Origin of the sequence: Bradyrhizobium sp. SZCCHNPS1003 (assembly GCF_032381555.1) — a bacterium.
In the GTDB taxonomy this organism is placed as follows: Bacteria; Pseudomonadota; Alphaproteobacteria; order Rhizobiales; family Xanthobacteraceae; genus Bradyrhizobium.
Genome location: NZ_JAUHIU010000031.1, coordinates 1 through 43,783 on the forward strand (window position 1 = coordinate 1; position 43,783 = coordinate 43,783).

47 protein-coding genes and 1 pseudogene are annotated in these 43,783 nt (G+C 64.9%); 18 read left to right on the top strand and 30 right to left on the bottom strand.

What is annotated here, in order from left to right:
• Positions 1-585: 585 nt before the first annotated feature.
• The 3 genes from QX126_RS31980 to QX126_RS31990 form a co-directional block, all read right to left on the bottom strand.
• On the bottom strand, positions 586-1,266 hold the full coding sequence (locus QX126_RS31980; protein WP_315786406.1) for a DUF429 domain-containing protein: 681 nt from the start codon (positions 1,264-1,266) through the stop codon (positions 586-588).
• A gap of 201 nt (positions 1,267-1,467) precedes the next feature.
• Entirely contained in the window at positions 1,468-3,177 is a 1,710-nt protein-coding gene (locus QX126_RS31985) for an AIPR family protein (RefSeq protein ID WP_315786409.1), read from the bottom strand.
• A 260-nt stretch (positions 3,178-3,437) separates the two neighbouring features.
• Complete coding sequence (locus tag QX126_RS31990; RefSeq protein ID WP_315786412.1) at positions 3,438-5,093, bottom strand: fumarate hydratase; 1,656 nt, start codon at positions 5,091-5,093, stop codon at positions 3,438-3,440.
• Positions 5,094-5,328: 235 nt separating this feature from the next.
• Here QX126_RS31990 and QX126_RS31995 point away from each other — a divergent pair, with 235 nt between their 5' ends.
• The 4 genes from QX126_RS31995 (at position 5,329) to QX126_RS32010 (ending at position 7,445) form a co-directional block, all read left to right on the top strand.
• Entirely contained in the window at positions 5,329-6,006 is a 678-nt protein-coding gene (locus tag QX126_RS31995; protein ID WP_315786415.1) for an alpha/beta hydrolase, read from the top strand.
• A 160-nt stretch (positions 6,007-6,166) separates the two neighbouring features.
• Complete coding sequence (locus QX126_RS32000; protein WP_315739121.1) at positions 6,167-6,439, top strand: Kazal-type serine protease inhibitor domain-containing protein; 273 nt, start codon at positions 6,167-6,169, stop codon at positions 6,437-6,439.
• A 139-nt stretch (positions 6,440-6,578) separates the two neighbouring features.
• Positions 6,579-7,058, top strand: a complete 480-nt coding sequence (locus tag QX126_RS32005) for a hypothetical protein (RefSeq protein ID WP_315786418.1) — start codon at positions 6,579-6,581, stop codon at positions 7,056-7,058.
• A gap of 162 nt (positions 7,059-7,220) precedes the next feature.
• Positions 7,221-7,445, top strand: a complete 225-nt coding sequence (locus QX126_RS32010; protein WP_315738755.1) for a hypothetical protein — start codon at positions 7,221-7,223, stop codon at positions 7,443-7,445.
• A 42-nt stretch (positions 7,446-7,487) separates the two neighbouring features.
• On the opposite strand, the gene QX126_RS32015 is transcribed toward QX126_RS32010, so the two are convergent.
• The 12 genes and pseudogenes from QX126_RS32015 to flgB all read right to left on the bottom strand — a co-directional run bounded on the left by QX126_RS32015 (position 7,488) and on the right by flgB (position 16,769).
• Positions 7,488-7,928: an SRPBCC domain-containing protein gene (locus QX126_RS32015; protein ID WP_315786419.1), complete on the bottom strand. Its 441-nt coding sequence runs from the start codon at positions 7,926-7,928 to the stop codon at positions 7,488-7,490.
• Positions 7,928-8,254: a metalloregulator ArsR/SmtB family transcription factor gene (locus QX126_RS32020; RefSeq protein WP_315756586.1), complete on the bottom strand. Its 327-nt coding sequence runs from the start codon at positions 8,252-8,254 to the stop codon at positions 7,928-7,930. The genes QX126_RS32015 and QX126_RS32020 overlap by 1 nt, the downstream gene beginning before the upstream one ends.
• A 59-nt stretch (positions 8,255-8,313) precedes the next feature.
• A complete protein-coding gene (locus QX126_RS32025; RefSeq protein WP_315778484.1) occupies positions 8,314-9,018 on the bottom strand; it encodes a glutathione S-transferase in 705 nt (234 codons plus the stop codon).
• A 60-nt stretch (positions 9,019-9,078) separates the two neighbouring features.
• Positions 9,079-9,181 (bottom strand): annotated as a pseudogene (locus tag QX126_RS32030) (lectin); the annotation flags it as partial.
• 56 nt (positions 9,182-9,237) lie between these two features.
• Positions 9,238-10,209, bottom strand: coding sequence for a Tim44 domain-containing protein (locus QX126_RS32035; RefSeq protein ID WP_315786421.1), 972 nt, complete (start codon positions 10,207-10,209; stop codon positions 9,238-9,240).
• Between the two features lie 167 nt (positions 10,210-10,376).
• Positions 10,377-12,944 carry a cell cycle histidine kinase CckA gene (gene cckA / locus QX126_RS32040; RefSeq protein WP_315786422.1) on the bottom strand — a complete coding sequence of 856 codons (2,568 nt, stop codon included), beginning with the start codon at positions 12,942-12,944 and terminating at the stop codon, positions 10,377-10,379.
• A gap of 155 nt (positions 12,945-13,099) precedes the next feature.
• Entirely contained in the window at positions 13,100-14,179 is a 1,080-nt protein-coding gene (gene flhB / locus QX126_RS32045) for a flagellar biosynthesis protein FlhB (RefSeq protein ID WP_315738759.1), read from the bottom strand.
• A gap of 12 nt (positions 14,180-14,191) precedes the next feature.
• Complete coding sequence (gene fliR, locus QX126_RS32050) at positions 14,192-14,959, bottom strand: flagellar biosynthetic protein FliR (RefSeq protein ID WP_315738760.1); 768 nt, start codon at positions 14,957-14,959, stop codon at positions 14,192-14,194.
• A 203-nt stretch (positions 14,960-15,162) separates the two neighbouring features.
• Positions 15,163-15,426: a flagellar biosynthesis protein FliQ gene (gene fliQ / locus QX126_RS32055; RefSeq protein ID WP_008965881.1), complete on the bottom strand. Its 264-nt coding sequence runs from the start codon at positions 15,424-15,426 to the stop codon at positions 15,163-15,165.
• Positions 15,427-15,533: 107 nt separating this feature from the next.
• A complete protein-coding gene (gene fliE / locus QX126_RS32060) occupies positions 15,534-15,890 on the bottom strand; it encodes a flagellar hook-basal body complex protein FliE (RefSeq protein ID WP_315738761.1) in 357 nt (118 codons plus the stop codon).
• Between the two features lie 16 nt (positions 15,891-15,906).
• The gene (gene flgC, locus QX126_RS32065) at positions 15,907-16,332 is read right to left on the bottom strand and encodes a flagellar basal body rod protein FlgC (protein WP_315716023.1); all 426 of its coding nucleotides are present in this window, start codon (positions 16,330-16,332) and stop codon (positions 15,907-15,909) included.
• 29 nt (positions 16,333-16,361) lie between these two features.
• The gene (flgB, locus tag QX126_RS32070) at positions 16,362-16,769 is read right to left on the bottom strand and encodes a flagellar basal body rod protein FlgB (RefSeq protein ID WP_315756551.1); all 408 of its coding nucleotides are present in this window, start codon (positions 16,767-16,769) and stop codon (positions 16,362-16,364) included.
• 356 nt (positions 16,770-17,125) lie between these two features.
• On the opposite strand from flgB, the gene QX126_RS32075 reads away from it, so the two are divergent.
• Together QX126_RS32075 and fliP are read left to right on the top strand one after the other, a co-directional pair.
• A complete protein-coding gene (locus QX126_RS32075) occupies positions 17,126-18,190 on the top strand; it encodes a flagellar biosynthetic protein FliO (protein ID WP_315786424.1) in 1,065 nt (354 codons plus the stop codon).
• Entirely contained in the window at positions 18,187-18,939 is a 753-nt protein-coding gene (gene fliP / locus QX126_RS32080; protein WP_315738765.1) for a flagellar type III secretion system pore protein FliP, read from the top strand. Before QX126_RS32075 ends, fliP begins: the two co-directional genes overlap by 4 nt.
• A 64-nt stretch (positions 18,940-19,003) precedes the next feature.
• Here the strand turns inward: fliP and QX126_RS32085 are convergent, their stop codons facing one another.
• Positions 19,004-19,666 (bottom strand): cation transporter, encoded by a 663-nt coding sequence (locus QX126_RS32085; protein WP_315786440.1) that lies wholly within the window; start codon positions 19,664-19,666, stop codon positions 19,004-19,006.
• A 66-nt stretch (positions 19,667-19,732) separates the two neighbouring features.
• Here QX126_RS32085 and QX126_RS32090 point away from each other — a divergent pair, with 66 nt between their 5' ends.
• Positions 19,733-20,140 carry a helix-turn-helix domain-containing protein gene (locus tag QX126_RS32090; RefSeq protein ID WP_315786425.1) on the top strand — a complete coding sequence of 136 codons (408 nt, stop codon included), beginning with the start codon at positions 19,733-19,735 and terminating at the stop codon, positions 20,138-20,140.
• A gap of 86 nt (positions 20,141-20,226) precedes the next feature.
• Here the strand turns inward: QX126_RS32090 and QX126_RS32095 are convergent, their stop codons facing one another.
• The 6 genes from QX126_RS32095 to fliL form a co-directional block, all read right to left on the bottom strand.
• Positions 20,227-20,463, bottom strand: coding sequence for a hypothetical protein (locus QX126_RS32095; RefSeq protein WP_315786427.1), 237 nt, complete (start codon positions 20,461-20,463; stop codon positions 20,227-20,229).
• A 39-nt stretch (positions 20,464-20,502) separates the two neighbouring features.
• Positions 20,503-24,261: a tetratricopeptide repeat protein gene (locus tag QX126_RS32100; protein ID WP_315786429.1), complete on the bottom strand. Its 3,759-nt coding sequence runs from the start codon at positions 24,259-24,261 to the stop codon at positions 20,503-20,505.
• A 103-nt stretch (positions 24,262-24,364) separates the two neighbouring features.
• Positions 24,365-25,135, bottom strand: a complete 771-nt coding sequence (locus QX126_RS32105) for a flagellar protein FlbB (RefSeq protein ID WP_315716017.1) — start codon at positions 25,133-25,135, stop codon at positions 24,365-24,367.
• Entirely contained in the window at positions 25,132-25,611 is a 480-nt protein-coding gene (locus QX126_RS32110; RefSeq protein ID WP_315716016.1) for a DUF6468 domain-containing protein, read from the bottom strand. Before QX126_RS32110 ends, QX126_RS32105 begins: the two co-directional genes overlap by 4 nt.
• Complete coding sequence (gene fliM, locus QX126_RS32115; protein WP_315738772.1) at positions 25,608-26,810, bottom strand: flagellar motor switch protein FliM; 1,203 nt, start codon at positions 26,808-26,810, stop codon at positions 25,608-25,610. Before fliM ends, QX126_RS32110 begins: the two co-directional genes overlap by 4 nt.
• 20 nt (positions 26,811-26,830) lie before the next feature.
• On the bottom strand, positions 26,831-27,325 hold the full coding sequence (gene fliL / locus QX126_RS32120; RefSeq protein ID WP_315738773.1) for a flagellar basal body-associated protein FliL: 495 nt from the start codon (positions 27,323-27,325) through the stop codon (positions 26,831-26,833).
• Between the two features lie 378 nt (positions 27,326-27,703).
• Between fliL and flgF the strand changes: the two genes are divergently transcribed.
• From flgF to QX126_RS32150, 6 genes are all read left to right on the top strand, one after another.
• Positions 27,704-28,468, top strand: coding sequence for a flagellar basal-body rod protein FlgF (flgF, locus tag QX126_RS32125; RefSeq protein ID WP_315786431.1), 765 nt, complete (start codon positions 27,704-27,706; stop codon positions 28,466-28,468).
• Between the two features lie 22 nt (positions 28,469-28,490).
• Positions 28,491-29,279, top strand: coding sequence for a flagellar basal-body rod protein FlgG (gene flgG / locus QX126_RS32130; RefSeq protein WP_315756560.1), 789 nt, complete (start codon positions 28,491-28,493; stop codon positions 29,277-29,279).
• A 19-nt stretch (positions 29,280-29,298) separates the two neighbouring features.
• On the top strand, positions 29,299-30,366 hold the full coding sequence (gene flgA / locus QX126_RS32135) for a flagellar basal body P-ring formation chaperone FlgA (protein WP_315739125.1): 1,068 nt from the start codon (positions 29,299-29,301) through the stop codon (positions 30,364-30,366).
• Positions 30,367-30,371: 5 nt separating this feature from the next.
• Positions 30,372-31,151 carry a flagellar basal body L-ring protein FlgH gene (gene flgH, locus QX126_RS32140; protein WP_315786433.1) on the top strand — a complete coding sequence of 260 codons (780 nt, stop codon included), beginning with the start codon at positions 30,372-30,374 and terminating at the stop codon, positions 31,149-31,151.
• 386 nt (positions 31,152-31,537) lie between these two features.
• Entirely contained in the window at positions 31,538-31,873 is a 336-nt protein-coding gene (locus QX126_RS32145) for a type II toxin-antitoxin system RelE/ParE family toxin (protein WP_315738779.1), read from the top strand.
• Positions 31,873-32,166 carry a helix-turn-helix transcriptional regulator gene (locus QX126_RS32150; protein ID WP_315738781.1) on the top strand — a complete coding sequence of 98 codons (294 nt, stop codon included), beginning with the start codon at positions 31,873-31,875 and terminating at the stop codon, positions 32,164-32,166. The genes QX126_RS32145 and QX126_RS32150 overlap by 1 nt, the downstream gene beginning before the upstream one ends.
• 54 nt (positions 32,167-32,220) lie before the next feature.
• Here QX126_RS32150 and QX126_RS32155 read toward each other — a convergent pair whose 3' ends face one another.
• From QX126_RS32155 to QX126_RS32170, 4 genes are all read right to left on the bottom strand, one after another.
• Positions 32,221-33,012, bottom strand: coding sequence for a 2-keto-4-pentenoate hydratase (locus tag QX126_RS32155; RefSeq protein WP_315786435.1), 792 nt, complete (start codon positions 33,010-33,012; stop codon positions 32,221-32,223).
• A gap of 283 nt (positions 33,013-33,295) precedes the next feature.
• Positions 33,296-35,395, bottom strand: a complete 2,100-nt coding sequence (locus QX126_RS32160) for a sensor histidine kinase (RefSeq protein WP_315786437.1) — start codon at positions 35,393-35,395, stop codon at positions 33,296-33,298.
• 205 nt (positions 35,396-35,600) lie between these two features.
• Positions 35,601-35,966, bottom strand: coding sequence for an RNA polymerase-binding protein DksA (dksA, locus tag QX126_RS32165; protein ID WP_170323279.1), 366 nt, complete (start codon positions 35,964-35,966; stop codon positions 35,601-35,603).
• A gap of 228 nt (positions 35,967-36,194) precedes the next feature.
• Positions 36,195-36,806: an NAD(P)-dependent oxidoreductase gene (locus tag QX126_RS32170; RefSeq protein WP_315778475.1), complete on the bottom strand. Its 612-nt coding sequence runs from the start codon at positions 36,804-36,806 to the stop codon at positions 36,195-36,197.
• A gap of 144 nt (positions 36,807-36,950) precedes the next feature.
• Between QX126_RS32170 and QX126_RS32175 the strand changes: the two genes are divergently transcribed.
• Complete coding sequence (locus QX126_RS32175) at positions 36,951-37,325, top strand: helix-turn-helix domain-containing protein (protein WP_315716006.1); 375 nt, start codon at positions 36,951-36,953, stop codon at positions 37,323-37,325.
• Positions 37,326-37,339: 14 nt separating this feature from the next.
• On the opposite strand, the gene QX126_RS32180 is transcribed toward QX126_RS32175, so the two are convergent.
• Positions 37,340-37,753, bottom strand: coding sequence for a flagellar assembly protein FliX (locus QX126_RS32180; protein ID WP_315716005.1), 414 nt, complete (start codon positions 37,751-37,753; stop codon positions 37,340-37,342).
• 269 nt (positions 37,754-38,022) lie between these two features.
• Between QX126_RS32180 and QX126_RS32185 the strand changes: the two genes are divergently transcribed.
• The 4 genes from QX126_RS32185 (at position 38,023) to QX126_RS32200 (ending at position 40,674) form a co-directional block, all read left to right on the top strand.
• Positions 38,023-39,147: a flagellar basal body P-ring protein FlgI gene (locus QX126_RS32185; RefSeq protein WP_315738786.1), complete on the top strand. Its 1,125-nt coding sequence runs from the start codon at positions 38,023-38,025 to the stop codon at positions 39,145-39,147.
• Positions 39,147-39,533, top strand: a complete 387-nt coding sequence (gene flgJ, locus QX126_RS32190; protein ID WP_315756568.1) for a flagellar assembly peptidoglycan hydrolase FlgJ — start codon at positions 39,147-39,149, stop codon at positions 39,531-39,533. Before QX126_RS32185 ends, flgJ begins: the two co-directional genes overlap by 1 nt.
• A gap of 55 nt (positions 39,534-39,588) precedes the next feature.
• Positions 39,589-40,074, top strand: a complete 486-nt coding sequence (locus tag QX126_RS32195; protein ID WP_315756569.1) for a hypothetical protein — start codon at positions 39,589-39,591, stop codon at positions 40,072-40,074.
• A 213-nt stretch (positions 40,075-40,287) separates the two neighbouring features.
• The gene (locus tag QX126_RS32200) at positions 40,288-40,674 is read left to right on the top strand and encodes a hypothetical protein (RefSeq protein WP_315738790.1); all 387 of its coding nucleotides are present in this window, start codon (positions 40,288-40,290) and stop codon (positions 40,672-40,674) included.
• 92 nt (positions 40,675-40,766) lie between these two features.
• Here the strand turns inward: QX126_RS32200 and QX126_RS32205 are convergent, their stop codons facing one another.
• From QX126_RS32205 to QX126_RS32215, 3 genes are all read right to left on the bottom strand, one after another.
• Positions 40,767-41,135, bottom strand: coding sequence for a hypothetical protein (locus tag QX126_RS32205; protein ID WP_315786439.1), 369 nt, complete (start codon positions 41,133-41,135; stop codon positions 40,767-40,769).
• Positions 41,136-41,167: 32 nt separating this feature from the next.
• Positions 41,168-41,533, bottom strand: coding sequence for a flagellar biosynthesis regulator FlaF (gene flaF / locus QX126_RS32210; protein ID WP_315738793.1), 366 nt, complete (start codon positions 41,531-41,533; stop codon positions 41,168-41,170).
• A 365-nt stretch (positions 41,534-41,898) separates the two neighbouring features.
• Complete coding sequence (locus QX126_RS32215) at positions 41,899-43,470, bottom strand: flagellin (RefSeq protein WP_315738794.1); 1,572 nt, start codon at positions 43,468-43,470, stop codon at positions 41,899-41,901.
• Positions 43,471-43,783: the final 313 nt, after the last annotated feature.

Genomic DNA, 43,783 nt, shown 5'->3' on the forward strand with positions numbered 1-43,783 from the left:
ATTTGCCGGAAGGGACTTTCACCCTCTCAAGAACCGCGCCTTTCCACGGCGCACCTTATACGCAGTCTCCCTGGTGCACCGGCTTGTTGGCCACCATGATCCGCGCGGCGCGTTAGCGCCGTCGCGAACGTAACACCGGCAACGGGGTGTCAGGACGCTGCGACTTCACGTCCGCGACACATCGTTCGTCCGCGCGCCCGTAGACACGCTGCGACATGATCGCGGCCACCGCTCCCCGCCCCGCGTGTCGTGACGATCGCGCGCTACGCCCCTCGGCTTGGGACGGGATGGCGGGAGGAAAACATGATTTCGAAAAAATAGCAAGAGATTTATTTTTATCAGAATCACCCGCAAGCCTTGGCCCGGTGCGCTGGGGTGGCGCTCGCGCCAATTGCCCGAGGATCGTCATGCCCCGCGAAGGCAGGACATCCAGTACCCCGAGACGGCGTTGGTCAGCCGAGGTGCCAGTGTATACTGGATCGCCCGCGGACGGTGACGGCGGTGTGAAGGACTGGCCCCGAATTCGCCCCCCTGCCCCTTCAGGCAGAGGTTAGCTCGTCTCGATGGCCCAAGGGCAACGCCACATCAAAACCAGACCTGCATCGCCACGCCATGTGCATCCCGCGGCGCCTCGCCCTCCGGCACGCAGCCGGCGCAGTCGCGGGCAGCGAGCGCGACGGCGCAGGCGTCGAGGAGGTCGTCGGGCTTGGCGCCGGTGCCGAGACGGGCGCGGGTGACCCAGTCGTCGATCTCGACGAAGCCAGCCGCAACTAACAGGTCGCGCCGCAGCTTAGCGCCCTGCTCCGTCTTCTTCGACGGCAGCGGCGCACCGTTGAGGCGCAGGAACACCAGCTCCGGATGGGCCTCGCGGATGTCGCAGTCGCGATGCGCGCGCACGAAGGCGTCGACCTCCATGATCTTGCGGCCGAGGTGCCAGAGCTGGCGCGAGGCGCGTGTCTGGCCGCGCCGCGACGCCTCCGCATTGGCCTCGTCCGGATCGGTGAAGTCCTCCCACAGCCAGCGCCGCGCCCCGGTGAAGACGCGCGAGCGATGCCGCGCGAGTTTGTCGCGCGCGAGCCTGTCGCAGGCGCGCTCGCCGTCGTCGGTCATGCCGATGGGGATGTCGATGGCGGCGCGGGCGAAGGGGGAAGCGAGCGCGGTGGAGATATCGGCCGGGAAGCTGATCGTGCGGTGCTCGCCGTCGATCGAGACGGCGACCCAGCCGCGCGAGAAGCCATCGAGGCCGAGGATGCACCGGCTGCACATGCAACTGATCCCTGCGGCCCTCGTTTGAGCCCAGATCTTCGGAAGTTCGAGTTAATCTCTCAGCGCGATGGCGTGGCGCTCACCTCGCCCTTGCGGAAACGCGACGAGCGGCCCTGCATAAAAACCGCATGGTTCATGCGCCATCGCATTCATAGCAGCCCCTTCGGGCAGGCAGCCGTCAAAGCTCGGATCTTTCGCTACCTATGATTCCTTTTTGAATTTTTTGAGTAACTTTATGATCGAATCCGTTGTGGATATTGTTCTCACGTTGTCGCGCGAAAGATCGCCTCCCGACACCTTATCAATAACTCCTTTGGCTTTCTGAATAAGTGCATTGGCTTTTACATCATCAGACAACGTGGCAATCATTGTCACGCATCTCTTCTCCATTTCCTTTGAGTTCATATGCGGCAACGGGAGCGGGTCCATCAACAATCGCATGGCGAGTAGCATGTGATAACGCGCCGACTTATACACCCTGAGTGGCTTGGTTCGCAGTTGGACTTCAAGTCTGTACGCCGCCAAGGCGGCCAGAAAATAGGGATCGCGTTTGTCGGCTTCAAGGAAAAACTCCTTGCCGACTCGAAGCCTAAGGGCCTTGTAGCTTTTTGCAGCAACATGCGGCTCCTCCAATATCATTGCGGCGAATACCTTGATTAGATTTTGCGGTGAAACAATCCTGCCTTTTTCTCCTACCGCCACCCGATCGTACTGACCATCGCGCCGTTCGTAATGAAGGCGAACAGGTTCTGGGTATGATTCGAAGTGCTTCTCAAGCCTCTTCGCAAATTCAGTACGCGCATAGATTTGCTCTGGCGTTAGTTCAGTCTGCTGATTTGTCCCAGTAACGACCGAATCAAATACATTGTCATCGTTCGTCCAGATCAAACGAAGAGGGACCTGAATGGCAGAGTCCTTTATTTTATCCCTATGATCGAAGAGCACATTGCTAGTTTGGCATCCATTGACGATCTGAAAATTTTCAATAGTAAGCGTATCGCCAACCTGCTTGAATCCTCTGGCAATAATCGTGACCCCGTTGTTCATCAAAACAAACCGAGCTTTCTTTTCGGAGAGGACCGTGTCGCGAATCCCGGAATTGACCTCGTTGTAGTCCTGCCAGTCGCGGACATTGTCGTAGAAAATCCCCCCAACAATTCCGTCATGGGCGTCATCGCTAATGATCTCGACGAAATCCTTCGCTGGCAGGTACCCCAAGTAGGCAAGGTGGACACCAGAAATACTCGGGATTTTAACCTTCTGATCCCAAGTGAAGGTTCGAACGACGGCGTTCTTTGCCGACGTATGAAGCCGCATGATGTCGTCGGCGCCGTAAGTGGTAAAGCTAACATCGAACATCTCTGGTGCCGCCAGCTTTGCTGTTTCGATATTTCTACGAGCCACCAAATCTGCTGCGTCTGTCCATTTTCCCGTCGTGACGTAATAGATATGACAGTTTGGCAACCGCCTGAAACTTGGTGCACGCGCATAGATGGCAGCCTTAATTTCTGCTGCCTCCTGCACATCGTCATTGCGGGTCATTTGAGGAACATCGCGGAAGAAATCTTCGACGCCGTTTCCGATGGTTCCAATCTTTGCGCCATCGAACGAGCTGGAGCGCTCGGCCTGAACAAAGATGAATGTCGCCTCAATGTATCCATTCTGTTCAAGCATCTCTTGGACTTGATCAACGTCAGTCATTAGAGCGCCATTCACAATAATGGCGATAGCGTCCAAGCCGGTGTCTCCGCCTTTTCCTACTACAATATCTTTCAAATTCAGCGCCCGGCTGAAATGTCGCCGGATTGTGAGATACGAAGTCAGGTATTCAAATCGATCCTCTTCCGGCAAGGCTTCGATTCCGTTGTCCTTTGAAAATTCAGCAAGAATGGCTCCAACGATCTTATTCATTAATTTCCCTCGTCGACACCGGCGCCTCGATCGCCGCTCTCATAGTACTACAGGAATCGTTATACCTTTAGTTGTACGTGTAATCAAAGTGATGAAATCTCCCCGCAAGGGGAAGGAAACGCACTGCCTGGGATGCGCGAGTTCGAATCCAACGCCCGGATCTTATTGGAGTCACGCAGGTCGTCCGATTCCCTGCCCTGCATACACCAACGGCCGGGATCGCTCCCGGCCGCCGCAACAAACATCACGCCCGCCTGACCTCAGCCGAGGTTCAGCTCCTTGAAGAAGTCGTTGCCCTTGTCGTCGATGATGATGAAGGCGGGGAAGTCCACCACCTCGATGCGCCAGATGGCTTCCATGCCGAGCTCGGGATATTCGACGACCTCGACCTTCTTGATGCAGTGCTCGGCGAGGTTGGCCGCGGCGCCGCCGATCGAGCCGAGATAGAAGCCGCCGTGCTTCTTGCAGGCCTCGCGCACGGCCGGCGCGCGGTTGCCCTTGGCGACCATCACCATCGAGCCGCCGGCCGCCTGGAACTGGTCAACGAAGGAATCCATGCGGCCTGCGGTGGTCGGGCCGAACGCGCCGGAGGCGTAGCCGTCCGGAGTCTTGGCCGGACCGGCGTAATACACCGGATGGTTCTTGAAGTAGTCCGGCAGCGGCTCGCCACGGTCGAGGCGCTCGCGCAGCTTGGCATGGGCGGCATCGCGCGCCACGATCATGGTGCCGGTCAGGGACAACCGCGTCTTGATCGGGTTCTTCGACAGAGTGGCGAGGATGTCCTTCATCGGCTGGTTGAGGTCGATCTTGACGACCTCGCCGCCGAGCGCCTGCTCGACCTCCGGCAAATACTGCGCCGGATGATGCTCGAGCTCCTCGAGATAGACGCCGTCCTTGGTGATCTTGCCGAGCACCTGGCGGTCGGCCGAGCAGGACACGCCGAGACCGATCGGCAAGCTCGCGCCGTGACGCGGCATGCGGATGACGCGGACGTCGTGGCAGAAATACTTGCCGCCGAACTGCGCGCCGACGCCGAGCGACTGCGTCATCTTGTGGATTTCCTGCTCCATCTCGAGATCGCGGAAGGCGTTGCCGTCCGGGGAGCCCTGCGTCGGCAGCGCGTCGAGATAACGGGCGGAGGCGAGCTTCACCGTCTTCATGCACAATTCAGCCGAGGTGCCGCCGATCACGATGGCGAGGTGATAGGGCGGGCATGCCGCGGTGCCGAGCGTCAGGATCTTCTCCTTCAGGAACGCCAGCAGCCGGTCCTTGGTCAGCACCGAGGGCGTCGCCTGGAACAGGAAACTCTTGTTGGCCGAGCCGCCGCCCTTGGCCATGAACATGAACTTGTAGGCGTCCTCGCCCTCGGCGTAGATCTCGGTCTGCGCCGGCATGTTGTTGGCGGTGTTCTTCTCTTCATACATCGACAGCGGCGCGACCTGCGAGTAGCGCAGGTTCCGGCGCAAGTATGCGTCGCGCGCGCCTTGGCTCAGCGCGGCCTCGTCGTCACCGTCGGTGATGACGTTGCAGCCCTTCTTGCCCATGATGATCGCGGTGCCAGTATCCTGGCACATCGGCAGCACGCCGCCGGCGGAGATGTTGGCATTCTTCAGGAAGTCGAGCGCGACGAACTTGTCGTTCGGGCTGGCCTCCGGATCCTCCAGGATGCTGCGCAGCTGCTTCAGATGGCCGGGGCGCAGGAAATGGTTGATCTCGCCGAACGCGGCCTCGGACAGCGTCCGCAACGCGTCGCGCGACACCACCAGCATGTCGCGGCCCAAGACATTCTCGACCCGCACGCCCTCGGCCGTGATCTTCTTGTAGGGCGTGGTGTCCGGCCCGAGCGGAAACAGCGGCGTGTGCTTGTAGGGCGGGACGGGCTTGGACTGGTCGGGGAAAGCGGTGGGCGCGTTCATGGAAGACTCGTGGGTTGAAGGGCCGGAAAACGCCTGTCCGAGGCACCCGGCGATAGAGCCGTTCTAAGCCCTTTTTGGGGAAAAGAAAGCGGCCGGACTGCGGATGGCGCCCATGCGGCTGGTCCGCAGCGGGGGGTGGTCCAGCGAGCCCAGGCGGGGGGCTTGACAAGGCTGATAGCCTGCAAGGCGAGAGCTGATCGAGACACGCTTCGACATCACATCGCGGAGGATCACCATGGCGACTTTTGTCCTCATTCCCGGCGGCTGGCGCGGCGGCTGCTGGTATGCCCCGCTCGCGGCGCGTCTCTGCCAGGCCGGTCATGCAGCCCATGCGATCACCCTGAGCGGGCTCGAGGAGACGCCTGCCCCGGGCGCGCACATCAACCTCGAGACGCATATCGCTGACGTGCTGGAGTTGTTGGCGGTCAAAGATCTCTCAGGTGTCATTCTCTGCGCGCACAGCTATGGCGGCATGGTGGCCTCGGGAGTCGCGGATCGCGCGCCGGAGCGGCTTGCCGCGCTGATCTACCTGGATGCGTTCGCGCCGGACGATGGTCAGGCCTGGTGGGACCTTGCCGGGGACGACTATCGACGGCTGGTGATCGCGCAGGCCGGACATGACGGGCTCACGGTGCTGCCGCGCGACGGTGTCGATCCCCGGTGCCGGCCGCATCCGCTCGGCACTTTCGTGCAGCGGCTTCGTCTGACGCGCCCTCATCCCGAGCTGCCGCGCGTCTTCGTCTACGCGACCGGATGGAGCGCGACACCGTTTACGGCGCAGTACGAGCGTCTGCGCAGTGATCCCGCCTGGACCGTGCGCACCGTCGCCTGCGCCCACGACGTGGTGAACTTGGCGCCTGATGAAACGTTCGAGGTGCTGATCGAGACAGCCCGGCAGATCGCCTCGGCGTAAAGCCGCCGCGGTTCGACGCCGTCACGAGCGAACGGCGAAATGAATTGAACCAGGGCAGCACCCTGCTAAACCTAAAGCTGTTGATCCATCCATTTGCGCCTGAGGTATCATGAAAAAGGGTCTGTTCTTTGCAATCACTTTCGCCCTAAGCCTCGCGACCATGCTCCCCGGCAGCGCCGGTGCGGTCGGTCCAGGTTATTTGTGCGGCGGCCTTAACGGCAACACCTGCAATTTCGGCCTGTTCTGCGACCTCCCGGTCGACCATTGTGGCCAGGGGTTCGTCCTAAGGGGCGTTTGCCGGGTGAAGCCGCGGGCCTGCCCTCGCATCTACAGGCCGGTCTGCGGCTGCAATTACCAAACCTATAATAGCGACTGTCAACGCCTGGCCGCCGGCGTAGAGCTGATGCGTCAGGGCCGCTGCTTATTCCAATAGACCGATCGCGCCGCTTTCGCCGACATCTGACTGCGTCTCCCGACTCGTGTCACACGCACGATGATCTTGTGCGGAGGCGGAGCATCGGCGCTTGCGTGATCTCCTCGCGCCGGGTTCAATGGCGCGGGGAGAATTCGAAATGCGTTCGTATCATTGCTCATTCGGCCGGGCGGCCCTGTTTGCCATCGTGTTTGCTCTGGGCGCGGCTCTGCTGCCGCAGCCCGCGCGCGCCGATCGCTGCGACGACATCGCCAAGGAATTGAGGAACGGCATCGACGGCGTCCGGATCGGACAGACCGCGGCGGGCACGGTCTATCTCGCCCACCCCAAAGCGCGCGAGTTCACGCTCGGCTGCTCGTCTAAGAACTTCAGCAATCAATTGTTCGGAAAAACCGACCGCAAGCCGCCGCCGGCCTTCATCGACCTGATGGCGAGCGCGGCGGCGATCGTGTTCACCTTGCCGAAGGACGACATGCAGCGCGGCGTCACACGCTGTTACCGCCGGCTCGGGATCTTCCGCGGCGACGACGTCGCCAGCCGCTACCGCCGGCTCGACATGCGCTGTGCCCGGACCAAGACCGAGTCCTCGATCACGATCAGCCGCAGCAAGGACCAATAGGCCGGGGTGACGCGACAGCCCTGTCGTTTCTGCGCCGGCGGCAGCGACCCGTTCACTATTCGCCGCGCCACCGACAGTTGCAGACAATTCGAGCGATCTGGTTGACGAAGTTTTCGTCAGGGATGGCCACGCTCATCGCAACACCAAGCGAGGAGCTGGACCATGTCCGTTTCGAGCGTTTCGTCGTCATCGCCGCCGCCCTCACCGCCGCCGGTCTCGACCGAGACGACCAAGCCGCAGACCCAAGACACGCAGACCCGGAATCAGACGCAGCAGAGCCAGGCCTTCAAGCCCGACAAGACCGGCGACGAAGCGGCCGCTGAAAAGCAGGCCTCCCGTCCGCCGCTGCCGCCCGGCCAGGGCACGCGCGTCGACATTCTCGCCTGACGATCCCACACCCTCAGGCCAACTTCGTATAGCGGCGGCGCCTCAGGCATCCGCCGCTATACGTGTGATGGCATCGCCGATCCGACTCCACCCCTGTCCCATGATGTCGAACTGAAACTTGTTGCCCGGGAAGACGAAGCCGTCATGGACCATCCGCAGATGCGTGCCGCCCTCGACCGGCGTCAACGTCCAGGTCACGACGCTGTCGAGCCGTAAGCCGTAGGCCGGGTTGGAGTCCGAACCGCCCTTCCAGGAATAGCTGAGCAGATGCGGCGGCTCACAGGCGAGCACCTCGCAGTGAACGACGCCATCCCAGTCGCCCACCGGCTTGGTGCGGAAGGTGAAGCGATGCCCGGTGGCCGCGACGAAGTCGTTCGGCATCAACCATTTCGCGATCAGGTCGCTCGTGGTCAGCGTGCGCCAGATCTTGCCGGGCGAATGGGGCAGATGCTTCTCCACCACGATCGCATGCGTCTCACCCATCACTCGGTCTCCTTCAACAGTGCCTCGAGGCCGGCAATACGCTCATGCCAGAATGCGCGGTAATGACCGAGCCAGTCGACCAGCGGCGCCAGCCCCTTTGGCGCGACGCTATAATAGTTGTGGCGGCCGTCGCGCCGTTCGCTGACCAGCCCGGCGTCGCGCAGCGCCTTGAGATGCTGTGAGATCGCCGGCTGCGACACGCGCGAGCCCTGCACCAGGCCGGTGGCCGCCACCTCCCCCTCTCGCGCGATGCGCTCGAACACGGCCCGCCGCGTCGGGTCGGCAAGCGTCTTCATGACGGATGTCAGCTGGGCTTCGACGATCATGCCAGATGTATAAGCCAATGCTTATACATCGTCAAGCGCGGCGCCGCAGGGCTTCGCCTTCACGCATCCAGCGCCTTGTAGTGGCGGAAGATGCCGTCCTCGTTGAAGGCGATGCGGCGCTCGCTGGCGAGATAGGCTGAGATGTTCGGTCTGCTGGCGACGCGGTCATGCAGCGCGACGAGGCTCGGGATGTTGCGCTCGAACGCCATCATGCGCTTCGGAAACGCGTAGCGCAGGCCGGCGACGATCTGGAACAGCGACAGGTCGACATAAGTGAGCCTGCGCCCGGTGACGTAGGCGCCACCGCTTTTCGACAGGAGCTGCTCGAAATAGCCGAGGAATTTCGGCACCCGCTCGCCCCAGAATTCGGCGGTGCGCTTCCTGGCCGGCGCGCGCTGGTCCTCGTAGTACAGCGTCGGCCCGAGCGGATGATGCGTGTCGTGGATCTCGACGACGAAGTCGGTCACGGTGAGCTGCAATTGATGCACCCAGAGCTGGCCGGCTTCGGCCTTGGGCGCAAGGCCATGGCGGCTGCCGAGAAACAGCAGGATGTTGGCGGTCTGGCCGATGACGCGGCGGCCCGCTCTCAGGAACGGTGGCGCGAAGGGCGGCGTGTCGCTGTCCGCCTCCATCATCGCCGTCATCGCACCGATGCCGTCCTCGCGCGCGACGTCGCGATAAGCGGCGCCCGCCTCCTCCAGCGCGAGACGCACATATTCGCCGCGGCCCTGGATCATGGGCCAGTAGTAGAGCTCGTAACGCATCGGCCATCCTCGCAGTGATGCGCCCACACGTTCGGCTCGGACGACGCAACGGACGCGGTGTTAGTTCGCCGCGAAGCAGTATAGCAGCCCGTCACCGCCCGTGCTCTTCAGATCGGCCTGGGAACAGCCGCCATCGGGCCCGCGAGAGATGGGAATTGTTCCACAAGCAAAGGCGCCGCGGATTGCTCCGCGGCGCCTGATGAGGGTCTCAAGTCAGGCTCAGCTGACCTGCTGGATTCCCGATAGCTGCCAATCGGCGCCGGCGTGGCGCAGGAAGGTCCAGATCTCGGTGACCTCCTGCGGCTGGTCGGAGCCGTCGACCACCCGGCCCGAGGCGCGCTCGATGGTCTTGTCGGCCAAGGTGAAGCGCATCGCGACCGTGGCGTAGTCCGCGCCATTCTCGCGCCAGGCTTCGGCGAGGTCACCCTGCAGCAGCTTCACGGCGCTGACCTTGTTGACCACGCCGCGGGCCTGGTTCTGCTCGAGATCGCGCTCGAAATACGAGGCCATCTCCGGCGTCGACAGCAGCCGCAGGCGGCCGACATCCTCGTTCGACCAGGCGGACTGGATCTCGCCGAGCAGCCGCTCGAACGCCTCGTAGTCGGCCGGCAGGATCTGCAGCGGCGGCGTGTTGCTGCCACCGCCGAAGCCACCGAAACCACCAAGGCCGCTCAGGCCCGAGCGGAGGCTCGGCTGGCCGTCGGTGGGCGACGGCGCCGGGCCGGCGGCATAGGCCGGCTGGTTGCGGCGCTGCCACCAGGCCATCGCCATGCGCACCAGGAACACCACCAGCAGGACCTGGAGGATCAGACCGATGATCGAGGCGAAGCCGCCGAGGCCGGAGAAGAGCCCGCCGCCGAACAGCATGCCGAACAGGCCGGCACCGAGGAAGCCGGCAGCGAGACCGCCGAGCAGGCCACCCGCGCGGCCGCCGAACAGCCCGCCACGCGACGGCGCAGCCGTGTTGAAGCCGCCGGGCTGGCCCGGCTGGGTGATGGTGCGGTTGAACTGCGACGCCGATCCCGGCGCGGTCGAGGTGGGAGGTGGCGCGGAGAAGGTGCGCGTGCCGCGGGAGCCCGAGCTGGAGCCGCCGCCGATCCGGGCGTCGGCCGCCGAGACGGCGAGCACCGTCGGCAGCGCCAGTGAAAGGGCCACGGCCATCGCCTTGAGGAGGCCGCTTTTGCGCTGCATGAAGCTCATCTGTGTTTCCCATAACTCCCCGGAATGGGGATGCCTGTAAGATGGGCACAACCGGCGAAAAGGGAAGGCGGCACGAGGCCGCGCGGCTGCGGCGCTGGGTCGCGGGATGAAGGCGCTCGGCCGCCTTGCCAAGGAACTTCCCAAGGAACTGCGGTAACCTATTGCGGCGCCATGGTTTCCTTGACCGCCGCCACGAGCTGGCTGAGCGTGAAGGGCTTCGGCAGGAACGCGAACTGCTGGTTCTCCGGCAGGCTCTTCTCGAACGCATCCTCGGCATAGCCCGAGACGAAGATGATCTTGATCTCCGGATTGCGCTCGCGCATCGCTTTAAGCAGCGTCGGCCCGTCCATCTCCGGCATCACCACGTCGGACACCACGAGATCGAGCACGCCATCGCACTCCTCCAGCGCCTCCATCGCCTCGACGCCATTCGACGCCTCGATGACGCTATAGCCGCGCGAGCGCAGGCCGCGCGCGTTCAGCGCCCGCAGGCCCTCCTCGTCCTCGACCAGCAGGATGGTGCCCTGCCCGGTCAGGTCGGCGCGCGGCTTCGACGCTTCCGCTGCGGCCGGCTCCTTGGCGGCGCCGTTGACCGCGTGCGGCTCGGTCTGGACCTCCGGAACGACGATGTGCCGCGGCAGGAAGATCTGGAACGAGGTCCCCTTGCCGACCTCGCTGTCGACATAGATGAAGCCGCCGGTCTGCTTGATGATGCCGTAAACGGTCGACAGGCCGAGGCCGGTGCCCTTGCCAACCTCCTTGGTCGAGAAGAACGGCTCGAAGATCTTTTCGCGGATCTCGGCCGGAATGCCGGTGCCGGTGTCGCTGATGTCGATGCGGACGTAGTCGGCGACCGGCATGCCCTTGTAGGCCGCCTGCGCGACCTCGTCGGCCGAGACGTTGGCGGTGCGGACCGAGAGCTTGCCGCCGTCGGGCATCGCATCGCGGGCGTTGACCGCGAGGTTGACGACCACCTGCTCGAACTGCGAGACGTCGACCTTGACCGGCCACAGGTCGCGGCCGTGCACGAGGTCGAGCTTGACCTTCTCGCCGATCAGCCGGCGCAGCAGCATGGTGAGGTCCGACAGCGCATCGCCGAGATCGAGCACCTGCGGCCGCAAGGTCTGGCGGCGCGAGAACGCCAGCAGCTGCCGCACCAGCGTGGCGGCGCGGGTGGCGTTCTGCTTGATCTGCATGATGTCCTGGAACGACGGGTCGGTCGGCTTGTGCGCGTTCAGCAGGAAGTCGTTGGCCATCATGATGGCCGAGAGCACGTTGTTGAAGTCGTGGGCGATGCCGCCGGCGAGCTGGCCGACCATCTCCATCTTCTGCGACTGGTTGATCTGGTTCTCCAGCGCGCGGCGCTCGGTGGTCTCGAGCAGATAGACGATCGCGGCTTCCGTCTCGCGCTCGTCCTCGTCGACGGCGGTGACGAAGAACTGGCCGAAGCGCTCCTTCGCGCCCTCCAGCATCACCTCGACCGGCGGAATGTCCGCCTGCCCTTCCGAGGCCTGGTTGATCGCGGCGATCAGGAGATGCCGGTCGCGCTGGCTGACGGTGCGGAAGATCGATTTCGCCGCAGCCACGTCGCCGCTGACGCTCTGCGCCAGCTTGGCATAGCGCGCATTGGCCCTGACGACGGCGCCGCCGCGGTCGACGGTCGCGATCGCCATCGGCGTGTGGTCGAAGAAGCGCATGAAGCGCACCTCGGCGGCGCGCTCCGGATCGGAGCGCTCGTCGCGGGCGCGGCTGATGACCAGGGTGCGCGACGACCCGGGCTTGCCATCGGCGCCGAAGGCGAGCTTGTGGTAGAGCCGCGCCGGCATGGTCTTGCCGCCGCGCATCTTCAGGTCGATGTCGAACACCTCGGTGCGGACCTCGCCGGGCACCGCCACGATCGAACTCAGCAAGGACGCGCCGTCGCCGGAGACGACGTCGGCGAGCTTCAGCCCGCCCGAGCCGATCTCGGCGAGATCGTAGTCGAGCCAGTTGGCGAGCGTGGCATTGACGTAGACGAGGCTGCCTTCCGGATTGACCGAGAAGAAGCCGCACGGCGCGTGGTCGAGATATTCGATCGCATGCTGCAGCTCCTGGAACACGTCCTCCTGGCGCTCGCGATCCCTGGTGATGTCGGCGATCGACCACACCGCGTAGCGGGCATGGCGCTTGGTCTGGCCGAGCGGGCGCACGCGCATCCGCAGCCAGCGCCCCTGCGCGCCTTCGGCCGCAGTGATGCGTACCTCCTCCTGCTGCCGCTTGCCCTCGCGCGCCGCCTTGAGCAGGCGGAACACCGCTTCGGAGACGTCGGGATTGCCGATGAAGACACGCTCGACGGGACGCGCTTCCTGCGCGGTCGCCGCTCCCGTCATGTTGAGATAGGCGGCGTTGGCGTAGACGACATGGCCGCGCGGATCGGTCACCGCGAGGCCATCGAAGGCGTGATCGGCGATCGCGCCCATCACCGGATCGTCGGTCGCCTTGTCGGCGAAGCGGACGATGCCGGCGGCGAACGCGAACAGATTGAACAGGCCGACGGTGGCGAGCAGCGACAGCAGCCCGAGAATGTAGGGCTGTGCCTGGGCGCGGCCGATCGTCATCAACGCGATCGCGACCGCGACGAGACCGAACGCCACCAGCAGGATCAGCAGAATGCTGCCGCTGCGGCGCGGCCGCTCCGGCAGGCCCACCTGATCCTGTAACCCATCGTTGTCGGAATCGGCGCTCATGGCTCGGGGACGCGACCTGTCGGCTGGGAGCCCCAGCCCGTTCGCGCGGCTCCCCCTTCCACCTGCCTGAATCGACGGGTCAAGCGCAAGCCCGTCAAGCCGATATTCCATGATTTATCCGTATTTTGCGGTCCGTCCGTGGACCGAATCGGTTGTCATCGCGGGCGCCCCGAGAGGTTGCGCCGCAGCCCCATCACGTAGCCGATGATCTCAGCGACGGCGTGATAATGTTCCACCGGGATCTCCTCGTCGATCTCGACCGTGGCGTAGAGCGCGCGCGCCAGCGGCACGTTCTCGACGATCGGGATGTCGTGCGCCTTGGCGACCTCCCGGATCTTGAAGGCGATGTTGTCGACGCCCTTGGCGACGCAGACCGGGGCCGACATGCCGCGCTCGTAAGACAGCGCGACCGAGTAGTGGGTCGGGTTGGTGATGATCACGGAGGCCTTTGGAACCGCAGCCATCATGCGCTTCTTCATGCGCTGCTGCCGGATCTGCCGGATGCGTCCCTTGACGTGCGGGTCGCCTTCCGACTGCTTGAACTCCTCCTTCATCTCCTGCACCGACATCTTCTGCCGCTCGTACCATTGCCGATACTGGAACAGGTAGTCGCCGATCGCGACCAGGGCGAGCAGCGCGACCACCGAGCCCATCAGATGCGTGGTCAGCGACATCGTGACGCCGAGCAGCTCGCTGACGTCCATGTGCAGCAGCGATTCGAGGCGCAGCCGCTCCGGCCACAGGATCATGACCATGACCGTGCCGAGCAGCACGAGCTTGAAGAGACCCTTGGCGAAGTTGGCCGCGGCCTGCTTGCCGAACAGGCGTTTGGCGCCGGCCAAGGGCGAGATCTTGCTCAGGCTCGGCTTCATCGGCTCGCCCGACCAGACCAGGCGATGCTGCATCATGTTGCCGGCGATCGCCGCCAGCATCACCATCAGGATCGGCACGCCGATCGCCGCGATCACGGCGAACGACAGGCTGCGCGCCAGCGCCAGCAGGCCGGCGCCGTCGGTGTGGATCATCCAGGAATTGGCGATCAGGTTGCGCATCGGCACCAGCACCGCGGTGCCGATCGAGCCCGAGAAGGTCGACATCACCAAGGTCGCGGAGGCGATTACGAACCAGGTGTTGAGCTCCTGACTCTTGACGACGTCGCCGCGCTCGAGCGCCTGGTCCAGCCGCTTTTGCGTCGGGTCTTCTGTTTTGTCTTCGGAATCGGCCTCATCGGACATCGATCGGCCCCCTCACCGCGGCATCATCTCGTGCATGACGCCTTCGAAATAGCCGAGAAACGTTCCCATCATCGCGGTCAGGACCAGCGCGAAGATCAGGAAGCCGATCAGGATCGAGAGCGGCGCACCGACGAAATAGACCTGCATCTGCGGCATCAACCGCGCCAGCACGCCGAGCCCGATGTTGAAGACCAGTCCGAACACCAGGAACGGCGCCGACAATTGCAGGCCGATCTTGAACGCCGTGGCAAAGGCCTTGGTCGCCAGCGAGGCGACGTCGCCGCTCGGGATCAATTCGCCCGGCGCGAAGATCTTGTAGCTGTCGCTGAGCGCCGCGATCACCAGGTGATGGCTGTCGGTCGAGAACAGCAGGGTCACGCCGAGCATGGTGAGGAAGTTGCCGATCAGGACGCCCTGCTGGCCCTGCGTCGGATCGACCGCGGTGACGAAACCGAGCCCCATCTGCTGCGCGATCACGGAGCCCGCGACCTGCAGCGCCGACAGCGTCACCCGCGCCGTTGCGCCGAGCACGATGCCGATCACGATCTCGTGCACCATCATCACCAAGAGCGGCGACAACGCCTGCAGGTCGACCTGATAGGCCTGACGGTGCAGCGGCAGCACGATCATCGTGAGCAGCAGCGCGGTCGCGAGCTTGATGCGGACGGGGATGTTGACCTCGCCGAGGCCCGGCAGCAGCATCACCATCGCACCGACGCGCGCGAAGGCCAGCATGAACACGGCGGCCAGCGCCGGAAGGAAGGAAATATCGATGCGCATCGTCCGCCGTCACGGCCCTTTCGACCGCATGCTGGTGCGGCACGACGGTCTTTGAAGAGACAGCCTGCGACGAGACAGCTTGCGAAGAGTTCGCCCGAAAGGCCGCCAGCTCACGGCCGAAAGCAGCAGCGCCCCCCGCACTGCTGCTCGCGACCGCTCGCAGCGCCCTCACGCAGGCTAGCCCTGCTGCCCCGGACATTGCCTCATCCGCCGATGATTCGCGACGAGATCCGCATCATGTGCGAATGCAGCGCATCGGCCATGAACGGCAGAGCCAGCAGCAGCGTCACGAAGATCGCAATGATCTTCGGCACGAACACCAGAGTCTGCTCCTGAATCTGCGTCAGCGCCTGAAACAGGGAGACGACCACGCCGACGACGAGGCCGACCACCATCAGCGGCGAGGAGACCAGCACGATGGTCCAGATCGCATCGCGCGCCACATCGAGCGTTTCAGCTCCCGTCATGTCCTGTCGTTCCTCACTATCGATCGGTTCCGGTTCGGCAACCGCCTCATCGCGCATCGCGCGCAGTCGCGGCAGACGGCAAATCCCTGATTCGTTACGAGCTGCGCCTAGATCGTCATCTTCATCACGTCTTCATAGGCCTGGATCACGCGGTCGCGCACCGACACCAGCGTCGATACCGCGACATCGGTTTCGGCGACCGCCGTGACGACATCCATGACGTTCGCCTTGCCCGCGGCCATCGCGACCGCCTGACTGTCCGACTTGCGTCCGGCCTCCATCACGCTGCCGATCGCATCCTTCAGCACCGCGCTGAAGGACGGACCACCCTTGTCGGCGCCGTTGCCGCTGCCTAGCACGTCGCGCACGCGCCCGAGGCTGCCGAAGGCACCGCTCGAGCCGCCGGCGTCGAGCACGCGGGCGGAATTCGCATAGGCATTAGCTGCGGAGATTGGGGAGGCCATGACTTTCGTTCCTGTCCTAGGTCTTCAGAATGTCGAGTGTGCGTTGGATCATGCGGCGCGTGGCGCCGATGATGTTCAAATTCGCCTCGTAGGACCGCTGTGCATCGCGCATGTCGGTCATCTCGATGAGCGGATTGACGTTGGGGTACTTGACATTGCCGGACGCGTCCGCGGCCGGGTTACTGGGGTCGTATTTGACGCGGAACGACGATTGATCGGGCACCACCTTGCCGAGTGCCACCACCTTGGCGTCGAGCGCACGGTCGAGCGCCGAGGTGAATGTCGGGACCTTGCGGCGATACGGATCGCCACCCGCTTTGGCGGCGGTCGAATCGGCATTGGCGATGTTCTCGGAAATGACGCGCATACGCCCCGCCTGCGCACGCAGGCCGGAGGTCGCAATGCTCATCGAGCGCAGAAAATCGCTGGAGTCGTTTGCCATGCTTGTCGGTCTCCGTCCTCAACTCCGGCTCAGGCCTTGCCGATCGCCGTCTTCAACAGATGCAGGCTCTTGCCGTACAACGAGGTTGCCGCGGCATAGTCCATCTGGTTGGCGGAGACCTTCAGCATCTCCTCTTCGAGGCTCACCGCGTTGCCGGCGGGCCTCGTCTGAAATCCGGCCTTGCGGTTCTGGTCGAAGCTCGCGCTCTCGCCCGACGACGGTGCGATGTGCGCGGTGCTGGTCCGGGTCAGCGACAGCGGCGCAAAGCCGCCGACCGCCTGGCCGGTTGAGTCGAACTTCGGCTCAACCAGATCCTTCGGCTTGAAGTTGGGCGTATCCGAATTGGACACGTTCTCCGACAGCACGCGCTGGCGCTCCTGGTGCCATTGCATCTTGGTCCGCAACGCCGACAACACGGGGAGATCGTTGATGGACATGGCGCTGCTCGGTTATGTCCGGCTACCGGACGGTTTGGGTAGGTAGAAATTGCCGTGCATATGGTTAACAAGGAGTTAAGAAACGGTGCGATGCCCACCGGGACATTCCCGGGGTTTTGACGATTTCTTAGGAAAGTGCCGGGGTCCCAGCCGACCGATGCATCATTACGGGACGGCGCGGCTCGCCAAGAAGTCGTTTTGGCCCGGCCGATTCATGGGTTATTAAGAGGCTAAGCGGCAGTTCCTGCCGTCATGCGTTAACAGGTTGGTTCCGGTTCTGAAGCTCCGTTCGCTGCCGGCGATGCGTTGGACAGACGAGAGACTTCGAAAGGACGCGGTATTTGCCGGGGACAGAGATGCAGGCACTGACGTTCTTTTTTGCATTCGTGGCGGTGCTGGCGCTGATCGGCCTCGCCGCGTGGCTGGTCCGTCGATTCGCGGGCAATCGTCTCGGCACCAACCCGAATCGCGGCCGCATGCCCCGGCTTGCCGTGATCGATGCCGCCGCCGTCGATGGCCGCCGCCGTCTCGTGCTCGTGCGCCGTGACAACATAGAGCATCTTTTGATGATCGGCGGGCCGACCGACATCGTGGTCGAATCCAACATCGTGCGCGCCATGCCGGCGCGCGAGCAATTGCCGCAGCGGCCGGGCATCAATGAAGAACGGCCGGCGGCGCGCATCGCGCCGCTGCCGGATGCGCCGTCCTGGGCCGACAACGAGCCGAAGACCGAGGCCGCCGAGCATGCCGAACCGCAGATGCCGGAGCCGCCGCAGCGCCCGATGCGGCCGTCGTTCATCGATGAGGTTCGCCGCACGGGGCCGGCTGCTGCTGAGCGGCGTGAGCCGGCACCGGCGTTCCCGCCGGAATCACCGCTCCCTCCGCGCCGTCCCGATCCCCGCCAGGACCTCCGGGCGGACGTCCGTGGAGAGCCGCGCGGCGGCGACGAAGCCCGCCTGGAGCCGCGCCCCGAGCGGGCGCCCCGCGGTGAACCGGTGATGCCGCGCCCGCTGCGCCCCGCCGAGCCGCAACGGCCGGCAGAGGCGCCGCGCCCCTCCGAGGGGCCCCGGCTGCCGCCGGTGCGGAGCGCTGAACGCGCAGCCGAGCGCGTCGAACGCGTGGCGGCGCCGCCGCTGCCGCCGATTGCGCAGATGCCACCGCCACCGCCCCCGCCGCCGGTTGCGCCGCCGCCCGCAGCGGCCGATCAGAGCGCCGAAGCCAATCTGGCCGAGATGGCGCAACGGCTCGAGGCCGCGCTGCGGCGTCCATCGGCCGATCCGTCGGCTGCTCCAGCCTCGGGTCCCCGGGCGGCCGCACGCAGCGAGCCGGCTCCGGCGCAAGCCGCGCCGGTCAAGACCAGCTTCGAGAATCTGGAGGACGAGATGGCCTCGCTGCTCGGACGTCCGAAGTCGTCTCAGTGAGATCGCTGCTTCCCCCGCGTAGAGTTGTCTTCATCGCTGTTCTGACTGCCGCCGGTTTACTGGCGGGACGTGCTGCTGCGCAGGACATCAGCATCAATCTCGGCGCCGGCGGTGGCGGCGTCACCGAACGCGCGGTCCAACTGATCGCGCTGCTCACGGTGCTGTCGATCGCGCCGTCGATCCTGATCATGATGACGTCGTTCACGCGCATCGTGGTCGTGCTGTCGCTGCTACGCACGGCGATGGGCACTGCGACCGCCCCGCCCAACTCGGTCATCATCGCGCTCGCGATGTTCCTGACCGCGTTCGTGATGGGGCCGGTGTTGCAGAAATCCTATGAGGACGGCATCCGGCCGCTGGTCGAGAACCAGATCGGCGTCGAGGACGCGCTGCAGCGCGCCTCGGTGCCGCTGCGCGGCTTCATGCAGAAGAACGTGCGTGAGAAGGACCTAAAGCTGTTCATGGACCTCTCGGGCGAGCCGCCGCCGGCGACGCCCGACGACCTGTCGCTGCGCATCCTGGTGCCGGCCTTCATGATCTCCGAGCTCAAGCGCGCCTTCGAGATCGGTTTCCTGCTGTTCCTGCCGTTCCTGATCATCGACCTCGTGGTCGCCTCGGTCTTGATGTCGATGGGCATGATGATGCTGCCGCCGGTCGTGGTGTCGCTGCCGTTCAAGCTGATCTTCTTCGTGCTGGTCGACGGCTGGTCGCTGGTCGCCGGCAGCCTGGTGCAGAGCTACGGCGGGTAGGTTTCACCTGTCATGATGAGCGAGAGGCAGTAGGTTCGTGTCTCCCATTGACGCGTACCCTCGATCAGTTCGCCCGGATTGGGCTTGCGACGGGGCGCGATGTGGAGGAGCCGCGCAACTCGACGCGAGCTCGCTGTATGATGTGCCAGCCACCGCTCAAACCAAGCGCGGCCATGATCGCCGCCACAATGAGATCCGGCCACGCCGTGCCGGTGCCGAACACACCGGCTGCGGCCGCGAGTACGGCGAGGTTGCCGAGCGCATCGTTCCGGGAGCAGATCCAGACCGACCTCATATTCGCGTCGCCGACACGGAACCGGTAGAGCATGACGGCCACGCCTGCATTGGCGACAAGAGCGAGCATGCCGACGACCCCCATCGTCCTCGCCTCCGGGAGGGTGCCTGCAATTGCGTGCCAGACAGTGGAGGCAAGGACAAGGACGCCAAGCAGGACGAGCGACCAGCCCTTCAGAAGGGCGGCGCGTGCTCGCCAGGTCAACGCGAGTCCCGCCACTCCGAGGCTGATCGCATAGTTGGCCGTATCACCGAGGAAGTCGATTGCGTCCGCCTGCAGCGAGGCCGACCCGGCCGCCACGCCTGCTGCGATCTCGGCCAAAAACATGGCTCCGTTGATGGCCAACGCAATCCAGAGCGCACGACGCCAGCGGGGGCTGTCCAGTTCCCTCGGAGGGGAAGATGAACAGCAGTCATCATGACAACCAGCCATATCGTCGCCTCTTACAAGATGATGCGACGTCATATATGGACCCTGTAGCCACTACAGGGTCAAGCCATGTCACGACTGACCATCGGAGACCTCGCGAAGCGGACCGGCACCAAGGTCGAAACGATCCGGTATTATGAGCGGATCGGTCTGCTACCGGTTCCGGCGAGAACCGAGGGCAACTACCGAGCCTATGACAACGACCAACTGGGGCGACTGAGCTTCATTCGGCGTGCCCGCGATTTGGGCTTCTCCATCGAGCAGGTCCGTGACCTGCTGGACCTTGCCGATCAGCGAGACCGCTCATGCGAAGCGGTCGACGTCATCGCGGGCCAACACCTCGCAGAGATCGAACGCAAGATCGCGGACCTCGTGGCGCTGCGTGACGAGCTTGCCGATGTCATAGGGCGCTGCAAGCACGGCACCGTTGCCGACTGCCGCATCATCGAAGCGCTTGCGCCGCACGGTTCTGACTGAACGAGCGCGACAATTGCCGATCTGCTGGCTTCGCAAAGCAGTCTCGAACTTTCGTCTTGGCGCGCTTCGGACGGATTCAGAATCGCTCACCCCGCGACGTCGTACTGCTTGCTCAGCTCGTCGCCGATCTTCACCAGCATCGACACGCTCTCCGGATAGCCGGTGCGCGTCGCCGTGCCGGGATCGGCCTTGGCGCAGAGCTCCCATTTGGTGCCCCAGCGGAGCACCGAGATCGCCATGCCGTCGCGACAACCGACCCGCGCCTTCAGCTCCGCCTTGGCCATCGCGATGAGCTCGGCTTCGGTCTTGGTCGGCTTCGTCATGTCGCCAGGTCCTCCGGCTCCACGCCTTGACGCACGACGTCATCGACCCGCGATCGCCTGCTTGACGCCCTGGATGCGCGGCAAGGCGCCGGTCGCCTCCGACGGGGCCTTCGCAGCATCCTTGGCGCCGTCCGGTCCTTTGCCGGTAGCATCCGGGAAGCGCGCCCGCATGTCGCGCAGGAAGCCGTCGAGCGTATCGACGCTCGACGCCATCTTCGCGATCTGGGCAAACTCGGCGCTGGAGCCGCTCGCCGGCTTGCTGGCGACGTCGAATGCGATCTTGTCGGCCTCGCCGGTCATCAGCGGCGCATATTTCTCGCGGAAGCGGGCGAGGCCGATGGCGTCGTCGGCGAGCGCATAGCCGACCACGGCGCGCAGGATGTCGCCGCGCTCCGCCGGATTAAGCGGGCGGAAATCGCGCCAGCGATCGCCGTAATAGAGCTCGATCTGCTCGGACGCCTCGCGCCAGCGCCGCGACGCCCAGTAGATGTCGGAGCGCAGCCGGATCGCCTCGCGGCCGCTGATGTTGCTGATGATGTCCAGTCCGAGGTCGTAACGCCCGATGTCGCTGTTGGCGCGGGCTTCCAGCAGCAGCCGCTGCTGGCGCAGCTCGCCCGCGAGATCGGCGATGCGCGTGGTGCGCAGCGCCTCGATGCCGCGTTCAGGCTTGCGGTTGGTGAGATAGACCATGGCGAGACGCGCGGCGACCTGGGCGCGCGCCGCGCCTTCGAGGCGGTGGTCGACCTGGTATTGCAGAAGCTCGGCGGCCTGATCGAGCAGATCGATGCCGACCAAGCGGTCGGCGAGCTTGCGGATCATCTCGTCGCCGCGGCGGCCGATCGGCGTCAGCTCGCGAAACCCGTAGAAGATGCTGAGCGCATCGACCGGTGGCAGCTCGTCGGCCTTGCCGTTCAAGAACAACTGCGAGAACAGGCGGGAGGCTGCATCCTGGGCCTGCCGCGCCAAATCGGAGTTGGGCATCAGGCGGGTGGCCTGACGCGCGGCCTCGAGCGAGTCCGCATAGCGCCCCGCCTCCTCGTAGAGCTGCGCCATCATCTGCAACGTCTGCACCTCGATGGCGTCGCCGCGCCAGATCGCCTGCAAGGTCTCCAGCTCCTTCAGCGCGTCCGGCGGCTTGATCTCGCCGCGCTTCTGCAGAAGCTTGATCTCCAGCAGCTTGGCCTCCGCGGCCGCCAGGCGGTCGTCGGAATTGACGGCGAAGCGATAGTCGTCGAGCGCATCCTTCTCCTGCGCCATCGCCTCGGCGAGCCGGCCGCGCAGCACGGCGATGTCGGGCTTCATGTCCGCGGGCACGCCGATCACGTCGAGCTCGGCGCGCCGCTTTGCGGCGCCGGCGAAATCCTTGATCTCGAGCGCCGACTTCATCGCATCCGCGATCACGACGCGCTGCAGGTCGAGCGGCAGCGAGGCGATGGCGAACTCGACGTTCTTCAGCTTCTCGCGCGCGTCGGCAAACTTGCCCTGGCGGGCGAAGGCGAGGCCCTTCCACATCTGCGAATCGAAATTATTGCCGATCGACGGAGTGGCGAGATCCTTGAGTCCCTGGTCCGGCCGGCCCATCAGGATGCTCGCCACCGCGTGGATCATCAGCATAGCGGTCTCGTCGGTGCGCGGGTCGGCGTCGGAGATCATCAGATTGGTGACGCCGCGCGCTTCCGGATACATCGCTCGCGCCATGTAGAAGCGCGCCAGCGCCAGCCGCGTCTGCGCCCGCCGCTCCGGCTCGGCGTTCGCCGCGGCCTTGATCAGCAGATCCTCGCGCGGCACGAACGGCTGGGTCTGGTTCTGCTGCCATTCGTCGATGTCGAACAGCGGCCGTACGGCGGTCGGCGCCCGCTCCGGCGAGAAGCCGATCGACGACAGCGTCAGCCCGCCCGGCCGGCCCAGGATCACCTTGTCGGGCGCGATCTCGACGGCGACGTCATCCGAATTCGGACGCACCGCGATGCCGTGGATCGAATCGAGCAGCGACAGGTCGACGAAATCCTGGCGCTTGATGAAGCCGCGGATCGGCGGCGGCGCCGTCACGACCAGCAGCGTGTCGCCGGCATCCGGGTCGGTCAGCCGGTGCAGCATGCCGGCTCCGGGATTGGCGAGCGGCACCATGACATTGGCGAGCGCGGGATCGGTGACGTTGCGCATCACCATCAGCGGCTGCTGATTGGTCAGGCCCTTGTCGGCGAATGACAGGGTCCAGCTGCGCCCGCCATCGTCGCTGCCGAGCGAATGCATCTGCGGGCGGTTGAGACGGATCCGGATCGCCTGCCCCTTGTCGAGCGGCATCCTGTTGACCTCGCCGATGATCGCGCCGCCCTTGGCGCGGATGGGCTCGACGTCGACGGGCTTGGTCGAATCGAACACCATCCATACCGTGTCGCCGCGGCGGAACAGCGCCGCCGGCGTGACCTGGCCGAAGCCGAAGGTGAGCCGCAGGCCCTCACTGTCGCGCAGGGCCTCCAGGGTGGCGGCTCCATTAGCTGCCTTCTCGGCCGGCTTGGTTTCGGCGGCCTTGGTTTCGGCAGACTTGATCTCGGCAGACTTGGTCTCGATAGGCTTGGCGGCTTCGGCTTTGCCCGCCTCCGACTTCATCGCCTCGGACTTCGCTGGCTCGGATTTGGCTGCTTCGGATTTGACAGCTGCAGGCGCAGCAGCTTCAGGCTTGGGGGCCTCGGGCGCGGCTTCGGCCTTCGCGGCGGCCGGCGCGGCAGCAGCCGCTGCCGACGGCGCAGGCTCGGCTGCGAGCTCGGTGGCTGGCGCCGCGACCGCAGGCTTGGTCTCCGTCTTCATCTCCTTGGCGATGGTGTCGGAGGTCGGCGGCACGATCTCGGGCTGCGCAGCCTGCTTCGGCTTGTCGCCATTGGGTTTGCTGCCGTTGGGCTTCTCGGCCGCGGCCGCCTTGGCGCCCGGCAGCGTGTCCGAGGAGACTGCGGAGACCTTCTTGTCCGGCTGCTGATAGGCGACGTCGATGTTGTAGTTCTTCTCCTCGCGGAAGGCGCGAACGTCGACCTCGCCGACCAGGCCGAGCTCGACGACGGTCCTGCTGCCGTCGATGCGCTGGTTGATCGCGGCGACGTTCGGCGGCGCGACGAGCTTGGCGTCGGCGAGATCGAAGGACAGCGGCGCGGTGAAGAACAGCGACAGCTTCTGGTCGTTGAGCACCGAGGAGATGCCGACACCGTCGGGGATCTCGAATACGAAGCGCACGAAGGTCGGCTGCACCAGCGCGCGCACGCGGATCGGCGGCCGCTTCTTCGATTCCGCCTCGGCGCGCTGCAGCCGCAGCGCCCGTTCGGCGGCGCGCGCTCGCTCGGCGAGCTCGCGCACGACCTCGGCCGGCAGCGGCGGCGGCGGGCCGGTCCAGCTGTCGGGCAACAGATCGATGAAGACGCGTTCGCCCGCGGTCATGGTGTTGACGCGGACCTTGCGCGACAGCGACAACCGCAGCGCCGAGCCGTCGGGGTCGCCGCGGGCCGACGAGATGTAGTCGGGCGCCGCGTCCACCCAGCGGTCGATCGGAACGGCGGCGGCGCGATCGAACCTTATCAGCAGAATCGAGCCGGCGGTGGTGACGTCGGCGTTGATGTCCTCGGAGAATTTCAGCACCAGCCGCGCATAGCCGTCCTGAGCCGACAGGCTCGCCTCGCCCGGCACCGGCGCAGCGCCTGCCGCGACCGTGGACAGCACCAGGCCGATGACGATGGCCGACAGCAGCGCAAGGCCAGCTCGCGCCCGTGCGCGGGCCTTCGACCGCAATCCAATGGGAGTCGTGCGCGCCATGGTCACAAGCTTCCGGTTCGACATCCGCAACTTGACGGATACGCCTGCCCCGCCACGCCGGAAATCTAGGTGTCGGCGTTTAAGGGCGCATTAAACATGCGGCTCAATTGCTCTTCACGGGCACGATCTTGCCTTCGATCTTCGGCAGCTCGGCGCTGGTCTCGGGCCTGTCGGCGCCGGCCCGGCGCGCCAGCTCGACGGTGAGCCGTTCGGCCGCCTCCGGCGTCATCAGTCCGAGAATGTCGGACATCTTGCGTGGCGCGATCTGCGAGGCGATCTCGATCAGCACCGACATCTCGAGCCGGTCGAACACCTTGGCGGCATCCTTCGGCTTCATGCCCTCGTACATCGTGACGATGCTCTTGAAGCGGGCGTTGTCGGCCTCGGTCTTGGCGGCCTGCGCGCCGGAGATGCGGCCCTCGATCGCCTTCATCTCCTCCGTCTTGGATTGGATGCGCTGCTCGGCGGCGCGCAACAGGCTCTCGCGGATGTCGATCTCTCTCGCGCGCGCGTCGAGCTCCTGGCGACGCGACTGCAGCCGCTCGAGGATCGCCTTCTCCGCCGGCGACACCTGCTGCTGGTTCTCCTCGGGCTTGATCACCACGCCCTCGGGCTTGGTGTCCGGAGCGGCGGGCTTGGGCGCCTCCTCCTTCTTCTCCTTCGGTGCGCCGTGCGTGGAGCCGGTGACGATGTCATTGTCCTCGCGGCCCGGATAGCCCAGGTTCTCCTGGGCCCAGGACCGCTTGGTCGGGTGAGGGTCATAGTCGAAAACGTAGCCGCCATCGATCACGAGGCCGGCCACCTTCAGGACCGCAAGGCAGGCCACCGCGATCAGGACGACGGGAATGACGCGGATGTTACGAAACGCATTCATGCGGCAAGGCCACCAGTCCTTCGACGTTCGGAGAATGCCTGGGCCGCGGCGGCAACCGCCTTGGCACCGGAGACGCGCACCGGCTCGGTCGTGATCGCCGGCACCGGCGCAGGCGCCGGCTCGGGCGCGGCTTCAGGCGAGGTGATGGGTCGCGCGGCACTGGCGATGCGCGACAGCCGGCGCACCACGCCGTCGCTCTCGGCGAGCTGCTTGCGCAACTGGTCGGACATCTGCGTCGCGGCGGCGAGCTGATTGCCGAGATTGTCGTTGACGTCGCGCACGGCGAGCTTGAGGCCGCCAATCGCCCGCTCGGCGATCTCGGTCGCGGTGATCAGCTCCGCGATCACGGCTTTGAGCGAATGCTCATCCGCCTTCAGCCGCTTCAGCCTGGAATTCAGCAGCATGCAATAGCCGATGGTCAGCACCAGAAGGACCGCCACCAGGCTTTCGATGATCAATCCGAGGGAGTGGTTCATTGGGCCTCCATCAACTTGTTCTGGCCTTCGGAGCCTTCGAACATCGCAAGCGTCGTATTCGGCTTGCGCAAATTCTTGGTGACACGGATCGCGACGCGGTCGCCGACCCGGCCCATCCGCCCTTCCGTCAGCATGGTGCTGCCGCAGCGGACCGCGACCAGCGCATCGGGACGGATGTCGAGCGGCAGGGTGTCACCGACCTTCAGCTTCATGAGCTGCTTCAGCGGCACGTCGGCCTCGTAGAGCACGGCGTCGACGGCGATCTCGGCCTTGGTGATCTCGGTGGCGAAGTGGCCTTCCCAGACGGGATCGCGGCCGAACTTCTCACCCATGAACATCTGCAACAGCACCGGCCGGATCGGCTCGATCGTCGCATAGGGCAGCAGCAGCTCGATGTTGCCGCCACGGTCTTCCATGTCGATCCGCAGCTTCACCAGGATCGCGGCGTTGGCGGGCCGGCTGATCGCGGCGAAACGCGGATTGGTCTCGAGCCGGTCGATGGTGAAGCGCACCGGCGACAGCGGCCGGAACGCCTGCTCGGCATCGCTCAGCACCACCTCGATCAGGCGCTTGACCAGGTTGGTCTCGATCGTCGTGTAGGGGCGGCCCTCGACGCGGAGCTGGGTGTTGCCGCGGCGGCCGCCGAGCAGCACGTCGATGATCGAATAGATCAGGGTCGAGTCGACGGTGGCGAGCCCGAAATTCTCCCACTCCTCCGCCTTGAACACCGACAGCACGGCCGGCAGCGGGATCGAGTTCATGTAGTCGCCGAAGCGCACCGAGGTGATGCGGTCGAGCGAAACTTCGACGTTGTCGGAGGTGAAGTTGCGCAAGGAGGTCGTCATCAGCCGCACCAGACGGTCGAAGACGATTTCGAGCATCGGCAGACGCTCGTAGGAAACCATCGCCGAATCGATGATGGCGCGAATGCCGGAATGGTCGTCGAGGCTGACCTCGCCGGCGGTGAAGCCGAGGAGATTGTCGATCTCCTCCTGCGACAGCACCCGCTCGCCGCCGTTCTTGGTGGCGCCGAAATCGCGGCTGCCGTCCTCGACCATCGCGGCCCATTGCAGGGCCATCGATTCGGTGAGTTCATTAGCTGCTGCGGCTTCCGCGGCCTCTGTGGGATCCTCCGAGTCGAGCGAGGCTTCCCATTGCGCGGCTATCGCATCTTGGTCGACTTGATCGTTGCCCGCCATGATCGTTGAGCTTCTTTGCCTTACTGGACCACGATTTCCTTGAACAACACCGCGTTGACCTGGTTCGGCGCCAGCGCGACGTTGACCCGCTTGGTGAGCTCCTCCTTGAGCCTGAACAGGCCCGCCGAGCCGTTGAGGTCGCTCGGCCGGAGCTCGCGCAGATAGGTCTGGAAGATGTCGGTGACGCGCGGCAGCGTCGGCTTGATCGTCTCGACCTGCTTCTCCTCCTTCACCTCCAGCACGATCTTCACTTTCAGGTATTGGACGCGATCGCCGGGATTGCCGACCAGGTTGACGAGAAGGTCCGGCACCTCGACGAAGGCCGGCGGCTTCGGCGGCGGCGCCGCCTCAGCGTGATGCTCGTCGTTCTTGTGGCTGAAGAAGAAGAAATAGGCCGCACCACCGACGCCGAGCAGCGCCAGCGCGCCGACGACCATGATGATCAGCTTGAGCTTGCTCTTCGGCGAGCCTGCTTGCTCCTCGCCTTCGCCTGCTCCGGCGTCGTTCTCGGCCATGGCTTTCGGATCCTTCCGGACAATCGAGCCGATGCCGCCAGAAAGCTTAATGACGCGAAACCAACGCTCCCAGCGCATCTGCGCTTTGTTGAGGGAACGCTACGGTAACAATGGTTAACGGAAGCTTTCTTTTGCCGAGGCGGTGGGAAAAACTTGCCGGGCAATTATGGTTAGCGAGACGTTATTGCCGGGCGTTCTGAACCCGGGCTTAAATCCAAATCATTGATTTATCGATAGATTCAGATTTGGCACGGCTTTCGCTGTACCCCTTGCGAACCCGCCGGCTTGGGAGAGCTGAACGGTTCGTTGAAGACCCGATCGAGACCGCCTTGGGAGAGGTGCCGCGAACGGGATTCGTTAAAAGGGGGAGATCGACCGGTGGAGAATGCGCTTCTCATCGGATTGTCGCGGCAGATGGTGCTGGAGCGGCAGCTCGACGTCGTTGCCAACAACGTCGCCAACGTCAACACCAACGGCTTCAAGGCCGATCAGCAGCTGTTCGAGGAGTATCTCTCCTCCGGCGCGCATGAAGACAATTTTCCGGGCGCCGCCCGCAGGGTGTCCTATGTCCAGGACCGCGGCACCTATCGCGACTTCTCGCAGGGCTCGATGCAGCGCACCGGCAACGCGCTCGACGTCGCCGTCACGGGCGCCGGCTTCCTGACGGTGCAGACCGCGGCCGGCGAGCGCTACACCCGCGACGGCAATCTGCACATGAACAATCTCGGCCAGCTCGTCACCTCCGCCGGTGACCTGGTGCTCGGCACCGGCGGTCCGATCGTGTTTCAGCCGACCGACCACGACATCAACATCTCGCCCGACGGCACCGTGACGGTGGTCGAGGGCGTCAACCGCACCGACTCGATCCGCGGCAAGCTGCGCATCGTCAACTTCGCCGATCCGCAGGCCGCGCAGAAGCAAAGCAACAACCTCTACGCCGCCGCCGCCGGCGCCACCCCGCAGCAGGACACCAAGTCGACCATCCAGCAGGGCTACATCGAGAAGTCGAACGTCAGCGCGGTCGGCGAGATGAGCAAGATGGTCGAAGTGATGCGCGCCTACACCCAGGTCGCCAACATGCTGCAGGTCCAGAGCGACCTGCGCAAGAACGCGATCGAGAAACTCGCCGACGTTCCGGCCTGACAGATCTTGAAGGAGACGTGACATGCAGGCGCTTCACACCGCTGCGACCGGAATGGCGGCCCAGGAACTCAACGTTCAGGTGATCTCCAACAACATCGCCAACCTCCGCACCACCGGCTTCAAGAAGCAGACGGTGGCGTTCCAGGACCTGATCTACGAGCATATGCGCCGCGTCGGCGCGCAGTCCTCCGACCAGGGCACGATCCTGCCCGTCGGCATCGACATCGGCGGCGGCGTCAAGACCGTCGGCACGCCGCGCTCGATGACGCAAGGCACGCTGTCGCAGACCGGCAACGATCTCGACCTCGCGATCTCGGGCGAGGGCTTCTTCAAGATCCTGATGCCCGACGGCACCTTCCAATACACCCGCGACGGCACCTTCCAGATGGACAATCAGGGCCGCATCGTCACCGCGCAGGGCAACCCGGTGCAGCCGACGATCACGATCCCGCAGAACGCCTCGGGCATCACCGTCAACGCCCAGGGCCAGGTCTCGGTGACGCTGCCGGGCTCGACCACCTCGAACATCATTGGCCAGCTCCAGGTCACCCGTTTCATCAACAAGGCCGGCCTGCAGCCGGTCGGCAACAACCAGTTCACCGACACGCCGTCGTCGGGCGCACCGCAGGACGGCGTCGCCAACCAGGATGGCCTCGGCAGCATCACCCAGGGCAGCCTGGAGCAGGCCAACGTCGATGTCGTCAGCGAGATGAGCGAGCTGATCGCCGCCCAACGCGCCTATGAGATGAACGCCAAGGTCATCTCGGCCGCCGACCAGATGCTGCAGTCGACCACTGCGCTGTTCCGCTGAGGTTCGAAGGGAGATCGCCATCATGACCCGCACCGTCCGTCCCTTCCTGCTCGCAGCCGCCCTGCTCGCCTCGACCGCGCTGTCGGCGCTGGCCGGCGAGGCCGACGACCAGATCAAGGCGCCCGTGCTGCGCTCCACCGTCAACGTCACCGGCGACATCGTGCGCGTCGGCGACCTGATCGACAATGCGGGCGTCGCGGCCAATATCGCCGTCTACCGCGCGCCCGATCTCGGCACGACCGGCGTGCTGCCGGCCGCGCAGGTGATCGCGACCCTGCGCACCCACCAGGTCATCGGCGTCGAGGTCCGCGACATCAAGGAGGTTGCGGTCACGCGGCTGGCCCGCGCCATCGACGCCAAGGAGATCAGCACGGCAGTGGCCCAGGCGCTCGATCACCGCAACGGACTTGGCGATGCCGCGAACCTCAGCATCAGCTTCGACCAGCCGGTGCAGGATCTCAAATTCGAGGCCTCGACGTCAGGCACGCTGGCGCCGACCAGCGCCCGCTTCGACCCCCGCAGCGGCCGCTTCGACATCACCTTCGAGCTCGGCCATGCCAATGGCGCGAGTCCGACCAAGCTGCGCTACACCGGCACGGCGATCGAGACCGTCGAGGCCGTGGTGCTGACCCGCAACATCGATCGCAACGAGATGATCCGCTCAGGCGACCTGCAGACCGAGCGGCGGCCGCGCGCCGAGCTCGGCGGCGGCGAGCCTGCCTCGCGCGAGCTCGCAGTGGGCATGCAGATGCGCCGCGCGGTGCGCGCCGGCCAGGCGCTGAAGACCACCGACCTCGCCAAGCCCGACCTCGTGCAGCGCGACCAGGCGGTCACGCTGATCTACCAGACCGCCGGCATCTATCTCACCACGCGCGGCAAGGCGCTGGAGTCGGGCACCGAAGGCGACGTCGTCAGCGTGCTCAATCTGCAGTCCAAGCGCACCGTGACCGGCCGCGTCTCGGGTCGCGGCCAGGTCTCCGTCGACATCGCCGTCGCCAAGCCGGCGCAGACCTCCGAGGCCGACATCGCCGCGCCCGTCGCCGTCGCCAGCCGCCTTCCCACCTCCGCCACCCCGAAAGCCGAGTAAGTTTCATGTCGAAGTTCAAGTTTGATGGTCGGGGCGCCTCGAGCCTGCGCCGGGTTGCGCTGGTCTCGGTCTCCTTCGCAGTGCTGTCGATCGCCGGCGGATGCTCCTCGATCGACCGCCTGTCGCAGATCGGCGAGCGGCCGAAGCTGACGGAGATCGACAACCCGACCACGCAGCCGGGCTACAAGCCGGTGCAGATGCCGATGCCCAAGCCCGAGACGGTGTCCTACGCGCCGAACTCGCTGTGGCGCAACGGCTCGCGCGCCTTCTTCAAGGACCAGCGCGCCCGTCAGGTCGGCGACCTCCTGACCGTCACGGTCAGCATCTCCGACAAGGCCAATTTCGCCAACGAGACCCAGCGCAGCCGCACCAACAAGGAGGATTCGGGCATCACCGACTTCATCGGCGCGAAGACGCTCGGCGTGCAGGCGCAGAAGGTGCTGCCCGGCCGCATCCTGACCGCCGACGGCACCTCGTCCTCCGACGGCAAGGGCACCATCCAGCGCTCGGAATCCCTGACCACCAGCGTCGCCGCGGTGGTGACGCAGGTGCTGCCGAACGGCAACCTCGTCGTCGAAGGCAAGCAGGAGATCCGGGTCAACTACGAGATCCGCGAGCTGATCGTGGCCGGCATCGTGCGGCCCGAGGACATCCAGAGCGACAACACCATCGACTCCACCAAGATCGCCCAGGCCCGTATCTCCTACGGCGGCCGCGGCCAGATCTCCGACGTCCAGCAGCCGCGCTACGGCCAGCAGGTGATGGACATCCTGCTGCCGTTCTGAGGCGAAGATCACATCGAAAGGCCGGGCGGATCCAACCACGCCCGGTCGCCGCGAAAGCTCCGACTTGAATGTCTTGGGTCGGCAATCGGACAAGGATGAAGAGACACGATGAAAATCCCTCCCCGGAGGGTCAGACAAGGACTTGGCCGAGCGCGACACTGGTCATGAGATGATCCGCAGCCGCCGCCCTTCTCTGAAAGCGAGCTCCCACATTGCCCAATACGAACCTAGGCGCAGCGGGCGATGTATACGCGGCCTCCGGTAGCTCCCCTGCCGGAGGCCGTGTTCGTTTACTTGCCTAGACAAGTGTCGTTCACTTGGCGATCAACTGAGAGCCTGCTCAGCATTTTCCCTGTTGCAGAACGTACCAAAAATGGTACATTTCAATGAAACGGCTACCGGCGTTCTTCTACGCGCTGCCATCCGGCCGCGAACCCGTCCGGGACTGGCTCAAGGAATTGCCTGCCGAGGATCGTCGGATCCTCGGCGAGGATATCAAGGACGTCGAGTTTGCTTGGCCGATCGGGCTTCCTCTGTGTCGGCCATTGAGTCATGGACTGTGGGAGGTTCGCAGCAGCCTCACGCAGGGCCGGATCGCCCGTGTGATCTTTTGCTTGCGAGACGGCCGGATGATCCTGCTCCATGCCTTCATCAAGAAGAGTCAGAAGACTCCGGCATCCGATATCGAATTGGCCGTCAAACGCATGAGAGACATTTCGTGATGCGCGCACCTAAGACTGCCGGCAAGGTCGGCTCTGCCTTCGACGACTTTCTGAAGGAGGACGGTCTCTACGAGACCGTGACGGCGCGCGCGATCAAGCGCGTGCTGGTACGGCAGCTCGAGGAGCTAATGAAGCGCGAGGCGATCTCCAAGACCGAGCTGGCGGCCCGCATGGAGACCAGCCGCGCCCAGCTCGACCGGCTGCTCGATCCCGACAATGAATCCGTCACGCTCGGCACGCTGGCGCGCGCCGCCAGAGCCGTAGGCCGTCATCTGCGCATGGAGCTCGTCTAGCTGGAGCGGAGCAACGCCCCGCTCAGAGATCGGCAGGTCTTCCTCGACGCGGGATCACATGAACGTCGCCTCGACCACACCGAGGCCGTCCAGCTCCATCCGCACCCGGTCGCCCGCGCTCAGCCATATCGTCTTGACCAGGCTGCCGGTCAGGACGAGCTGTCCGGCCTCGAGCCCGTCACCACCGGCGGCGAGATGATTGGCAAGCCAGGCCAGCGCGTGGACCGGATGTCCCAGCACATCCGCACCGGTGCCCTCGCCGACCAGGGTGCCGTTGACGATGGCACGGCCCTGCACCGCGGCCAAGTCCGCTACGGCAGCGCGCGGGAGCGCCGGGCCGAGGACGCAGCCGGCAGCAAAGAAATCGTCGGCGACGAGCGTCGGCGCCCCCAGCGTCTGCCATTGCACATAACGGTCGTCGACGATCTCGATCGCCGCATGACAGTCGCCGATCGCCTCGACGACGCGATCCATGGTGAACGGCGCGTCCAACGGCAGCAGGTCGTGCTTGAGCCGCACGGCGATCTCGCATTCGACGCCCACGCGGACGAAGTCGGCCGTGCGCAATCCGACCCCCGTCTGGTGAACGCCGCGCGCGAACACCCCGCCGGAGCAGGGATGCGGAATACCAAGATAGTCCTGCATCACCTTGCTGGTGCAGCCGATCTTGTAGCCAGCGAAGTCACCGGCCTGTTCGGCGAGCAGCCAATGGACTTCACGCTGGATCTCGTAGCCGGCAGCTTCATCCTTCGGCTGAAGCTGCGGCGGCAGAGCGCCCAAGGGCGCCCGCCGCTTGCGGGCATCTACAATCAGTTGCGCAGCGGCAAGGATCTCGTCTGCTCCCATGGCCCTTCAACTCCCCTGGCCCGCGGCCCGAACCGGCATCGCAGGATTTATGGTGAACGGATTGTTTATTAACGAGATTTTGGCTCCCATCTCAGCTTCATCAACAATTTGAGACGGCGCGGCCGCGGGCGCAAGCGGCACTTTCAACCGACCAGCCGCCCATAACCAGTACCTCGCTCATCGGAATTGCCGTCTCTGCGTCGATACCCCGGACGTGGGTATGGCAGAGCGCGATGGCGAGGCCATGTCAGGACCAGCCGAGCGGCGCTTCGCGCGCTGACGCTCAACTCGCCTCGCCCGTTGCGGCCATCGAGCTCTCGTCACGTGTCGTGAGCCAGGGCAGCTCGAACTGGCAGGTCAGCCCGCTCTCGGCAAATGTGCGCTGCAGATGCCTGACCGTGCGGGTCAGCAGCCGGCTGCCGAAGCCGACCACCGGCGGCTCGCGCGCCGGCGGGCCGCCGCTCTCCTGCCAACGGACATGCAGCGCGTCCTGGGCCAACGACCAGCTGACATCGACGTGACCGTTGGGCGTGGTGAGCGCGCCATATTTGCTGGCGTTGCAGGCCATCTCGTGGATGACGAGAGCCAGCTGCGTCGTCAGCTCGACCGGGACCAGGATGGAGGGGCCGCTGGTGGCGAGTTGATCCGGTGTGCTGGCGAACGGCGCGACCTGACTCCTGATGAGGGCGGCGAGATCGGCGCCCTGCCAGTCGTTCTCGGCAAGGCTCGTGTGCGCCGTCGCTAGCGCATGCAGGCGTGACGTGAAGTCGCGGACCTTGGCGTCGTGCCGCGGCAGCAGCTGATGCGCCAGCGATTGCACCACGGCGAGGCTGTTCTTGACGCGATGGGCCAGCTCATGCACGAGCAGCTCGCGCTTGCGGTCGGCTTCCTTCGCGGCGGTGACGTCGATGTTGACGCCGATCATGTACGGATCGCCGCCGCCCTCGCCGCCCAACATGCGGGCGCGCGCCTCGATCCACCGGATTGAGCCGTCGGGCAGCGCCACTCGCCACTCCGAATCGAGCTCGCCGGTGATCAGCGCCTGCTTGTTGTCCTGGTCGGCACGCGCCTGGTCCTCGGGATGCACCAGCGCCAGCCAGGCGTCATAGGTCCCTGGGAACGTGCCCGGCGCAAGCCCATAGAGTTCTTCGATCTCGTCGGACCAGTGGCTGGCGCCGGATCTGCCGTCCCAGGTAAAGGTGCCAAGCCGTCCATATTTCGCGGCGAGTTTGAGCTGCCCGGCCGTGCGCGACGCATCGTCCCTGGCTTGGGCGAGCATCCCGAAATTCTCCTGGATGACGCGCGCACTCTCCGCCTGCGCCTTTTCGGCCGCAGCCAGTCGGGCGTTGAGCGCCCGAACCTCCGGAGGATCGGAGGGCGCGGCCTCGCCTGGGATGGCGCTCTTGACGGCGATGCTTTCGAGCGGCCGGGCGATGCTTCGGCCGATGCCGGCCGCCAGCAGCAGCGCCAGGGCACAGATCGTCGTTGCCACGATGGTTGCGGTCTGCACCGTCGAGGAGATCGCCTGGGCGAAAGCCGCCTGCTTGATGCCGACGCCGACCGTCCACTCGCTCAGCTGGGGACGCGCATTGGCGTTGATGACACGATCGCCCTCGATCGACGGAAACTCCGCGATCCCCTCGGCCTTGGCAGTCGCCCGCCAGCCGGCCGACGCCGGCTGCCCGATCGTGGTGGCGTTCTTCGGAATGCGCGAGATGTAGCGGCCCTGGCCGTCCATGATGCCGACCAGCCAGTCGGCCGGCAGCTGCTGCTGGGCCAGCAGCCGGGTGTAGTTCGCGGCCGGCATGGCGATCGACAGGCAACGGAACGGCTTGCCATCCTTGACGACGGGGACATCGACGGTCGCCACCCACGCGCCTGAATTGGGACCGGTGAAGATGTCGGAGATCGATGGCCTTCCTGACTGAAAAGCGCGCTCCTGCGAGTGCCGGCCTTCGGGCGTACGCTCGCCGAGCGGCTTGCCCGGCGTCGCCCCGGTGTTGAGCAGGATGCGGCCGCTCGCGTCCGACACGATGATCCAGCCTTCGCCGCTGACCGCACCGACGCGGCGCGCCTCCGCCTCGAAGTCGCTGAGATCGGCCGCGCTGAGATCAGGAGACTTCGCCAGCACCTCGGCGAGCGCGATATAGCGCCGCAATTCGGCGTCGACAGCTCCGGAGATCGTCTGCGCGGCATAAGACAGGCCGTGCCGAATCGAGGCGTCGGCGGATTGCGCCATCGACACGATGACATAGGCAATCAGTCCGACGCAGGGCAGGAACAGAATGCCGGCCAGCAGAAGGAGGCGTCCCTTGATGCTCAGGGCGCCGTAGGAGCGCTGCATCGTCGCCAGCGCGCCTCTGGCTATGTCCGGCTCGCCCATGATTCCCCGCGGCGTTCCGAGATGGAACCGCAGTTAATTCAGCAGGCGCGAAAAAGTTCCTGACGTTCGGAAAACCAAAGGCGCTTGCGCTCGCTCCCGCACAGCCTGTGCGGATCGCACAAGCACCGTCTCAGCCGTCAACAGATACTGCGGCCGCACCCGGCAGGCGGCCGCAATCCCCGCTCGTTCAGGTCAGCGTCGCGACCTACTCGTCGCGATAGACCTTTTCACGCTTCTCGTGGCGTTCCTGCGCTTCCACCGACAGCGTCGCAATGGGCCGGGCCTCGAGCCGCTTCAGCGAAATCGGCTCGCCGGTCTCCTCGCAATAACCGTAGGTGTTGTCCTCGATGCGCTGGAGCGCCGCGTCGATCTTGGAGATCAGCTTGCGCTGGCGGTCACGGGCGCGAAGCTCGATCGCCCGGTCGGTCTCGGACGACGCGCGGTCGGCGAGGTCCGGATGGTTCACGTTCTCCTCCTGCAGAGCCTGCAGGGTGAGCTTCGATTCGCGCAGGATCTCCTCCTTCCATGCCAGCAGCTTGGCGCGGAAATAGTCGCGCTGGCGTTCGTTCATGAAAGGCTCTTTTTCGGAAGGTTTGTAGTTCTTCAACTTTTCCAAGGTCAGCCCATCTGTACGTGCTGGCGCCGGTCTCGGCACCGGCGGACGGAATACGCCCGTTCGCGGCCGCGTTATATAGCGGCCTCATGTGACAGACAATATTTCCATCGGCACGGGCGCCCCGCCGTTCGGGCCGTTGCACAGGCAAATTTGGCCGCAGCCGGCGGGACGCCGTGGACGGCCTCAGTAACCGACCGTGAAACGGGCCCGCCGGTGCGCCGGACGCTCGATTTCGTCGGCCATCGCGACCGCGAAGTCCTCGAAGGTGATGAAACTCTTGCCGTCGGCATCGACCAGCAACTGGTCCGTTCCGAGCCGGAACTTGCCCGTGCGGGCGCCGAAATCGATCATCGCCGAGGGCGACAGGAAGGTCCAGTCGAGCTCCTTCTCCTGGCGCAGACGATCGAGGAACGCGGCGCCCTTCTCCGCTTCGGCCTTGTAGGCGGCCGGAAAGCCGGGCGTCGTCACCAGCCGCACACCCGGCGCGACCTCGAGCGAGCCGGCGCCGCCGACCACGAGGTAACGCGATACGCCGGAGTCCTTGGCCGCCCCGATCAGGGTCTCGACATCGCTGGCCGAGAAATGGATCGCGCTGATCGCGACGTCATGGCCGGCCCAGAGCTTTGCCAGCGCGGCGCGGTCGTTGGCATCGCCCCGCACCGCCTTGACGTTGGCGTGACCGGCGATCTTCTCCGGGTTGCGGGCGATGCCAGTGACCTGGTGGCCGCGGCTGGCCAGCTCGGCGGTAATGCGGGACCCGGCACGGCCGGAGGCGCCGGCGACGGCGATCTTCATGGGGAGACTCCTATGTTCGAGATCACGAGGTCAGATCCGAGGTCTGGACGAAGCCGCCTCGGTATCCGATAGTGACTAGATAGCGGAACGAATGCTGGTGTTAAGAGCGCACTTTAAGATCACCTGGTCACGCCGGAGTAACCGATGAGAGCCGCGAACGTCTATTCGGCCGACTGCCCAACGCGACAGATCCTCGATCGCGTCGGCGACAAATGGGCCGTGCTGATCCTGATCCTGCTGCGCAACGAACCGTTGCGCTTCAATCAGTTGCGGCGGTCGATCGAAGGGATTTCGCAGAAGATGCTGTCCCAGGTGCTGAAGAGCCTGGAGCGCGACGGCCTGGTGCGGCGGCGCGCGATCGCGACCGTCCCGGTCACCGTCGAATATTCGATCACGCCGCTCGGGCTGACGCTCGCCGCCGCGGTCGATCCGCTGCGCGACTGGGCCGAGCGCCATCTCAAGGAGGTCACCGCCGCGCAGCGGCGCTACGACGCGCAACAGCCGTCGAAGGCGGCTTGAACGCGCGAAGCGTCTCAGCTCCGCCCGGCCTTGGCGAGCTCGACCTCGACGCGCAGCTCGATCTCGGAGAGGATCGCATCCAGTCCCGGGTCGCCCGAGGTCTGCTTCAGGTCGGCCGCGGCATCGCGCAGCCGCAGCGCCATCGCGGTGTCGAGCTTGCCGGACAGCAGTGTCAGCTTGAGATCATCGAGCACGTCGAGCGCGCGCTTGCCGCGCTGGACCGAGCGCTTGCGGCGCTCCGCCGGCTCCTCCTCGATACCCTGCAGCGCCAGCAGCGCATCGATGTTCGCAGTCTGCTTCGGCGCGAGCGTCGCGCGCGTGTCCTGCGTGGTGCCGACGTCAGGCAGCTTGAAGCCGCTGGACGAGGCCTTCCGCGTGCTGCTGGTCGACGAGCCCAGGGTCGTGCCGTTCGGTCCGTAGATGCGCATCGATGGCTCCCGCAAGCTTCGCGTGTCGAGCGGGAGATTGGCTCCGCCGTGGTTAACGGTGCGTAAACGGCCCGGCAAATTCTGCCGGGGCGGCAGCTTCGTTCCCCCCGAGCACCCCTGGACCGCGACAAAGCTTCGAGTCGATTTCACACTCTTTCAATGAGTTAGCCCGGAGCATCGCCGTGGCACGGCGCTCGCATAGTTAACGTCGATCATGCGGTCATGGGAGTGGCCGAGTGATCACTTGAAGAGTTCGAGGGGAGCATAGGATGCGACGCGTCCGAACCACGCGCCTGTTTCAGGTCGCCTGCGCCGCCGTGCTGGCGCTGGCATCTACCGTCATGTCTGCGAATGCGACCTCGCGGATCAAGGATCTCGCCAATATCGAGGGCGTGCGCCAGAACCAGTTGATCGGCTATGGCCTCGTGGTCGGCCTCAACGGCACCGGCGACACGCTGAACAACATCCCGTTCACCAAGCAGTCGCTGCAGGCGATGCTTGAGCGCATGGGCGTCAACATCCGCGGCGCCACCATCCGCACCGGCAACGTCGCCGCTGTCATGGTCACCGGCAACCTGCCGCCATTCGCGACGCAAGGCACGCGCATGGACGTCACGGTGTCCGCGCTCGGCGACGCCAAGAACCTGCAGGGCGGCACCCTGCTCGTCACCCCCCTGCTCGGCGCCGACGGCAACGTCTATGCGGTGGCGCAGGGCTCGCTCGCGATCTCCGGCTTCCAGGCCGAGGGCGAGGCCGCCAAGATCGTGCGCGGCGTGCCGACCGTCGGCCGCATCGCCAACGGCGCCATCATCGAGCGCGAGATCGAGTTCGCGCTGAACCGGCTGCCGAACGTGCGGCTGGCGCTGCGCAACGCCGACTTCACCACCGCAAAGCGCATCGCCGCCGCCATCAACGATTTCCTCGGCGTCAAGACCGCCGAGCCGATCGACCCTTCGACGGTGCAGCTCAGCGTTCCCGCCGAGTTCAAGGGCAACGTCGTCGCCTTCCTGACCGAGATCGAGCAGTTGCAGGTCGATCCTGATCTCGCCGCCAAGATCGTCATCGACGAGCGCTCCGGCATCATCGTGATGGGCCGCGACGTGCGCGTGGCGACCGTCGCCGTGGCGCAAGGCAACCTCACCGTCACGATCTCCGAAAGTCCGCAGGTCAGCCAGCCCAATCCACTGTCGCGCGGCCGCACCGTGGTCACACCGCGCACCAGCGTCGGTGTCACCGAGGAAGGCAAGAAGTTCGCGGTCGTCAAGGACGGCGTGTCCTTGCAGCAGCTGGTCGACGGCCTCAACGGCCTCGGCATCGGTCCCCGCGACCTGATCAGCATCCTGCAGGCCATCAAGGCGGCGGGTGCCATCGAAGCCGACATCGAGGTGATGTGATGGCGACGTCCTTCATCGACTCCTATCATGGCCGCGTCGCTCTCAACATGCCGACGGCCGCGGCCGTCACCGCGCCGCGCACCGATCTCGATCTCGCCGAGGCCCTGACCAAGGTCTCGCCCAAGGCGCAGGCCAGGGCCAAGGCGACGGCGACCGACTTCGAAGCGATGTTCCTCAACAGCATGTTTTCGCAGATGACCAGCGGCGTGAAGGGCGAAGGACCGTTCGGCGACACGCCGGGCACCGGCGTCTGGCGCTCGATGCTGACGGAGCAATATTCCAAGAACTTCGCCAAGGCCGGCGGCGTCGGCATCTCCAACGACGTCTTCCGCACTCTCATCCTGCAACAGGCCGGCAGCAGCTCCGGCGCCAACGGCAAAGCGTAGATGTTCGCGTGACACGCGCGTGGGCGGCAAGCGCTCACGCCAAGGGAGTTATGAAATGACCGCACAGGGCCAAGCGAAGAAGACGACCTACGCCGCCGCCACCAGCGCCGCAGAGGCACGCGCGCTCGCCGACGAGATGGTGAGCGTCATGAGCGAGCTGATCGCGGTCATCGAGCAGGAGACCGAGCTGGTCCGCGCCGGCAAGCTGCGCGAAGGCATGGCGTTCGGCCCGAAGAAGACCGAGCTGTCCCGCCACTACGTCACGACCGTGGGCCGCCTCAAGGCGAGCCAGGATTTCATGAAGCAGACCGCGCCGGAGCTGCTCGCCACCCTGCACCGTCACCACGACACCTTCCGCGCCCTGCTGCAGGTGAACCTGACCGTGCTGGCGACTGCGCACGCGATCTCGGAAAAGATCGTGCGCGGCGTCAATGCCGAGGTTCAGCGCAAGAACATCCCCAGCACGTATACCGCCGGCGGCCGCCGCGCCGCCCCGGGCGCACGGCACCTCACCCCGCTCGCCGTCAGCCGGACGCTCTGAGCCTCACCACTGGCACCCCCCACTGCATTGCAGCGCCGCGCCGCCTCGAGGGCCGCGCGGCCGTCGCCGTTTAACGCTCGGATAAGCTTAAAAGGCCCTGGCGAATCACAACGCGCCGTTCATCCTATTTCCTAACATAACGTTGATTGGTCATCGGCATAGTTGCAAGCGGGATGGGTTGGGAATTGACTCGATGGCCATGAGGAGGCTGCCATGAGTTCCGATTTCAGCGTAAGAGCGGTAGGGACGCCAGCGTCCGTTCCGATAATTCCGCCGTCGAGCCAGGCGGTGGTGAGCGCTGTTCCAACGGACCTTCCTCCCAGCCAGACCGTGACCGCGGCCGAGCCTGGCGCCTCCGTGCGCAACGACGTCCCGGTCAACGTCGCGAACGATCTGTCGGTGTCGCGGCAGGCCTATTACGATCGCGCCGCTGCCGCCCTGGTGTTCCAGGTGGTCAACCGCAAGACCGATCAGGTCGTGACCCAATATCCGGATGAGGCCGTGCTGCGCCGCCGGGCCTACTTCAACACGCTCGACCTTCAGAAGGATATGCAGAAGGCGGACGTGCCGCGCGTCGTGGCGACCGATCGCACCGCCTGAGCCCCCACGGGGCCGACCGCTTCATTCCGCCGCCGCCTGCACGCCGCCCCACCGGGCGGCGTTGCCGTATCGAGCGGCGCAGCTTTGGCGGATCAACTGCTCCGGGTCGCGTAGGCGGTGTCGAGATAGGTCTGGCCCGAGGCGGCGTCGGTGACCACGTTCTTGATCTGGGCCTTGCCGTTGCCGGTCAGCGTGAACTTCGTACCGCCGATCCTGAACGTATTATCCTTGATCAGCACGTCCTGATACTTGTTCACGCCCTCGCCCTGGTAGCGAACCTTGGCGTGAAAGCCCTTGACGTTGGAGACCGAGACCGTGAACGACTTCCCGTTGGCATATTTTCCGCTCCAGCCGCCCTGATAGAGCGTCGGATCGACGGCCACGTATTTGCTGTTGCTTCGCGCCGTACTGAGCAGGTTCGACTTGTAGGACGCAGACAGGATGCTGGTGATATCGGTCATCACGACGCGCCACCCGCCCCTGTCCCCGACGGTCAGCTCCGCCCGGACAATCCCGCGGCGATGTGGCAGTTGATGTCGATCAGCGACTTGAGCTTCGCCGGATCCGGATCCATCTGCATCTCGATCGTCTGCTTCATCACGAACACGCCGATGTTGGCGATGTTCTGGCGGATGTCGAGCGGATTCGGATTGTCGTCCGCCTCCATCGCGCTCATGAAGATCGTCCACAAGCGACGATTGAAGAGCAGAGCCTTGTACATGTTGCGATCAGGGCCGCTCCAATTGGCCTGGACTTCCTGCAGCTGCCGTGCCGCTTTCAACAGAGCCTGAGCTTCGATCTCCCGTGGTGATGCCGTCGTCTGCGACGTGCGGGCATAGGCTTGAGCGGCATATGACATCAACTACTCCGGACTGACGCAGGGACACGACCAAACTGCTCAGGTTTTGTACTTTGCGTGCCTTTAAAATATGGTTAGCGGCCGTTAGCGGAATTCGTTTCGTAGCGTCACGGAGCACCGCAAATCGCCTTGTTTGGTGCACCTCTTAATTTCTTGCGAACGCGATGATTCAAAATGTCCGGACGAGGATCGTACGTTGTTCATCACGCCTCGGCGGCGCGAACTACACGAACAACGGCGCCTTCACGCAGCTCACCCACCGACATCGAACGGAGACCCGCGCTGCCACGCACGGCATAGCCAAAAGCAGAAGCGGCGGGCATGGCCCGCCGCTTCGATGAGATATCATTCCAGCGCGTTCGCGCTCAGCGCAGGAGCTGCAGCACGCTCGCCTGCGACTGATTGGCCAGCGCTAGCGCGGAGACCGCGATCGACTGGCGGGTCGACAGCGCCTGGCTGTTGGCCGCCTCCTCGTTGGTGTCGGCCAAGGTCAGGTTCGACGAGCCGGTCTGCAGCACGTTGATCAGGTTCTTGTTGAAGTCCTGACGGATCTGCACGATCGAGAGGTTCGAACCGAGCGACGACGCTTCAGAGCGGATCGCAGTCGATGCACTGTTCAAGGTCGTGAGCACCTTGTTGGCCGAGTTGCTGTCGAGGAAGTCGCTTCCGACCACCAGCGCCGATAGGCCGAGACCGGTGCTGTTGAAGGTCACGCCGGTGATGTTCAGCGTGGACCGTCCGGTCTCGTTGAACACCAACTTGAGCGTGTCGCCGTTGAGCAGGTTGATGCCGTTGAACGAGGCGTCCTGCGCCGTGGTGTTGATCTGCGCCAGGACGTTGTTGTACTGCGCGATCAGGCCGGCACGCGTCGTCTGGGAGTTGGTGTCGGCCACCGGGGTCGATGCCGTCACGCCGTTAAAGGCCATGCTGGCCGCGGTCGAAGAGCCGGCGACCGCGCCGATCGTCGACGATGCCGCTTCGTTGGTGGTGAGGATCGTAAGCTGACCCGTCGTGCTCAGGCTGGCCTGCAGGTTGTTGGTCGCGAGAGCCGTATTGAGCTGTGCCAGCGTCGAGATCTGCGAAGCACCTGTGCCGAACGTTATGTTCGTTGCGACGCCGCCTCCTGTCGAGGCAATTGTCAGCGTCTGTCCTGTCAAGGCTGGCGGATTTCGTGTGGTCGTGCCGGCGGTCAATCCGAGCTTGGCCAGGGCCGTGCCCGATACTGTCAGATCCTGCGCCGTGCCTGTCGCCAGCTGGATCTTGCCGGCTGCCACCGTGGACGGCGTTGCGGTGGCTCCGGTCACCGAATCGATGGCAGCCAGGAGGTTGCTGACGGTGTCGCCGACGCCGATGTTGGTACCGGCCGAGACCGAGCCGGCCACGAAGGTGAACACGACACCGTTGACCACGAGCGTATCGCCGGTGGTGACGCTGCTCGCCAGGTCGTTCGAGGTCGAGCTCGCCGTACCCGACAGCCTGGTGGATCCGGTGATCGCAACGGCCGAGCTGAGGTTGTCGTTGTTGACCGCGCTGCCGGTCACGAAATTGTTTGAGGAGCTGCCGAGCAGGTTGTTCGCCGTCGCCCCTGAGATGACCGCGGAGGTCACGCTCGACTTGGTGGTGTACCCCGTCGGGGCCTGGAGGACCTGGCTTGCGATCGACTTGGCGCTATCGACGAGCTTCTGAAGCGAGGTGAGACCGGTATTCGCAGCCTGGAGAACCTGGACACCGTTGCCGATGCTGTCGAGCAGATTCGCAATGTCGCTCGCGCGGTTGTTGAGCGATTGCGAGGTGAAGAATTCGGTGGGGTTATCGAGCGCCGTGTTGACCTTGTTGCCGGTGGCCAGGTTGTTTTGAGTCGTGGCCAGCAGCGATGCGGTGTTTTGCAGCGCCAGCAGGTTTTGGCGAACCGAAGCCGAGAGAACGATACCGGACATATGTGTGAAACCTTCCTAGTTATTCACCAGGAGGTTCTAGTCCAGCCACTTTTAAAACATGGTTAATGGCGCTTTAAATTTCTTGCTTAACGACTGGTTGCGATCCTGGGCTCCACTCGCGTCCGGTTCCGTGCCAGTATTGATACGGGCCGGACGGCCAAACCAGGCGAAAAAAGCGGCGGGGTTTCCCCCGCCGCCTTGGTCGTCGAGATGCGATACTTGCGGATCAGCGCAGCAGCTGCAGCACGCTCGCCTGCGACTGGTTGGCGAGCGACAGCGCGGACACCGCGATCGACTGGCGGGTCGACAGCGC

What these genes read in the sequence shown, in the direction of transcription:
- QX126_RS32010 (WP_315738755.1), top strand. Translation starts at nt 7,221, where the DNA reads ATGTCCGTTTCGAGCGTTTCGTCGTCATCGCCGCCGCCCTCACCGCCG.
- QX126_RS32110 (WP_315716016.1), bottom strand. Translation starts at nt 25,611, where the DNA reads ATGAACCACTCCCTCGGATTGATCATCGAAAGCCTGGTGGCGGTCCTT.
- fliQ (WP_008965881.1), bottom strand. Translation starts at nt 15,426, where the DNA reads ATGACGGGAGCTGAAACGCTCGATGTGGCGCGCGATGCGATCTGGACC.
- fliL (WP_315738773.1), bottom strand. Translation starts at nt 27,325, where the DNA reads ATGGCCGAGAACGACGCCGGAGCAGGCGAAGGCGAGGAGCAAGCAGGC.
- QX126_RS32095 (WP_315786427.1), bottom strand. Translation starts at nt 20,463, where the DNA reads ATGACGAAGCCGACCAAGACCGAAGCCGAGCTCATCGCGATGGCCAAG.
- QX126_RS32200 (WP_315738790.1), top strand. Translation starts at nt 40,288, where the DNA reads ATGAGTTCCGATTTCAGCGTAAGAGCGGTAGGGACGCCAGCGTCCGTT.
- flgJ (WP_315756568.1), top strand. Translation starts at nt 39,147, where the DNA reads ATGGCGACGTCCTTCATCGACTCCTATCATGGCCGCGTCGCTCTCAAC.
- flhB (WP_315738759.1), bottom strand. Translation starts at nt 14,179, where the DNA reads ATGTCCGATGAGGCCGATTCCGAAGACAAAACAGAAGACCCGACGCAA.
- QX126_RS32075 (WP_315786424.1), top strand. Translation starts at nt 17,126, where the DNA reads ATGCAGGCACTGACGTTCTTTTTTGCATTCGTGGCGGTGCTGGCGCTG.
- QX126_RS31995 (WP_315786415.1), top strand. Translation starts at nt 5,329, where the DNA reads ATGGCGACTTTTGTCCTCATTCCCGGCGGCTGGCGCGGCGGCTGCTGG.
- fliE (WP_315738761.1), bottom strand. Translation starts at nt 15,890, where the DNA reads ATGGCCTCCCCAATCTCCGCAGCTAATGCCTATGCGAATTCCGCCCGC.
- QX126_RS32000 (WP_315739121.1), top strand. Translation starts at nt 6,167, where the DNA reads ATGCTCCCCGGCAGCGCCGGTGCGGTCGGTCCAGGTTATTTGTGCGGC.
- flaF (WP_315738793.1), bottom strand. Translation starts at nt 41,533, where the DNA reads ATGTCATATGCCGCTCAAGCCTATGCCCGCACGTCGCAGACGACGGCA.
- QX126_RS31980 (WP_315786406.1), bottom strand. Translation starts at nt 1,266, where the DNA reads ATGTGCAGCCGGTGCATCCTCGGCCTCGATGGCTTCTCGCGCGGCTGG.
- QX126_RS31985 (WP_315786409.1), bottom strand. Translation starts at nt 3,177, where the DNA reads ATGAATAAGATCGTTGGAGCCATTCTTGCTGAATTTTCAAAGGACAAC.
- fliR (WP_315738760.1), bottom strand. Translation starts at nt 14,959, where the DNA reads ATGCGCATCGATATTTCCTTCCTTCCGGCGCTGGCCGCCGTGTTCATG.
- QX126_RS32160 (WP_315786437.1), bottom strand. Translation starts at nt 35,395, where the DNA reads ATGGGCGAGCCGGACATAGCCAGAGGCGCGCTGGCGACGATGCAGCGC.
- QX126_RS32035 (WP_315786421.1), bottom strand. Translation starts at nt 10,209, where the DNA reads ATGCAGCGCAAAAGCGGCCTCCTCAAGGCGATGGCCGTGGCCCTTTCA.
- flgH (WP_315786433.1), top strand. Translation starts at nt 30,372, where the DNA reads ATGTCGAAGTTCAAGTTTGATGGTCGGGGCGCCTCGAGCCTGCGCCGG.
- QX126_RS32015 (WP_315786419.1), bottom strand. Translation starts at nt 7,928, where the DNA reads ATGGGTGAGACGCATGCGATCGTGGTGGAGAAGCATCTGCCCCATTCG.
- QX126_RS32100 (WP_315786429.1), bottom strand. Translation starts at nt 24,261, where the DNA reads ATGGCGCGCACGACTCCCATTGGATTGCGGTCGAAGGCCCGCGCACGG.
- dksA (WP_170323279.1), bottom strand. Translation starts at nt 35,966, where the DNA reads ATGAACGAACGCCAGCGCGACTATTTCCGCGCCAAGCTGCTGGCATGG.
- QX126_RS32005 (WP_315786418.1), top strand. Translation starts at nt 6,579, where the DNA reads ATGCGTTCGTATCATTGCTCATTCGGCCGGGCGGCCCTGTTTGCCATC.
- flgB (WP_315756551.1), bottom strand. Translation starts at nt 16,769, where the DNA reads ATGTCCATCAACGATCTCCCCGTGTTGTCGGCGTTGCGGACCAAGATG.
- flgG (WP_315756560.1), top strand. Translation starts at nt 28,491, where the DNA reads ATGCAGGCGCTTCACACCGCTGCGACCGGAATGGCGGCCCAGGAACTC.
- flgC (WP_315716023.1), bottom strand. Translation starts at nt 16,332, where the DNA reads ATGGCAAACGACTCCAGCGATTTTCTGCGCTCGATGAGCATTGCGACC.
- QX126_RS32155 (WP_315786435.1), bottom strand. Translation starts at nt 33,012, where the DNA reads ATGGGAGCAGACGAGATCCTTGCCGCTGCGCAACTGATTGTAGATGCC.
- fliM (WP_315738772.1), bottom strand. Translation starts at nt 26,810, where the DNA reads ATGGCGGGCAACGATCAAGTCGACCAAGATGCGATAGCCGCGCAATGG.
- cckA (WP_315786422.1), bottom strand. Translation starts at nt 12,944, where the DNA reads ATGAGCGCCGATTCCGACAACGATGGGTTACAGGATCAGGTGGGCCTG.
- QX126_RS32105 (WP_315716017.1), bottom strand. Translation starts at nt 25,135, where the DNA reads ATGAATGCGTTTCGTAACATCCGCGTCATTCCCGTCGTCCTGATCGCG.
- QX126_RS31990 (WP_315786412.1), bottom strand. Translation starts at nt 5,093, where the DNA reads ATGAACGCGCCCACCGCTTTCCCCGACCAGTCCAAGCCCGTCCCGCCC.
- QX126_RS32170 (WP_315778475.1), bottom strand. Translation starts at nt 36,806, where the DNA reads ATGAAGATCGCCGTCGCCGGCGCCTCCGGCCGTGCCGGGTCCCGCATT.
- QX126_RS32145 (WP_315738779.1), top strand. Translation starts at nt 31,538, where the DNA reads ATGAAACGGCTACCGGCGTTCTTCTACGCGCTGCCATCCGGCCGCGAA.
- QX126_RS32175 (WP_315716006.1), top strand. Translation starts at nt 36,951, where the DNA reads ATGAGAGCCGCGAACGTCTATTCGGCCGACTGCCCAACGCGACAGATC.
- QX126_RS32215 (WP_315738794.1), bottom strand. Translation starts at nt 43,470, where the DNA reads ATGTCCGGTATCGTTCTCTCGGCTTCGGTTCGCCAAAACCTGCTGGCG.
- QX126_RS32150 (WP_315738781.1), top strand. Translation starts at nt 31,873, where the DNA reads ATGCGCGCACCTAAGACTGCCGGCAAGGTCGGCTCTGCCTTCGACGAC.
- QX126_RS32085 (WP_315786440.1), bottom strand. Translation starts at nt 19,666, where the DNA reads ATGGCTGGTTGTCATGATGACTGCTGTTCATCTTCCCCTCCGAGGGAA.
- QX126_RS32185 (WP_315738786.1), top strand. Translation starts at nt 38,023, where the DNA reads ATGCGACGCGTCCGAACCACGCGCCTGTTTCAGGTCGCCTGCGCCGCC.
- QX126_RS32180 (WP_315716005.1), bottom strand. Translation starts at nt 37,753, where the DNA reads ATGCGCATCTACGGACCGAACGGCACGACCCTGGGCTCGTCGACCAGC.
- QX126_RS32195 (WP_315756569.1), top strand. Translation starts at nt 39,589, where the DNA reads ATGACCGCACAGGGCCAAGCGAAGAAGACGACCTACGCCGCCGCCACC.
- QX126_RS32205 (WP_315786439.1), bottom strand. Translation starts at nt 41,135, where the DNA reads ATGACCGATATCACCAGCATCCTGTCTGCGTCCTACAAGTCGAACCTG.
- QX126_RS32090 (WP_315786425.1), top strand. Translation starts at nt 19,733, where the DNA reads ATGTCACGACTGACCATCGGAGACCTCGCGAAGCGGACCGGCACCAAG.
- QX126_RS32025 (WP_315778484.1), bottom strand. Translation starts at nt 9,018, where the DNA reads ATGCGTTACGAGCTCTACTACTGGCCCATGATCCAGGGCCGCGGCGAA.
- QX126_RS32020 (WP_315756586.1), bottom strand. Translation starts at nt 8,254, where the DNA reads ATGATCGTCGAAGCCCAGCTGACATCCGTCATGAAGACGCTTGCCGAC.